The sequence below is a fragment of the Pseudomonas sp. NBRC 111119 genome (genome assembly GCF_001320125.1).
GTDB lineage: Bacteria > Pseudomonadota > Gammaproteobacteria > Pseudomonadales > Pseudomonadaceae > Aquipseudomonas > Aquipseudomonas parafulva.
Genome location: NZ_BCAV01000023.1, coordinates 57,672 through 115,342, shown reverse-complemented (window position 1 = coordinate 115,342; position 57,671 = coordinate 57,672). Strand labels below are relative to the sequence as shown.

Below are 57,671 nucleotides of genomic sequence, written 5' to 3'. Positions count from 1 at the left end.
CACCGGTTATCTTTGCCAGGTGATGTTCATGTTCTCCGTCAACTCACCTGTTACTTATCTGGTGGCAGCCGTCCTGTTGGGTATTGGCTATGGCTTGACCTATTCAGTGATCAACGGGTTGGCTGCCAATGAAGCACCTTCTGGAAAAACCGCTCAATCGTTGGTGCTGTTCAGCCTTTCTTACTTTATGGGTGTTTTTGGCTTTCCATTGCTGGCCGGCACAATCATTGTTAGCCATGGTATGCAGACGTTGCTGACAACCGTCTAGTGCGTGGCCTTGGCTAACTGGTCAATCACCCTCTTCCGCTTGATATGGCGGCGTGCAGCCGTAGGTGTTATGACGTGACCCAGCACCGTCTCGCCTGTTAGGCGACAGCTGCACTATCAGCGTCGGCGACGCGCACCCAACTCGATCCAAGCGGGCGCATGATCGCTGGCCTTCGCTTCATTCCGTACCCAGGCATCGACCCCCGCATTTTTCAGGTAGGGAGCAAGGTCGCTATTGAGTAACAAGTGGTCAATCCTCAACCCGGCATTGCGGGCCCAGTGGTGGCGGAAATAATCCCAGAACGTGTAGATGCGCTCATCAGGGTACACATGGCGGATGGCGTCGACCCAGCCCTGCGCCAGCAGCTGTTCGAACCCCGCACGGGACTCAGGCTGGAGCAGCGCATCCTTGCCCCACGTGCGCGGGTTATAGATGTCCATGTCAGTCGGCACCACATTGAAATCACCGGCCAGCACCGTTGGATGACCACTGTCGTATAGCGTTTGTGCATGCTTGACCAGGCAGTCCAACCAGCGCAGCTTGTAGTCGAACTTAGGGCCGGGTTGCGGGTTACCGTTAGGCAGGTACAGGCAGCCCACCAGCACCCCATGGGCGGCAGCTTCCAGATAGCGGCTCTGGTCATCGTCCTGCATGCCGGACAGGTGCCTGGCAACTTCCAGCGGCTCGCTGTCACGGGCCAGCACGGCCACGCCGTTCCACGCCGGCTGCCCCAGGTACAGGCAGCCGTACCCCGCTGCTTCGATCTCCTGGCGCGGAAACTGCCGATCCGCTGCCTTCAGTTCCTGCAGGCAGGCAATGTCGGGCCGTTCGCGCGCCAGCCACGCCAGTAACGCCGGCAGGCGGCTGCGGATACCGTTGATGTTGAAGGTGGCGATCTTCAGGGCTTTCATGCGTTCGGGTCACTGACGTGGGCCGCCACTGCCTCTTCAAGTGCCCGCACATGCGCCTGGTCGGCCAGCGACTTGAGCGCCAGCCAGTCGTCCCAGTCAATGATGCCGTCGTCACGCAGGGCTTCAGCCGTGCGGACCAGTTCATGGTGGTAGGCGTCGGGCGATGCTTGCCGGTAGCTGATGTCGTCGTACTGTGCATACCAAGCTGCAAGTTCGGGGATGCTGCGTTCGATGCTCATCTGAACGTCCTCGCTTGATCATTACTGGTCAGAGCCTGGGCATAGCGGGATGTTCAACCGCAATGTGTACCCGAGACAAGGAGCCGTGCTTACGTGCGCCGCAAAGTGTGGCGCCGAGGCTGTTCGTCCCTTACGTCGGCCGCATCGCACAGGTCGCCCGGCGGGCAGGACAAAGCAAGGGTGAGCATCCAAAAGGAGATACACCATGAAGATCCTCAAGTCCCAATCGCTAGTGCTGGCTCTGTGTCTTGGCGCCAGCGCGCCCCTGGCGCTGGCAGCGACCGACATGAACGACCAACGCGCACCGGGCGCGCAAATTCAAGACAGCGGCCACATGAATGGCAATGGCGGAGCCACAGGCTCAGGTACGCCCGGAGATGGCATGGGTACCGGCGCTAGCGGCACCGGGAGCAACGGCACCGACAACACCGGTGGGGATGGCACTACCGACGGCTCAGAGACCGATACCGGAAACGGCAACGGTAGTGGGTCGAACATGGGCGGTGGCACGGGCGGCTCAAGCGGCTCCGGCGCGGGTGGTGCGGGTGGTGCGGGTGGCGGAGGCTAAAGCTAAGCGCCCCTACCCTCTAGGTAGATCGTAAGCAGGACGAGGCCGGTGCCGCTACAAGCCCTGGCCTCGACCTGTCACTGCAACTACACGGCCGTCACAGCACCTGAAAACCATGCGCCAAAGGGTCACGCTCATCCACGAACAGCGTGTTCAGCCCTGTTACACGGGCCCATCCTGAAACACTTGGGATCACGGCATCGTACTCACCCACCTTACAGGCCGACTCGATACGCCCAAGGTATGTGGTGCCGATGAGGCTCTCGCTGCAATACGTATCGCCCACCCCTAGCCGCCCTCTGCCGTATAACTGTGCCAGCCGAGCTGAAGTGCCGGTGCCGCCTGGCGAACGGTCCAGGGCACTGTCGCCATAAAAGACGATACCGCGCCCATCGGCTTCGGCCTTCCGCCCTGCATCACACCAGAGCACATGGTGCACCCCGCGGATGTCATCGTGCTCCGGGTGCCTGGGGTCGCACAGGGGGGCAAGTGCACTGCGCAAACGTCGACTCTGGTCGACGATCTGCGCCGCCGACAGGCCATCCAGCCCGGGCCAGCCAGGCTGAGGTTCGACGACGGCGTAATAATTGCCCCCGTAGGCGATGTCTACCTTCAGTACCCCAAGCCCTGGTACTGATACTTCGAGATCAGCCTGGTGGAGGTAGCTCGGTACATTGATCAACCGCACCGAACTCACCTTGCCGTGGGCTTCAACGTACTCCACCTCCACCTTGCCGGCTGGCGTTTCGATAGCCAGCCGCCCCGGCGTTCGGGGTGTCACCAGCCCATGCTCGAGCACCACCGTGCTGAGCCCGATGGTGCCGGCGCCGCACATTGGCAGGCAGCCGCTGACTTCGATGAACAGCACGGCGAAATCACAGTCCTCACGCACCGTCGGGTAAATCATGGCGCCAGACATCACGTCATGCCCACGCGGTTCGAACATCAGTGCCCTGCGCATCCAGTCGTGATCACGCAGAAAGAGGGCACGGCGCTCGGCCATGCAGACGTGGGGCAGCAACGGCGCGCCCCCGACAACTACACGCACCGGGTTGCCACAGGCGTGGGCATCGATGCAGAAGAACGTCTTGCGCATGCAGATCTCCTTAGTGTTGGCGTACCGGCTTACGCTGCAGCAAGCCGCGTGACAGACGGTCCAGCAGCAACGCAACGGCCACGATGGCCAGCCCTGCCCGTAGCCCCAGGCCCATCTCCATGCGCGTCAGGCCCCGGGTCACTTCAGCACCAAGGCCGCCAGCGCCCACCAGGCCGGCCAGCACCACCATGGCCAGCGACAGCAGGATGCACTGGTTCAGGCCTACCAGCAGTGTGGGGGCAGCCGAAGGGATCTCGATCTTGCACAGGATCACCCGGGGCGTAGCGCCCAGTGCCTGGCCCAGTTCCAGCAGGGGGCGCGGCACCTGGCGAAACGCCAATGTGGTCAGGCGCATCATGGGTGCCACCCCGTAGATCACGGTGGCCATGATGGCGGGCACCTTGCCGAGGCTGAAGATCATCACCGCAGGTATCAGGTAGACCCACGGCGGTACGGTCTGCATGATGTTCAGCACGGGGCTGGAGGCTTGCTCGAAACGCTTGAACCGAGCCGCGAGGATGCCCAGCGGGAACGCGATCATCACTGACAGCATCACGGACACTGACACCAGTGCGAGTGTCTGCATGGATGCCGTCCACAACCCCGAAAGCAGGCAGAAGCCCAGCATGGCGGCGGCCAGCACGGCCGTACGCACGTTGATCATCACCAGGGCGAGCGCGGTGACCAATGCAATCACCCCCCACGCAGGCAGCGCCAGCAGCGCCGCCTCGAAACCACCCAGCACGGCGTCAACCACACGGCTGATGAACGCAAACAACGGGTGGAAGTTGGCATTGAGCCAGTCGACCCCTGGCGCCAGCACGGCACCCGGAGAAAAGCGCATGTCAGTGAGCATTATTCTGGGCCTCACGCTGCGAAGGGGTGGCGTTCTGTGCCAGGCGGTCCAGGATCAGGGTAAGGATGACGATCGCCAGGGCGGCATCGATGGAGCGGGCAATATCGAGGGTGCGTATGGCCCCGTAGATGGCTTCGCCAAGCCCTCCCGAGCCTACGATCCCCGCAATCACCACCATGCCGAACGCCATCATCAGGCTCTGATTGACGCCAGTCATGATGCTGGGCAAGGCGAACGGCAGGCGGATCTTGAAGAACAGCTGCATTGGGCGGGTGCCGCTGGCCTCGCCCAGTTCGATGAAGGCGCGTGGGGTCATGCGAATACCCAGCGCAGTGAGGCGCAGCACCGGCGGGATAGCGACGATGAACGTCGCCACCAAGGCGGTCGCCGAGCCATAACCCAGCAGAGCAATAGCGGGTAGCAGGTAGATGTAGGGTGGCAGGGTTTGCAACAGGTCCAGCACTGGCTCGACCACACCGTCGAGCTTGGGCCACAGCCCACCGATCACACCGCATGGGATGCCGACCAGCAATGCCAATGTGGTTGCCGCCAGGACCAGCGCCAGTGTGCTCATGGTCTCGCCCCACATGCCGATCAGTGCGCATACCAGCAGACCGATGACCGTCAGCGCTGCTGATCGCCAGTGCCCCGACAGCCGCCAGGCCAGTGCGCCGATCGCCAACGCCACGACGTAAAACGGCGCCAGGTTCAGCACCCATGACAATGCATCCACCAGGCTGGTGAGCACCCCGTTGATCCAGTCGAATACTTGGGCGCCGCTGTCGGTCAACCATTCCAGCCCGGCGTCTACAGCGGCATCGAAATTGGCGGGAAAGGTCGACAGGTTCATCCCCTCGCCTCCCGCTCAGCGCCTTGCACCCCACGGAGCAGGTCGGTGGGTGTGACAATACCGATGGGCTGGCCGTCGTCCACGATCAGCAAGGCTTCACGCCTGGACAAGACCAGGCAATTGATCAGCTCGTCGAGGTCGGCCTGCGGGCTTGCAACGGGCAGCGTACCCAGGTCGATGTGGGGGTGGCGCATGCCCCACGCTGCGTGGCACGCCATCACCGAATGCGCCCTCACCAGATGCAAGCGTGAGATCCCGGCAACGAAGTCGGCCACATAGCCATCGGCCGGGTTCAATACGATGTCTTCAGCGGTACCGACCTGGATGATCACGCCGTCCTTCATGATCGCGATACGGTCGCCTAGGCGGATGGCCTCTTCCAGGTCGTGGGTAATGAAGACTGCCGACTTGCCTAGGGATTTCGTCAGGCTGCGAAACTCATCCTGCAGTTGGCGACGAATCAACGGATCCAGCGCGCTGAACGGTTCATCCATCAGGATGATCTCAGGGTCGCAGGTAAGCACCCGGGCAAGCCCCACGCGTTGCTGCATGCCCCCGGATAGCTCGCTTGGGTAGCGCGAGGCCCAATCGCTCAAACCCACCTTGTCCAGCGAGCGTTGGGCCGCCGAGAGCCGGTCGGCCTTGGCGACGCCCTGTACCTCCAGGCCAAACGCGACGTTCTCCAACACCGTCCGGTGGGGTAGCAGCGCCACGCTCTGGAACACCATGCCGATGTGCTGCGAACGGACGTTGCGTAATGCCGGGCCATCAAGTGTGGCCAAGTCTTGCCCCTTGACCAGTACCTGCCCTGCACTGGGTTCGATCAGCTTGTTCAGCAGCCTGATGAGGGTCGATTTGCCGCTGCCCGAGAGCCCCATGATGCAGAAAATCTCGCCCCGCTTGACGTCCAGGCTGACGTCGGACACCCCGATGACGCAGCCATGGTCCTGCAGTATCTGCTTTTTGGAGATGCCATGATCGCGGCTCGCCTGGATAGCATCTTGAACATGCTCGCCGAACACTTTCCACACACCACGGCAACTTACCAGCACATCATCAGCGCAACTAACTGAACTCTTCATTTCACACCCGTCAACCCAGCAATTTCTGGTTTTATTGTTTAAGTCGTTTACGGCAGTGTCAGTGGCAGATCGGCAATCATGAACGTGACCGCCCTCCTTCAGCGGTCACGCTTCAGGTCAGGGCTTTTTGATGTTTTCCCAGCGTCTGATCAACTCGGCATTACGCGAGGTCCAGTCCGCGACGGCCTGGTCCATGGTCTTGCCGTCCTTGACTTCGCCATTGATGGCGGTGATATCGCTGAGCGGCACGTAGACCCCGGCCAGCACTTCACGGGCGTGAGGGTTCTTTTCCGCGAAGCCTTTTTGCCCGATCCAGTAGTAGCCCTGCGGTGGCGGGAACACCCCTTTGGGGTCCTTGAGGAACTTGAGGTCATACTTTTGCGACATCCAGGAAGGCTCCCAGATCGTCACCGCCACCCATTCCTTGCGGTCGATGGCCGACTTCAGCGCCGCGGTCATGGCCGCAGAGCTGCCCTCCAGCAGGTTGAGCCGAATACCGTACTCGGTGACCGCTTTCGCCGCGTCGCTCATCAGCCCAGAGCCTGGCTCAATGCCAATGATCTTGTTGCTGAACTTATCGGCCTGGTCGTTGAGTTGTTCGAGGGAGTCGATGGGTACGTACTTGGGCACCGCGATGCCCTGGTACAACCCGTGTGAAACCGGGGACAACTTCTCCAGCCGGTTCTTGTTGCGGTTCCAGTAATCCTGAGCGACGTAGTCAATCTGCGACGCCAGAATCTGGATATCGCCTTTGCTCAGTGCAGCGTAGGCAATGCCCCATTCGGAAAACGATGTCACCTTGACCGTATAGCCGGAGTCTTCGAGCACTTTCTTTGTAATACCGGTAATGGGTGTCAGGTCTTCCCACGACAGGGTACCCACCTGGATCACGTTGTCTTCCGCCTGCGCGTTGAGCACCGCTGCGCTTAACATCGCGAGCGCACAGAGCGCTTTCTTCATGTAACCCATTGGCTCTTACCTTTATTGTGAATTTATAAGTGACGCCTATGCCGAGTACACGCCCGGGCTTGCGGAGGGCTCCCCACCGGGCGCGTGCAGCGAGACTGGCACGGGCGCACAAGCCGGTCAATACTCACTGAATTCTATATGTATACAAATAGAATTCTTCAACTCAGCTCAAACCTTTGAATCTTCTGCGCTTGAGCTCGTCGAGATGCTGGGCGCCGAGGCCAGGGCCAGTCGTAATCAGGAATTGTTCTGTCGTGAATGGAACAGCGCTACCGCCTGGGCTTGGGCGTAGGGTGTAACGCGTTGGCGCAATGTGAGCGGCAGATGGGCCACCGAGCGCAGCAGCGTGGGCCCTTTGATAAAAGCAGCGATGGCAAAGCCAATACCGTAGACTGACGGCGAAACACCTTCATGATTGTGTGTAGGCCTGCTGTCTAATCACCTTCTAAAGCCCTTATCCAAACCGTAGACAACCTCATGACCAACAAGAAGTCTTCCATGAATGCGCCGAAGGCCACGGATATCCCGATTGATCGCAAAGTGGTATTGAGCGAGGCACTCCGTCGCCGCATCCTGAATATGGAGCTTGCGCCTGGCGCGGTCGTCGACGAGATCGCCCTTGGCAATGAATTCGGCCTGTCCAGGCCGCCGGTGCGCGAGTTGCTACGTCAGATCGCAGCGGAGGGCTACATCGAGCTGGAAACCAACCGCGCCCCGCGGGTCGCAGCGATGAACCACGACTCCCTGCGAAGTTTCTTTCTTGCAGCACCGCTTATCTACATCGCCACCACCCAACTGGCTGCGCTGCACGCCAGCGACGCGGAGATCGAACAGCTCAAGCGTATCCAGCAGCAGTTTCGCCAGGCGATCGACAGTAAAGACGTTGAAAACCGCGTCATCCTCAACGACGCGTTCCATCTCGAGATTGGCAAGATGGCGCACAACGAGTACCTGATGCCCAGCCTGCGCCGGTTGCTGATTGATCACGCGCGCCTGGGGCGGATCTTCTACCGCCACCCCACCACCGATGACATGCAACGCGACCTTGAACTGGCCTGCGACCAGCACGACCAGATGATCGACGCCATCGAACGCCGCGACCCGCAGGCTGCTACGCAGATCGTCCAGGCCCACTGGGAGCTGTCCCGCAGGCGGATGGCCGAATACACCGCACCCAGCGGTGTTGAGGTCGCCTTGGCTTACTGATGTCGGCGCCTGGGCTCCAACGAAAAAACCACTGCCCCAAGGGGCAGTGGCCAGTTGCGTGCCGAACGCCGTCAGAACAGCAACGCGACTGCTCGGATCACGAAGCGTTGATCCAGATGGTCTTCAACTCCGTGTATTGGTCATGGGCCCAGATGGACTTGTCGCGCCCACCAAAACCAGACTCCTTGTAGCCACCGAAAGGCGTGCTTACGTCACCTTCGCCAAAGCAGTTCACGGTCACCACGCCGGCACGAATTTCACGCGAGAGGCGCAGCGCATTGCGCAGGCTGCCGGTGTACGCCGACGCTGCGAGGCCGTAAACGGTATCGTTGGCCAGTTCGATCGCCTCGTCGAGGGTTTCGAAACTGGTCACACTCAGCACCGGGCCGAAGATTTCCTCTACGAACAGTTTGCTGTCGCGGGTAACGCCATCCACAATGGTCGGCTGCACACGCAGGCCGCTCTCAGTATGGCCACCCTGCACCACGTTGAGCTTGTGCTCGTTGGCGTAGTCCAGGTAGGACTTGACCTTCTCGAAATGCGATTTGCTGACCATCGCCCCCAGGCGGTTTTCCGGGTCGAGCGGGTCGCCCAGTTTCCACGCTTTCAAATGCTTCCCGATCAGCGCCAGCAGCTCATCCTTCACGTCCTTGTGCACGATCAGGCGCGAGGACGCCGAGCAGTTCTCGCCCATGTTCCAGAACGCGCCGGCAGTGACGAACTGGGCCACTTCATCCAAGTCTTCGCAGTCGTTCATGACCACCGCCGGGTTTTTGCCACCCAGCTCCAGGACGATGCGTTTGAGGTTGGACTCTGCGGCATATTTGAGGAACAGCCGCCCCGTATCGGTGGAGCCAGTAAAGCTCACCATCGGGATATCCATGTGGCGGCCAATGGCTTCGCCCACCTCGCGGCCGCCGCCAGGCACCAGGTTGAACACCCCAGCAGGAATACCCGCCTCATGGGCCAGCTCCACCACGCGCAAGGCGCTGAGGGTGGTTTCCTTGGCGGGCTTGACCACTACCGAGCACCCGGCAGCCAGCGATGGGGCGATCTTCCAGGCCAGCATCAGCAGCGGGAAGTTCCACGGCAGCACCAGGCCGACCACACCGATGGCTTCGCGCACCACCATGGTCACTGCTGCATTGCCGGTCGGGGCGGTAGCGTCGTAGATCTTGTCGATCAGTTCGGCGTGCCAGCGGACAGTGTGGATGGTCTCCGGCACGTCGACGGTCTGGCACTCGCTGACCGGTTTGCCGCTGTCCAACGCTTCCAGCACTGCCAACTCGTGGGCGTTGTCTTCGAGCAGCTGGGCGAACTTCTGCATCACATGCTTGCGGTCGTTCGGCTGCATCTTCGACCAGGTACCCTGCTCGAACACACGTTTGGCTGCGGCCACGGCGACGTTCACGTCGTTGACATCGCAGGCTGCGACCTCGGCCAACTGCTCGCCGGTAGCCGGGTTGGTGGTGACGAAGGTATTACCCGAGATCGCATCGCGGAATTCACCGTCAATGAACGCCTGGGTGCGCAGTTGCAGGTCGGCGGCGATGGCCGCGTATTGATCCTTGCTCAGCAAGTCAGCCATGTTCAAGGCTCCTTAGTTGATCTGGGCGATGGTGGCTTTCAGTTCAGCTACAACCTGCTTGAGCGTGTCTTTCTCGGCAGCATCCAGGTCGGACAACGGTTTGCGCACACCACCGGTATTCAGGCCATTGAGGGCAACCCCGTACTTGATGGCCTGGACGAACTTGCCACCCTCGAGGAAATCCATGAGCGGCATCATCGCGGCCATGATCTTGCGGCCCTTGTCGAAGTTCTTCTCGATCACGCAGGCCTCGTACAGGGCCACGTGCTCGCGCGGGATGAAGTTGGAGCCGGCGCAGACCCAGCTCCTGGCGCCCCAGGCGAAAAATTCCAGGGCCTGATCGTCCCAGCCGCAGGACAGCTGGATGTTCGGGCGCTTGATGGCCAGGCGGTGCAACTGGGCCATGTCACCTGAGCTTTCCTTGATGGCGACGATGTTTTTCACGTCAGCCACGGCGTCGAAGAACGCTTCGCCCATGCTCACGCTCATGCGGCCGGGGTAGTTGTACAGCATGATCGGCAGGCCGGCAGCGGCATCGACCGCTTTGACGTGCAGGGCGATTTCCTGCTGGGTGGGCAGTGCGTACGGCGGGGTGCCCACCAGCAGCGCATCGGCCTTGATGTCCCTGGCATGCTGGGCGAAGGCCACGGCGTCTTCGGTGCGGATGCCGCCGGTGCCCACGATCAATGGCAGGCGGCCGTTGAGCACGTCCTTGGCCTGTGCGGCCAGTTCAACGCGCTCTTGGGAGGTGTGGGCGTAGTATTCGCCGGTTGAACCGCCGATGATGACCCCGTGCACCTTCGAATCGACCAGGTACTCGAGAACGTCGGCAAAGGCCGCTTTGTCGATCGAGCCGTCGGCCGACAACGGGGTCACTGCAGGTGTGTAGATGCCTTCGAACTTCACGGTATATCTCCAGTATGTCGTTGGATTAAAACCACGACGCACGCACGCCGCGGCTTGGCTGGGTCAAGCGAGTGACGCCGCCTGCTGCAGGTTCATGGAGCGCGTCTCAGGCGCCAGTGCGTACGAGAACGCCAGGCCGACGAACGTAACCCCCGCCGCTGCGTACATCGTTGCGCCGATGCCATAGGTGTCGAGGCCAATTGGCACGAGCCAGGTGCCCACCGCCGCCCCTACGCGAGACAGGGAGGTACCCACGCCTACTGCGCCAGCGCGGATCTCGGTCGGGAACAACTCGTTGGGGTAGACCAGTTGGAGTACCTGGGCGCCGCCAATGAACAAGGCGTATGCACCGAACAGCACCAAAATCAGCATCTCGGAGCCGGCACTGCAGGCCCCCAGGCCAAGCAGCGCCAGCCCCGACCACAGAAAGCTGTGCAGCAGTGTGGTGCGTCGGCCCAAGGTGTTGAGCAAACGGGTGGCGATGATGCAGCCGACCACGAAGAGGCTGGTGATGGCCACAGAGCCTATCGACGCCCACTCACCTTTGAGGTTGAGCGCACCCAACACCTTCGGCGCGAATGCATAAACCGCGAATACTGGGATCACCGAGCAGGTCCAGAACATCGTGACGAACAACATGCGCTTGCCGTAACCCGAGTGCAGCAGGCTAAGGAACGAGAGCTTGCGGGTCTTGGGCTCTTCGGGCAGGTTGCGCAGCGAGAACGCCTGGCCATACACCTTTTTTATGACCTGCTCGGCCTCTGCGGTTCTGCCTTTGCTGATCAACCACCGCGGTGATTCGGGGGTGCCCAGGCGCAGCGCAAACAACACGGCGCCGACCACGGCGGCACTGGCCAGCACCAGGCGCCACGCATCATCCCCACCCTGCAGCAGAATGGCCTCACCGGTCATGTAGGCCGTTGCGGCGCCCGCGAACCACAGCACCGTCAGGGTCGCCAGGCGTGGGCCACGGCTTTTCTTGGGCAAAAACTCCACCAACAGCGAAGTCGCCACCGGGTATTCAATCCCGACTGCAATGCCGATCGCGAAGCGCAAAAGGAACAGCGCGAGCGCCGAGTCGACCCAAAGCTGGGCCAACGACGCCAGGATGAAGAAGGTGGGCCCGACGAAAAAGACCCGTTTGCGACCAAACCGGTCAGTCAACCACCCGCCGCAAAACCCGCCGAAGAAGATACCCATCAGGGCGGAGGCCGCAATCATGCCCTGCCAGAAACTGGTCAGCCCCAGGCCCACGGACATCTGTGACATAGCCACGCCAATAATGCTCAGCACATAGCCGTCCACGAACGAACCGCCGCCGGACCTGACCGTCAGCAACTGGTGAAAGCGGCTGATAGGAACGTCTTCAATCGATACATCAGAGTTTGTCATTATTTTCTCCTGCTACCGCTGTAGTGCCGACCTGTTCAGCCAGCGGCCAAGCCCGGCCACGGCATTCAAGGCATTGAAAGGGCTCAGCTCTCCTTGCCTGCCCGGTATTGCCCCCACCTGAGGTTCATGTTCAAGCCCAGCGACATGAGGGGTGCGGGCGGGTTGGCATTGGGCCCGGGCGTCTTGCGCACGAAGTCGATGAGCTCGTTGTGCTCCCCCGCCAGCCAGTCGGCCAACAGTTTTCCGGTGGCCGTGCCACGGGTCACACCCAGGCCGTTGCAGCACAGGGCGCCGTACACGTTTGGCGCCAGTTCGCCGAAAAACCCCATGTGGTTACGCGACATGGCCAGGGCGCCGCCCCAGGTGTATTCGAACGGCATGTTGGGCAACATCGGGAAACGACGCGTGAAGGCGTCGCGATGACGGGCCGCGAACCTGTCGATGAACTTGCGGTTTGCGCGGCCATCCGGGTTGAAACTGAAGCTGTTACGAATGAGCAGGCGGTTGTCCGGCGTACGCCGCACCGTGGTGCCGAATGGGTCTGCAGGGATCACGCCCCAGTAAGGCTTGCCGCCCAGGCGCGCTTGTTCCTCATCGGTCATTACCCGGGTCAGGCTGGCGTAGGTGAACACCGGCAACATGCGCCCTTTCAGGAACCCGAAGCTCATGCCAAAGGCATTGGTAGTGAGCACCAGCTTGTCGGCGGTAATCGAGCCGTCGGCATGCTTGAGCACGGTCTGAGCGCCATAGGCGACGTCGGTGATCGGCGTGTGTTCGTACAACGTGACATTGGCGGGCAGGTGATCTGCCAGGCCTTTGACCAGTGCCGAGGGTTGCACCAGCGAGGTACCCGGTGTGAACAGCGCCTTGCGGTAGAAGTGGGTGCCGATGTGCTCAGGCAACTCATCCGCCTCGATCATCTGATAGGGCTGTTCGAGTTTGTCCAGACCCCGTCGATAGGCTTCCAGCACCGCAATACCGCGCGGCTCGACGGCCGCCTGGTATTTGCCGCAATGCTTCATCTGGCAGTCGATCTGGTAACGCTCCACCAGGTCCTTGAGCAATGACTGGCCACTGATGTTGAGCTTGAGGGTGGTACGGGCAATGCCAATGTCACCGATGTAGTCTTCGGCGCCGATATCGTGCGGCAGGTCGATTGCAAAGCCGGCGTTACGGCCAGACGAGCCGTAGCCCACCTCCTGGGCCTCCAGCAGAACGACCTGGTCATCCGGAAAATGCAATGCCAATTGCCGAGCAGCGGCCAGGCCCGTAAAGCCAGCACCCACCACCACCCAGCGAGCATGGGTATGGCCGGTATGTGGGGGCTTGATCTGCCGCCCTTTACTGAGGTGGTACCAGCCGCATGTTGTGTCGTCAGCGGGCAACGAACTTATTTTTATCATTTCAGGAACCAGTTGTTGTTGTTAGCGCCTGTTCCTCATCCCGCCTCGCGATCACGTGGCAATCGGTGAACCGAGCCTGCACGGCCCGAGTTATCGAAGCTCGCGGAGGTCGTACGATGGCGCTATGTCTATAGTCTGTATACTGAATATAGGCAGCGTTAGACAGTGTGTCTACAGATATTTTTCTGCTTTCGATACCGCTCACAGCCGCACGCGCGCGGCACGTCTGTTAGCGACTCAATCATGTCTATTTACGCCTGAACGCTACCGGATACCCACGTTTTAAATACCGCCGCAGGCTCCATACCCATCTACTGTATTCATTGTCTATCTTTGGTATACATTAGCCGCTGCCTGCCCTAGCACCCTCTGCCAGTGCGTTTAACCCGCCTTGAATATTCGAGAAATCCGCCGTGAACCCGACGCGCAACTTCAGCAATACCCTAAGCGGTCACAACTCACGCTTCACGCCCCCGGTCGATGCTGGTGTCAGGCAGCAGACGCAGGTTGGCTTCCTGCTGCTTGAGCACTTTTCCCTTCCTGCGTTCACGCAGGCGCTGGATACACTCGTCACCGCCAACCTGATCCAGCCCGGAAGTTGCGCCAGCAGCACCTTCAGTGTTGACGGGGCCGCCGTCACCAGCGACCTGGGCATTGTGATCTGCCCCGCAGCAGCCATCACCGCAGGCCTTCAGCAGCCACTCGACTTACTGGTGATCTGCGCAGGGTTGCGCACCCCACTGGTCGCTTCGGTGCAATTGACGGGTTGGCTGCAGGCGCTCGCGCACAAAGGTGTCGCACTTGCAGGGCTTTGGAATGGTGCATGGTTCATGAGCCAGGCCGGCCTGCTGGATGGCTACCGCTGCACCGTGCACCCAGAGCACCGGGCCGCAGTGGCCGAGACAGCGCCGCGCAGCCATGTCAGCTCCGAGAGCTTCGTGGTGGACCGGGACCGCTTGAGCGCTGCCAGCCCTGCCGGCGCGTTCAATATGGTGCTCGAATGGCTGGGCACGAAACGGGGTACGCAACTCACCGACGGCATCACCGCGATCCTGGCTTTCGAGGCGTCGCGCTACCGCCGCGCCAGCCCCGCTCCCCATGCGAACATCAGCGAGCCTTTGCGCGAGGCCATCAACCTGATGAGCGCCAACCTTGAAGAGCCCTTGAGCCAGGATCAGCTGGCCAGCTATGTAGGCCGTTCGAAGCGGCAGATAGGCCGGCTGTTTCAGCACCAACTGGGCACTACCCCAGTTCGGTACTACATGGAGCTGCGCATTACCGAAAGCCGCCGCCTGCTGCAGTACTCAGAGCTGCCACTACTGAGTGTGGCGATTGCCTGCGGCTTCGTTTCGGCGAGCCATTTCAGCAAATGCTATACGGCATTTTTCGGCTACAGCCCTTCCAAGGAAAAACGCTTTGGGTGCATTAAAAGCATGCAGCGTGAAGTGAAGTGAGCCACGGCCCCATCAACAGCGCACCTGGGGCTCAGTGCCCGGTTCGCGGCGTCAATGGGGGGTAGGCTTGCAGCGCGCACCGAGTACTGTTGCCAGAACAACCATCAATGCCCCTGCAGCCATGCGCAGCGATGGCTCATCCTCGAACAGCCACCACGCGCCAAGGATGGCGTAAACGGGCTCCAAGGCAATGATCATGCCCGCGGTACGCGCTTGCAAACCCTCCAGACTCTTGACGAAGAGAAACTGCGAAAGCCCGGTGCTGAACACGCCGAGCAGCGCCAGGTACATCCAGTCCTGTGCATGCAGACCGGTAGCCGGCAGATGATCAAACGCGAAGGGCACCATCAGCAGGGCAACCACAACGTTCTGCCAGAACGCCACCTGCAAGGCTTTCATGTGCGTGGTGTGCCGCCGGTTCACCACTGCCAGCAACGCAAATGAAACGCCCGAGCCCAGCCCCCAGATCAGCCCCACAGTGCCCTCGTTGAGCAGGTCGAACGTAGGCACCACCAGTACCAGGCCAGCCGTTACCATCAGCAGTAACAGCCCTTCGCTACGGCTGATGCATTCGCGGAAGAACAGCAGGTCGATGAGGGCAATGAAGGCCGGGAAGCTGGCGAAACCGAGCGTGGCTACCGCTACCCCTCCGACCTTTACGGCAATGAAGAATGTCACCCAGTGTGCTGCCAGCAACGTGCCGGTAAGGCCGAGCACGGGTACGTTGCGCCAGGTCAGGGCGTCAAGTAGACGCGTGCCTTTAAGGCCCGCAACGAAACCCAGCGCGATGAAGGCAAAGGTCGCCCGGCCAAAGGTGATGATACTGGCGTCTGCCAGGATCAACGCCCCGAGGATACCGGTAAGGCCGAACAGCAAGGCGGCGATATGCGCCCAGAGCAATGCATTGCGATGACCGGTGGCAACACCGGCCGCAGAAACAGAAGTAGCGATCATGGCAGTCGTCTCAATAGGTGCGCGAACGCAATCCGCACAGTCGCAGCGCGGCGTTGAGTGTGATTGGAGATTTATAGTTATGAGGTGCTACCGGCGGGCCGGTGCGGGGCGCTGCAGCGTTGGAATTATGAGACGAGGCTGCTTACTCGTAGATAGTGCAGCGGCTTACCGGTAGCGCGCAGTAAGCCGTTATGTGAATTATGGCCCGCCAACAGGGGCCTCTATCGCCTTGAGAGGACGTGCCCTTGTCAAATGTAGACACGCCAAGCAGAACACCCACCTGAGGCAGCCCAGGTAAGGGTCGGAGCATGAGGGCAACGTCGCACCTTGTGCTGACAGTGTTCGCCCAGAGCATGATGGCAACGCTTCCAACCTCCTACTCTGCCACCTTGCCACAGGCGTAACCCTTGAAAAACTAACCACCCGATGCCACGGAACCACCTTGCATGCCCATCGAATTCAGACCCGCTCTAGCCTCGGATGCGCACGATATCGCGCGCTTCTTTCAACTGACCTCAGAGGGCATGGCCGATTACATATGGAGCAAGCTCGCCGCACCGGGTGAAGCACTGCTCAGTGTCGGTGCGGCCCGTTATGCCCGGGAGCAGGGTGACTTCTCCTACAGGAACTGCCTGATGGCCACCGACGCAGGGCGCGTCATCGGCATGATGCACAGCTACGCCTTGCACGCCACGCCCGACGGGCATGTCGAGACCGACCCGGTGCTTGCGCCTTATGCCGACATGGAAATACCCAACACCTTGTACATCTCCAGCCTGGCCCTGGATGAGGCCTGGCGCGGCCAGGGGCTTGGCGTGCAGTTTCTTCGCCATGCCCAGCAGCGCGCCGATGCTGCCGGGCTGGAGGGGCTATGCCTGATCGATTATGCAGAAAACCACGGCGCACGCCGGTTCTATGAACGCCATGGCTTCCAGATTGTTAAAACCTGCCAGATCGTTGCGCACCCGATGCTGGGCGTCACCGGTGACGCCTACTTGATGTATCGTCCTACCCACAACCTGCTCGAGAAATAATGATGAACAAGACGCTGACCGTATTCCGCGACCTGGATATCCAACCGGTGCGCGACCTTCCCTTTTTCGAAGAGGTCCTGGAAGGTAACCCCCACACGCTGACCTCCAAGTACTATCACGATGAACAGCAAGGCCGCATTTCCGGGGAGTGGGAAGCCAGCATCGGCGCCTGGCGCATCGACTACAAAGTCTGGGAGTTCTGCCACGTTCTGGGTGGGCGCTGCGTGATCGAGCTCGAGGGTTGCGCCCCGGTCACACTCGCCGCTGGCGACACGTTCATTATCGAACCAGGCGCCAAGGGCAAATGGACTGTGCTCGAAGACATGAAGAAGAATTTTGTGATCCTCGTGCCCGCCAGCGCGTGACTTGTCTCGGCATCAGGCTGAGCCTCTGTGGCAGTGCAGCAGCGGTTTCGGGCACAAACGCATAATCTGCTATTGTTCGCGCCCTGCATCAAGGCAATGACAGCCTGAATCACTGACAAGGAGCGTTGCGATGAAACACCCAGGGCGACTGAGCGGCGGCCAATTCGACGCGTTCATGGCGCGGTTTTTCCCAAGCTTTGCGGGCGGCTTTTTGCTCTGTGCGCTGGCGTCAGGAAGCGGCATCGCGCTCTGGCAACACAGTTATCTGCGTGGTGTGCCTGACAGCGGGAACTACGCCATGGCAGTACTGCTGGGCCTGGTACTACTGCTGTGCACAGGTCAGTTCGCCTTCATCCGGGGTTTGCGTTGGGGCATCTGGCTGGTAGTGCCTTGCCTGCTGGCGCCCGCGCTGGTAGCCGCCAGCCTGTTCGGTACTCGCTACGCCGGCCCAGGGCAACTGGCGGTGCTGGCACTGGCCCTGCTGGGTTTGCTGGTGATCAACAGCAAACGCCATCGCGGCATGCGCCAGCGCTTGCATGAAATGCGCCTGCAACGCAAAGGCGTACTGCCGGCAACCCCCGCTGACCACTTCCCGGACGGCGCACCACCCAGCAAACCCTGGTTAGCGCGGGTGGTGCTGGGTTTGCTGGTCATCATGGTGGCCTGCAAGATCTACCTGGTTTTCTGGGGCTGATCGCAGGCGAGCACCGCCGAGCTTTCCGACAGCCACACTGGAAATACCCGCGAGTCTCATGATCCCTCAGGGCCTTCGCCAGAACGATGCATCCACCCGCACCCGCTTCGGGAGCAGTTTGTGCTCGAAAAACAGGTCAGCCGTTTTCTGCTGAGCCGCAGCCACCGCGTCACTCACCGGCAGTACCGGTGATGGCGGCCGGTGGCTGAAGCTGCGCTGCACCACCGCCTCCGGCAGGCCCATGAACGCCGCCAGCAACCGCACGCTGCCGGCTTCGTCGCTGCGGGTCAGCGCCTCGGCACGGCTGATTTCGTCAAGCACCTGCGCGACGAACCGTGGGTGGCCCTGTACATAGGCCCGGGCGCCCAGCATGAAGGGGCCACTCAAGCCCAACCCCTCCCCGTCGGCCAGCAGCCGCGCCTTGCCCTCAAGTGCCATGGCCGAATAGAAAGGGTCCCAGATCGCCCACGCATCCACGCTGCCACGCTCGAAGGCAGCGCGGGCGTCAGCCGGGGCCAGAAACACCCACTGTACGTCGCGGATGCTCAAGCCAGCCTTTGCCAGCGCACGCAGCACCAAGTTGTGCGCACTCGACCCCTTCTGCAGGGCGATACGCTTGCCCTTGAGCCCGGCCACCTGGGTAATCGGGCTGCCATTGGGCACCAGGATCACTTCGGCCTGGGGTTTGGCGGGCTCAGCCCCGATGTACAGCAGGTCGGCCCCTGCTGCCTGAGCGAAGATCGGGGGTATGTCACCGGTGGCGCCAATGTCCAGGCTGCCGATGTTCAGCGCCTCGAGCATCTGCGGCCCCGCGGGAAACTCCAGCCACTGGACCTGAGTGTTCGGGAAGCGCTGTTCCAGCAACTGGTGCTGCTTGGCCAGCACCAGGCTGATCGAGCCCTTTTGATAACCAATGCGCAGGCTGGGCGGGTCGCCGGCATGGGCGAGGCCCGCCAGCGCCGCCAGCAGCAGTAGGGCAACACGTGCAAGCGCCATGGTTTATTCCTTCCAGTCGGTCGAGGGTTTTTCCCAGAGGTTTATCCCGCCTTCAACGGCGTACTGGTCAATGGCCGCCAGCTCCTCGGCGCTGAACGCCAGGTTGTCGAGGGCCGCGACGTTTTCGGTGATCTGTTCCGGCCGGCTGGCACCGATCAGTGCCGAGGTCACCCGTGCGTCGCGCAAGGTCCAGGCCAATGCCAGCTGGGCCAGGCTCTGGCCACGCTGGTGGGCGATGGCGTTCAGGGCGCGCGCACGGGCGATGTTGGCTTCGGACAAATGCTGGGGCAGCAGCGACCCGCCGCCTGCGCGGTTCACCCGTGCATCGGCCGGAATGCCGTCAAGGTACTTGTCGCTGAGCAGCCCCTGGGCCAACGCGGTGAACACGATCACCCCGGCCCCCACGGCCGCAGTGGTGTCGAGCAGGTCGCGCTCTATCCAGCGGTTGAACAGGTTGTAGGACGGCTGGTGGATCAGTAGCGGCACGTTGAGCGTGTCGAGCAGCGCTGCCATCTCGGCGGTTTTGCCTGCCGAGTAGGACGAGATACCGATGTACAACGCTTTGCCCTGGCGCACGATATCGGCCAGCGCAATGGCCGTTTCTTCCAGCGGGGTATCGGCGTCGAAGCGGTGGGAATAGAAAATATCCACGTAGTCCAGCCCCAGGCGCGCCAGGCTCTGGTCCAGGCTGGCGATCAGGTATTTGCGCGAGCTGCCGCCCTGCCCGTACGGCCCGGGCCACATGTCCCAACCGGCCTTGCTGGAGATGATCAGTTCATCCCGGTAGCTGCGCAGGTCCTCGCGCAGCAGGCGGCCGAAATTCACCTCGGCGCTGCCGTACGGCGGGCCGTAATTGTTGGCCAGGTCAAAATGGTTGATACCGGCATCAAAGGCGGTATGCAGCAGGGCGCGCTGGGTGCTGATGGGCGTGGCATCACCAAAATTGTGCCACAGCCCCAATGACAGGGCCGGTAGCACCAGGCCACTGCGCCCTACCCGGCGGTAGGGCATGCGTGCATAACGGTCGGGGTTTGCGTGATAGCTCATGGGGGTTCTCGTCAAACAAAATGGGTGTTGGCCGGGCGTTGCAGGCCTAGATGCTCGCGCAGCGTCTTGCCTTCATAGTGGCGACGGAACAGGCCACGTCGCTGCAGTTCGGGCACCACGTGCAGGGCGAAGTCTTCGAGCCCCAACGGCAGGTGGGGGACCAGTACGTTGAAGCCATCGGCTGCACCGCCTTCGAACCAGGCCTGCAGTTCATCGGCAATCTGCGACGGCGTGCCCACCACGCTGTGGTGCCCTCGCCCCCCGGCGATGCGTCGGCCCAGCTGCGCCAAGGTCAGTTGCTCGCTGCCGGCCAGCTCGGTCAGTAAAGCCTGGCGGCTGCGCTGGCCGTTGTCGGTGGGCGGCAGCGGGGGTAGCGGGCCGTCCAGCGGGTAGCCGGACAGGTCGAAGTTGCCCAGCATGCGCCCCAGCAGGCCCACCCCGACACGGGGGTCGACCAGGTCCTGAAACGCTTGGTACTTGTCTTCGGCTTGTGCCTGGGTTTGCCCCACTACCACGAATACACCGGGCATGATCCTCAGGGCGCTCTCATCCCTCCCGTACCTGGCCAGTCGCCCTTTCAGGTCGGCGTAGAACGCCCGCGCCTTTTCCAGGCTGGGCTGTGCGGTGAACACCACTTCGGCGCTCTGTGCCGCCAACGCGCGGCCGGCTTCTGAGGAACCCGCCTGGACCAGTACGGGCCGCCCCTGGGGCGAGCGGGCCACATTCAGCGGGCCTTTGACACGGAAATGCTCACCGGCGTGGTCGAGCGTGCGCACCGCATGGGGCGGGTGAAACAGGCCGCTGGCTTTGTCGCGCACGAAGGCATCGTCCGCCCAGCTGTCCCACAAGCCTTGCACGACCTGCTGGAATTCACGGGCACGGGCGTAGCGCTCGGCGTGCGAAATATGCGCCTCAAGGCCGAAGTTACCGGCCTCGGCGGCCGCGTCAGAGGTCACCAGGTTCCACCCGGCACGCCCCGCAGACAAATGATCCAGCGAAGCGAATTTACGTGCCACATGGTACGGCTCGTTGTAACTGGTGGTGGCGGTTGCGATCAGCCCGATGCGCTCGGTGACCGCGCTGAGCGCCGACAGCAGGGTCAACGGTTCGAAGTACACCGAGCGGGCGCTCAGGCTCGCCCAGGGTTCGGCGGGCGCTGCCACGCTGTCGGCGACGAACAGGGCGTCGAAGCACGCCGCTTCGGCGATCTGCGCCGTGCGCCGGTAGATGGCAAAGTCCAGCGGGTCCGCCGGCACCTGCGGGTGGCGCCAGGCGGCAACGTGGTGCCCGGTAGCCATCAGAAACGCGCCCAGGCTCATTCGACGGGACATGGGGTTCTCCTTCAATACACAAATACGGCAGCCGGAGGCTCAGAAGTCCTTGCGCAGTTGCACGCCGAAGTAGCGCCCGTCGTCCCGGGGCACCGAGCGGTAGATGTAGTCACCGCCACTGGACAGCATCTGCGCGTACGACGTGTCGCCCAGGTTCTTGCCCAGCAGCGCCACGCGCCAGCCGGCGTTGTAGTCGGCCAGGGCAACGCTGGCATTCCAGATGCCATACGCGCCCTGGACCGTATCCGGGTTCTGGTCGAGGCTGAACTGCACAGCGTCCTGCCAGCTGTAGTCACTGCTCAGTTCCACGTCTAGGCCGTTGTCCAGCGGGATCACGTAGTCAGCCCGCAGGTAGGTTTTCCAGTCCGGGGTGAACGGCAGGTGGCCGCCGTCGATATTGCAGTTGGCGGCTGCCCCTGGCGGGCAGTTGAAGTGATCGACGCGCGCCTTGGTGTAGGCCACGGCGGCCGACAGTTTCAGGCGCGAGGTGGCCTGCAGGCTGGCATCCAGTTCTACGCCCTGGGTCTTGACCTTGCCGGCGTTGACCAGCCGGGTGACCACCTGGTTGGCCACGGTGTCGAAGAAGTTCGCCTGGTAGTTGTCGTAATCGGTGTGGAAGACAGCCAGGTTGGCGGTGAGGCGATTGTCCAGCGCCGTGCTCTTCAGGCCGATCTCGTAGGCATCGGAGGTTTCGGGTTTGAGCGCCTGGGTGTCACGCGGCTGCATGTTGAAGAACACGTTGTAGGCCGGGCCTTTGTAGCCCCGGGAATAGGTGACATAGCCGGTCAGGTTGTCGTTGAAATCGTACTGCAGCCCGGTCCGCCCGCTCCAGCCGTCCTCGTCCACCGACCCTTTGCTGGCGGTAGAGGGCTGGATACCGGTCACAGCGGTGGCCGAGGTGGACACGCGGCGGTGATCATAGTCGAGGTCATCGTGGGTCCAGCGCAGCCCGAAGATGGCGCGCAAGTCGTGGGTGAAGTTGAAGGTGTTCTCGCCGAACAGCGCCACGCTGTCGTTGCGGGTGGCGTAATCGGCGCGGCCGAGGTTGGCGATACCGCCATTCACCGACAGGCGCTGGTAGGTTTCCTGCGACTTGCCGTGCATGTAGAAGGCGCCCAGTACATATTCGTTGAACTGGCCCTTGGGCGAGGTCAGGCGAAATTCCTGGCTGTACTGGTCGTAATCGACCGTGCCCTTGTCATGGGAAGCGGTCAGCGGCAGCAAGGCGCGCCGGTCACCGTCCTGGTACTGGGTGTTGTTCCAGCCCCGCCAGGCACTGATCGAAGTCAGGGTGTAGTCGCCCAGTTGCCAGTCCAGCTGCGCAGACAAGCCCTGGTTTTCGTCCTCGACGTGGGTCTTGAAGTCGCTGTCGATGTCACGGTTGTGGGCACTGGGGGTCACCGGCCGTAACTGGCTGGCAAAGGCGTTGCCCGCACGGGTGACCACACCGCTGGGCAGGGTATCTTCGCCTTTCATGTAGTCCGCGATCAGGGTGAGGTGCAGCGCCTCGTCTGGCTCGAACTCAAGCTTGCCGCGTGCCCCCTTGCGTGTGTAGCCATTGACGCGGTGGCCGTTGGCAACATTGTCCACGTTGCCGTCATAGCCGCCCCACAACGTGCTCAGCGAACCCTTCAGGTGCTCATCGAAGCGCCCGCCAATGCCGAAGCGCAGGCGGTTCTCGTCGCCCCCACCATAATGAGCGTAATCTACATACCCCTGGGCCTGCTCCGGGATGGCCTTGCTGATCACATTGAGTACGCCGGCCGATGCGTTTTTGCCGAACAGTGTGCCCTGCGGGCCACGCAGCACTTCGATCCGTTCGAGGTCAAGCAGGTCGAGGGTAGATTGGCCGGGGCGGCCGAACACCACGCCATCGACCACTGTGGCGACCGTGGGCTCTACACCGGGTGAGGTCGAAATGGTGCCCACGCCACGGATGAACAGCGAAGTATCCTTGTTGGAAGCACCGGCCCGGTAGTTGAGGGTGGGGACCTGCTGGACGATACTGGCGACGTTGTTGCGGTTATCCCGCTCCAGTTGCTCGCCCTCCACTACCGAAACGGCCACCGGCACCTTTTGCAGGGGTGCCTCCCGCCGGGTGGCTGTAACCGTAACGGCTCCCAGCGCAGTAGGCTGCACGGCCTCTTCTGCCTGGGCGCCCTGCCCTATGGCAGCCAGCAGCACAGCCGTAGCCAGGGGTTTGCGTGGGGGTTTGAAAGAAGACCGATTGCGGCTTTTCTGCATGATGCACACTGCCCTGATAGACCAGACGAAAGAGAAGCTGTGGGTGTCTGGTCTCGCTCGTGCGAGTGGCAGGCGCTTGCCAACAGCAGCGCTTGTTAGCGCTAACACGGCAAGTATCCAAGCGGCCTGCATAGCACGTCAAATACTGAAAAATGCGCCATTTATGCCTTTTGGCTATTTGCTTGAGAAGCTCTGGTTAGCGCTAACATGGGCCCTCTCTTAGCCACAATTGCCAGGGCGTCAGCGTGAACAAGCCCAATGAACCCACCCGAAAGCGCCGCGGTGCCGGGCGCGTGACGCTGGCGGAAGTCGCCCGAGTGGCCAAGGTGTCGTCGATCACCGTCTCGCGGTACTTCAACCAGCCGGAACAGGTTTCCGAACCGCTGCGCGAGCGGATCCAAGCTGCCGTGCAGCAGATGGGCTATGTGCCAAATCGGGTGGCCGGCGGCCTCGCCTCCGCGCGCGGGCGCATCGTTGCCTTGGTCATCCCGAACATCTCCGGGCCGATTTTCGCCGATACCCTGCAAGCCTTCAGCGATACCCTGAGCACATTCGGCTACCAGTTGCTGCTGGCCTCAAGCTACTTCAGCCAAGAGCAGGAAGAACAGGCGGTGCGGGCCTTTCTGGGATGGTCGCCAGCGGCACTGGTGGTCACCAGCCGTTACCACAGCCCCGCTACCGAAAAGATGCTGGCCGAGGCGGACGTGCCCGTGGTTGAAATCTGGGATTACGTGCCTGAACGCCCTGCGCTGCAGGTGGGTTTTCGTCATTTCGAGGCGGGCCAACTGGCATGCCGCTGCTTGCTGGACAAAGGCTACCAGCGCATCGCATTCGTGCAGAACAGCGTCGCTGGCGACTACAGCGCCCTGGAGCGGCGTGACGGGTATGCCCAGGTGCTGTTCGAAGCGGGCCTGGAACCCTGGGTGTTCGTCCCGCCCGCTGACGCAGCACCATTCGAAGCCGGGCGCCAGGCGCTGGAAGCGCTGATGCGCCGCACCCCCGCCCCGGATGCGATCATGTTCGCCAATGACAACCTGGCCGCAGGCGCCCTGCTCGCAAGCCAGCGCGCCGGGCTGCGGGTACCCGAAGACGTCGCAGTCATGGGGTTTGGCGACTACGCCTTCGCTCAGATGCTGCTGCCCAGCCTGTCCACCGTGCGGCCACCCTCGCGAGAAATCGGTGTGGTGGCGGCGCAGCGGGTGTTGCAGCACCTGGGCGCCCTGGCGGGCGAAGGCGATATACCGCGCTTGAACCTGCTGGCGTGCCAGCTGGTGGTGCGGGAGAGTATCTGAAGCAGCCTTGGCCGGTGTGAATACAGGTGTTGACTCTCCCGTATGGGGCAGGCTTTAACGTCCTGCCTTTTGCTGCGGGTGAACACTGCAATGGGTAAACGGATACTGATCATACTGGGGCACCCCTGTGCCGAGAGCTTCTGTGCAGCATTGGCCGCTCGGTACACCGAGGCAGCCCAAGGTGCGGGCCATGAGTCACGCGTACTGCCCCTGGGCGACCTGAGGTTCGACCCCGTCCTACGCCACGGCTACAAACAGGTGCAGGCACTGGAGCCTGACCTGCTGAGGGCCCAGGCCGATTTGCTCTGGGCCAACCACTTGATATTCGTCTATCCCATTTGGTGGGGCGGTATTCCGGCGCTGATGAAAGGCTTCATCGACCGGGTATTCCTGCCGGGCTTCGCATTCCGCTATCAGCCCGGTAAAGCATTTCCCGAACCGCTGCTCAAGGGCCGCACTGCCGACCTGCTGGTAACCCTAGACACGCCGCCCTGGTATTACCGTTGGATATACCGCATGCCTGGGCTGCATCAGCTGCGCAAGACCACCTTGCAGTTCTGTGGTATCCGACCGTTGAGAACGTTGACGTTTGGCCCCGTGCTGGGTGCCAATGGGCCACGCCGCGAGGCCTGGCTAAAGCAGGCAGAGGCCCTTGCCCGCCGCTGACACCTGATTTCCAGCCAGGCCAGCCCTGTGCCAAGATGCGCTGTACCCTTGCTGAAAAGGACCTTCATGTACATCGGCAAAGCCGCCCTGCTATCGGGCACTACGATCAAAACCATCCGCCATTACGAGGCCATCGGCCTGCTGCCAACGCCCGTGCGCCATGGCAGGTATCGGGTCTATGACCCGCGAACGGTGGCGCGCCTGAAGTTCATCAAGTGCGCCCAGCAGCTCGGCTTCAAGCTCAAGGAAATGCAGGGCATCCTGCAAGGGCAGGATGATTTTGAGCTGCCGTGGTCGGTCGCTGCCCAAGCGATCGCGGCCAAGAAACAACACGTGATGGCTCAGATCAGCAGCCTACAGCTGATGTATGCGGGGCTGGATGCGTTCGAAGCAGAGCTGCAAACGGCCAGCCACCGGTGTGAAGCCGCCACCGGCGGTTAGTGAGGGTTGACGCCGCTGACGCCGAGATGAAGCCTCAATCGGTCGTCACCGGTTTGAAGCCCAAGCTGCGCATCAGGTCATGTGCGGCCTCGAAGAACATGGGTTTGAGACTGTCGGCATACTCTTCGGTCAAACGGCTTGCAGGCCCTGAAATGACCAGCGCACCCATGAGCTCCTGCTGCGCGCCGTAGATCGGCAAGGCCATGGAGGCAGCATGGGGATCCGTCGCACCTTTTGAGTAATAAGGCTTCTGCAGCGTGCTGCCAATTTGGTAAGTGGCACGCAGGGCCTGCGCCCCGGCCGCTTCATCCATGGGCCGCATATCCCCAGGTTGAAGATTCAGACGCAGGCGATGGGATGAGTTAACTCGGTACTGACACATCCGGTAGGCGCCATGACGCACATAGAAAGACGCCGTTTCACCGGACTGCTCCGCCAGGTGGTGCAAGCGTGGCATCACGTGCCGCTCGAGGTCCAGCGCCTCCTGGTAAACAGCATTCAGACGCATGACCTCACTGGCCAGCTGGTAGCGCCCGTCGGCCATGCGGGTAATGAACCCGTGGTTTTCCAGTGAAACCATCAAACGCATGATCGTGCTCTTGATGAGGCCGGTACGCTCTACCAGCTCGACGAGGCTCAGCGCCGTGTCACCTATCTCGAATGCCGTCAGCACGGTCAAGACACGGTCTGCCGATGCCACCCCATTCACCGCTGGACGCGGCCGCGCTTTGACCATTTGCAGAACCTCACAGGATCGACGCCCCGGATCGAAGCCAGGGACTGGAAAAGGCCCATTATCCGTAAATGGTCGGCCAGCGCCAACGGAACAGAGCTCGCGACGTGGTTTTTAGAATCACATTTCCTAATAGCCAAAAGTTAAAGTCTTTACCTCTCAGTTTTTCACCAGAAATACGAGGTGATATGAAATTTCGCTTCACGGATAGATAATTTATGAGCTATTTTGAAATGGCATTGCATTTAACACCACAAAAACAATCGGACGCCTGTCGTCCTCCGGCCCTACAGGAGCGCTCATGAGCTTCTTTGCTGCCCCGCCTACGCTCGAAACCACGGTTTTCACTCGCCTGCCCGACCGTTTCCGCGATGTACGCCCTACCGCTTGGGCCAATGCCAATCGTCAAGGTCGCGCCATCGACTCCTTTCTAGAAGGCCCTTCGTTTGACCGCCAAGGCCGTCTGTACGTTACCGACATACCCAATGGGCGTATTTTCCGCATCTCTCCCCAGGGCGAATGGGAGCTGGTGTGCCAGTACGATGGCTGGCCAAACGGCCTGAAGATCCACCAGGACGGCCGCATTTTCATCACCGATTACAAGCGCGGGATCATGGTGCTCGACCCGGAAACCGGGGCCATCGAAGCGCTGCTCGACTCGGCCGGTTCTGAAGGCTTCAAGGGCGTCAATGACCTGGTCTTTGCGCCCAACGGCGACCTGTACTTCACCGACCAGGGCCAGACCGGGCTCCAGGACGCCAGCGGCAGGGTGTACAAGCTCGATGCCAGCGGCAACCTTACCTGCCTGCTGGGCACCATCCCCAGCCCCAACGGCATCGTCTACGACCCCCACCTCAACCACTTGCTGGTAGCAGTCACCCGCGCCCAGCAAATCTGGCGAATCCCGCTGGGCAACGGTTCGATCATCGGCAAGGTCGGCGTTTTCGCACAGCTGCACGGCGGCCTGGGTGGCCCCGACGGTTTGGCGCTGGATGCCCACAGCAACCTGTACATCGCCCACACCGGTTTTGGTTCTGTGTGGAAGCTCTCGAAGGTGGCCGAACCGCTGGAGCGCATTGTCTCCTGCGCCGGCATCAGCAATACCAACCTCGCCTTCGGCGGCGACGACGGCCAGACCCTGTTCATCACTGAGTCCGAGACCGGCAGCATCCTACAGGTCAGGGCCAAAGTGCCAGGCCTTGCGATGTACTCGCACAGCTGAAAACGCCCAGCGTCACTGACAACAACTACAAGAAGATCAAACGACATGAACTACCAGACCACCAGCTCCGCACCTTTGAGTGAGGCAGAAGGCGAACGCCTGATGCGCCGCGTATTGTGGCGCCTGTTGCCGTTCATTTTCTGCTGCTATGTGATCAGTTACCTGGACCGCACGAACGTCGGTTTCGCCGCCCTTTCCATGAACCAGGACCTGGGCCTGACCGCTACGATGTTCGGCTGGGCGGCCGGGTTGTTCTTTTTCGGCTATTTCATCTTCGAGTTGCCCAGCAACCTTCTGCTGCAGCGCTTCGGTGCACGGGTTTGGATCGCCCGCATCATGGTGACCTGGGGCCTGCTCTCCATGGCCACAGCGTTCGCCACCGGGCCCGTCAGCTTCAGTATTCTGCGCTTCCTGCTGGGCATTGCCGAGGCAGGCTTCACACCTGGCATCTACCTGTTCTTCACGTACTGGTTCCCGGGCAAGTGGCGCGCCAAGGCCACTGCCGCGTTCCTGCTGGGCATCCCCACGGCCAACATCATTGGCTCGCCGTTGTCCGGCTGGCTGATGCAGCAACACGATGTGCTGGGTTTGAAAAACTGGCAACTGCTGCTGGTGACCGAGTCCCTGCCCGCTGTACTGCTGGGCATCGCTTGCCTGTGGGTGCTGGTGGACAACCCAGTCAAGGCCAAATGGCTCAGTGAGCGTGAAAAGCACTGGCTAAGCAACCGTATTACCCAAGAGCAGCAGTCGATTGGCGCGAGCCATGGCAGTACCTTGCGTTCGGCGTTGACCAACCCGAAAGTGTTCACCCTGGCTGCGATCAACTTCTGCTGCATCGTGGGCTCGGTTGGCATCGGCATGTGGTTACCACAGATCATCAAAGGGCTGGGCATTTCGGCAAGCACGCTGGGCCTGGTAGTGGCGCTGCCCTACATCCTCGGCGCCATCGCCATGACCTTGTGGGCACGCCTGGCCAACCGCAGCGAGCAGCGGCTGCCCTACGTGGTCGCCGCGCTGGCCATGGCGGCTGTGGCCCTGGTGGTCGCGGCACTGGTCGCAGACCCGCTGGTCAAGATCGGTGCACTGTGCATGGCAGTGGCCAGTATCCTGTCTTTTCAGGCAACGTTCTGGGCCATCCCCTCGACCTTCCTCACCGGCCGCGCCGCCGCAGGCGGCCTGGCGATGATTGTGTCGATTGGCAACCTGGGCGGGTTCACCGGGCCCTTCATGATCGGTGTGATCAAGGACGCGACCAACAGCTTCGTGATCCCGTTCTTCGCAGTGGCAGCCATACTGGTGGTGGGTATCATCCTCATGCTCTGGCTGGGCGACCCCGCCAAGCGGCAAGCCCCGCTGGGCCACACCGCCTGACGGCCTAGCGGCGGCGCTGCATGCCGTATTGCCCCAGCAACCCAAGCACCAGCACCCCACCTGCGACCCCAAGGGTCGCAGGTGCACCAAACCGCGCAGCAATCAAACCTGCCGCCATGCCGCCCAAGGCCTCGAACCCAAAGCGCATGGCGATGTAGAAGGCAATGACCCGACCGCGCAAATGGCTCGGCGCCCCGCTTTGCAACTGCATGTTGGTACTGACGTTGCTCAGGGTGATACCGAACCCCAGCACCGCCAGTGCCAGCAGTGCCAGCGGCAACTCTTCCGCCTGCCATAAGCCCACCAGCGCGAACGCACACGACAGCGCCCCGGCATGGGTAAAATGCTGCAGCCGGGGGATGGCCCCGCCCACCGCCAATACCAGCGTGGCCAGGAATGCCCCCGCCCCTGCCGCCCCCCACAACCAGCCCAGCACCTGCGCATCACCGGCAAACACTGCTCTGGCCAGGATCGGCAGCAGCGCCGCGTAGCACGACGCCAACAAGTTGACCATGATCACATTGACCAGCAGTTGGCGCACGTTGCGGGTGTGCCACAGGTAGGCCAGGCCCTCGCGAAACACTTGCGCTGTGGAGCCACTGGCTTTTGGGGCCGCAACGCCCCGAACTTTTAGCAAGCCCCCCAGCAACGCCAGGAAAGCCACTGCCGTCAGGGCGAAACAGGCTGCCTCACCGGCCAGGGCAATGAGCCCGCCTGCCAAGGGCGGCCCAACGAAGCGTGCCGCGTTGATCAGCATGGCATTGAGCACAAGGGCATTCGGCAGGTCGGCCGGGTCGTCGACAAAACTGCTGATCAGCGCTTGGCGCAGCGGGGTTTCCAGGGCATTGAGCAAGCCGAGCAGCAAGGCCATGGCAGCGATGAACGGCCCATCGACCCAGTCACGCCAGGTGGCTACGGCCAGCACCAGTGACTGCACAATCAGCACCGATTGCACAATGATCAGCACACGGCGCTTGTCGTGACGGTCGATCCAGGCACCGGCCAGCGGGCCAATGAGCAGTTGCGGCGCCAGGGATAGAAAGGTGATAAGCCCCAGCAGCACGGCCGAACCTGTTAAGTGATAGGCCAGCCACGCCAGGGCAACCTGCTGTACCCACTTGCCCAGTGTCGAAACACCCTGCCCTGCGAAATAAATCTGAAAATTGCGATGAGCGAGCGCCCGCACGGCGGCGGGCCAACGCTTGCGATGTGAAGATGATGAATCGGACAAGTGTGCGAATCCTCGGTAGACCCGCAGTCAGTGCCGACCCATCGCGTACTGCGCCCCATCGCAAGGTGCGCAGTGAATGCTGGATCAGCCTGGCAGCAGGCAGCCTTTCTTTTTCAAGGACTCAAGGACCCAGGAACGGTCGTTGGTGCCTTGGGCAATTTTTTCCATCTGTGCAGTTTCGGCAGCATGCTTGGCGGTGGCGCCCGCATACACCTCGGCGACATGGTCGTAAGGCACGCACAGCAAACCGTCGTCATCGCCGATCATCAGGTCACCAGGCTCGATCACCATACCATCGATGGCAATCGGCACATTGATTTCGCCTGGGCCGTCCTTGTAGGGCCCACGGTGCGAAACACCCGCGGCGAACAAAGGGAACTCACCGGCGCCAATGTTGGCTGCGTCGCGGATGGCGCCGTTGATGACAATACCCGCCACACCACGTTTTACCGCGTAGGCGACCATCATTTCACCAATCAGGGCATTGGTCAGATCACCACCGGCATCGACCACGATCACATCACCGGGCTGAGCGATGTCGATTGCATAGTGCAGCATGAGGTTGTCACCGGGGCGTGCCTTGACGGTCAAGGCCGGGCCGCACAGCACACCCTCGCGGTGCATCGGGCGCAAGCGGGCACCACCTGCCGTCATGCGGTTCATCGAGTCGCTGACGTTAGCAACCGGAACCTCGCGGTAGCGCGCCACCCATTCATCGCCGACTTTACGAGCGCGCTCAAGCACTTGGAAGCCAATGCTCATGTGACATACCTCTCTTGGTGTTATTAGATGTCATCGGTGTCTGCCGAATCTTTTTTTAGAATGTCATTTCATTAATACCTTGGCAATGCATTTTTGCTGGCTGATCATCGCGCCTGTAACTGTTCGTATGATTAGGATTGCAATGGCGTTTCATTATGGTAGGGTTTAGCCATTGCCGCCCAGCACGCGGCACATCGCCCTGAACTGCCCCTACAAGAACAAGGTATCCCCATGCCCCGTACCCTCCTGCTGACCGGTCCCGAGCTTGCCGCCGAGGCCATGAAACTTGCCGCTGAACAGGGCGTGAGGGTCATCCCCACCACCCCGTATCTGCCGGCCGAAGAACTGGAAGCCATCATTCGCGCCGAACAGCCCGATGCCATCGTGGTACGCCAGGGCGACCTGACACGCGCCATGATTCAGGCTTCTGCCAACCTGAAGGTAATCGCCAAACATGGCGTGGGTTACAACACCATCGATATCCAGGCCGCAGCCGAACTGGGCGTCCCGGTGTCGATCGCAGTGGGCGCCAACGCGCAGTCGGTTGCCGAACACGCCTTCGCCCTGATGTTCAGCGTCGCCCGCCAGACGGCCCTGCTCGATGCACGCATGCGCGATGGGCACTGGGACAAAGCCTCGGCCAATGGCGTGGAACTGAGCGGCAAGACCCTGGGCCTGGTGGGCCTGGGTTCGATTGGCGGCATTCTCATGGACCTGGTGGCGCCGCTGCGCATGCAGGTCAAGGTCTACGACCCTTACCTGAAACAGCTGCCCGAACGCAGCCACGTCGTGCGTGAAGAGAACTTCGACCGCCTGTTGGCCGACAGCGATATCATCAGCCTGCACTGCCCGCTCACCGACACCAATCACAACCTGATCGGTGCCGCACAGCTCGAACGCATGCGCCCAGGGGCGATTCTGATCAACACCGCGCGGGGTGAGCTGGTTGATACCGACGCGCTGGTACGCGCGCTGAGCGAGCGCCGTATCGGTGGCGCCGGCCTGGACACCTTCAACCCTGAACCCCCGCCTGCCGACAGCCCGCTGTGGGGCTTGCCGTCACTGGTGGCCACGCCGCACGTTGGCGCCAACACCACCGAGGCCCGGGACCGTGTGGGCCTGGTTGCCCTGCAGCAGATCCTGGATGTGTGGGCGGGCAAGGCCCTGGACCCACGCTGCGTGGTCAATCGCCACCTGATGAACAGCTGACTGACTCAGGCGCCGCTCGGGCAACCACCCACGGCGCCATGGCACCCGTTACTCCAGAAAAAAAACAATTGGAGAGCACCATGACTTCTACAACCATCAAGCCCAGTGAACTCGAACGCGTCACCATGCGCCGTGTTGCCTGGCGCCTTCTGCCCTTTCTCATCATCTGCTACCTGATCGCGATCATCGACCGCGGCAACATCGGCATGGCGTCGCTGCAGATGAACCAGGACCTGGAGCTTTCGGCCAAAGTCTTCGGTTTCGCCAGCAGCCTGTTCTTCTTCGCCTACTTCCTCGTCGAAGTCCCCAGCAACCTGGCCATGCAGCGCTACGGTGCACGTATCTGGATCGCGCGCATCATGATCACCTGGGGCCTGATTTCTGCTGGCACCGCGTTCGTGCAGGGTGCCAACTCGCTGTACGTGATGCGCTTTCTGCTAGGTGCAGCCGAAGCGGGCTTCTTCCCTGGCGTGCTGCTCTACCTTACCTACTGGCTCCCTTCCGCCTACCGTGCCCGCATGGTCGCGTTGTTCATGGTTGCCATTCCGGCCGCCAACTTCATTGGCTCCCCCCTGTCCGGCCTGCTGTTGAGCCTGGATGGCTGGATGGGCATGCGTGGTTGGCACTGGCTGTTCATTCTCGAAGGGATCCCGGCCGTGCTGCTGGGCATCGCCTGCTTGTTTGTACTCACTGACCGCCCCGAACAGGCCAAATGGCTCAGCGACGAACAGCGCGGCTGGCTGACCGGCCGCCTTGCCGAAGAGGCTGCCAAGAAGACCGCCATCGGGCATATCTCGCTGTGGAAGTTACTGCGTCACAAAGACATCTGGGTATTGGCCCTGATCTACTCCGGCGCCTCTGCAGCCGGTAGCACCATGAGCGTGTGGGCACCACAACTGCTGAAAACCTTTGGCCTCAGTGCCATGGAAATCGGCCTGGTCAACGCCATTCCGTACGGCATTGCCTCGGTCGTGATGATCATCTGGGGCCGCAGCTCCGACCGCACCGGTGAGCGCCGCTGGCACACCGCGATGACCATGCTGCTGATCGCAGCAGGCCTGTTCATGACACTGTTCACCTCGTCGCTGCCTGCCACAGTGGTCATGCTGACCATGGTGCTGGTAGGCGCCTATTCCATGAAAGGGCCGTTCTGGGCGCTGGTTTCAGGCTGGCTTTCGTCCAGCACCGCCGCCGCAGGCCTGGCCGCTGTCGGTGCCATGGCCAACCTGATCGGTGGCGGGTTGATGGTCAATGTCTACGGTGCCATCCACGACGCCACCAACAGCTATGCCCTGGCCCTTATGCCATTGGCGGCGCTGTGCACCCTCGCCGGCATCATGGTGCTGGTCATTGGCCGCAAGCGCCAGCTGGAACAGGCCCAGGCAGCGGCCACGCTGCAGACCAAGTAAGACGTCCCCCGTCATGCCCACCTTCACTGTCGAACGGTGGGCATCGGCCTTTGCACAACAATAATAATCGAGGGTTCCTATGTCTCTGTCTCGTCGCAGATTCCTGCAAGCTGCCGGCGCCATCAGTGCAAGCGCCGCAATGGGCGCCCTGGCGAAAGTCCCCTACAGTGCAGGCGATGGCCGCCCGCAGCTGGTTCCACCCGCTGGCAGCGTGGACTGCCACATGCACCTTTATGACAGCCGTGTCCCGGCGGCGCCGGGTGCCACACTGCTGCCACCGGATGCGTCCCTTGAAGACTACCGGCAGTTGCAGCAACGCCTCGGCATCCGCCGCATGATCATCGTCACACCATCAACGTACGGCACCGATAACCGGGTGATGCTCGATGGCTTGCTGCGCAGCCGCGGCGACGCGCGAGGCGTGGCCGTCGTGGCCAGTTCTGTCACTGACGCCGAGCTCGACGAGCTGAACCGCGCTGGTGTGCGTGGCATCCGCTTCAACCTCAGCGTCGGGACCCAGGCACTCGACGGTATCGAGCGGCTGGCTGCACGTGTTGGCGAACTGGGCTGGAATGTGCAGGTGGCCACCGGCCCGCTGTTGCCGGAGGTGGCCCCACGCCTGAGCAAACTGCCGGGCCGCCTGGTCATCGACCATCTGGGCCATGTACCACAGCCTGAAGGGCTCACGTCTCACGCGTTCAGCGCAATGAGCGACCTGCTCGACCGGGGCAATACCTGGGTCAAGCTGTCGGCCCCTTACTTGCGTTCGCAAACCGGCGGCCCTGGCTATCAGGATGTCGGAGTTGTGGCGAGCCGCCTGATCGAGCGCTTCCCCGAGCACATGCTGTGGGGCAGCGATTGGCCGCACCCGACTCTCGCCGAACAGAACAAGCCAGATGACAGCGCCTTGCTCGACGTACTGCTGCAATGGGCGCCCGACGAGGCGATTCGTCGCAAGATTCTTCGCGACAACCCCATGGAGCTGTACGGGTTCACTGCCGTATAAGCCCGTACCCCTCAGTTGTGCCGCAGCGGCAGCGTCGGCCTGTTGCCGCTGCCCTCTGTAATTTTCCACCGCAGCCAGGCCGCTAGCGCGCCAAACAGCAGACAGCCCACATCCACACCCCCCATGTAACCTTCCAGTGCCAGGGACAGCAACGGCACGCACACCCCAAGCACACACGCCACAGCCAGTTGCTCGCGCCAGACGGTACGCCAAGGACGCAGCAGCGCGTGCACGCCGCTACACAGCCATACCAGGAAGAAGACCTTCACCTCCCAGCCGCTGCGATGCATCAAGCTCGCAGGAAGCAATCGGTTGGCCAGCAATAATGCAACGCAGCTGACCGGCAACCCCAGCATCAAGACCACATTCATGTATTCTGCTGCACGATGGCATGCCGCCTCCAATGCATTGTCGGCAGCAGACCGGCGCCTGCGCTTGACCGTGAACAGCACCAGACCTGTGGCAATCATCATGCTGCTTACCAGGCCGCAGAAAAAATAGAGCCCTCTGAGCGGATAATCGCTGAATTGCGCAAAATGCAGCCCGGCCATTACCTGCTGTACACGTTGGCCGGGGGCGCTTGTGGCAGGGGGGCGCAGAACACTGCCACTCGCCGCATCAAACACCATGCCTCGCCCCCTGGACAGCTCCATACGGTTGCCGTCGGCTTCGCGCACCTCCACTCGTGCCCCGGTGCGGCCTGGGTTGTAGAGGGTCAGCCCAGACAATGGGCCGAGCGCGTTCTGGGCAGTGACGAGCATCGGAGCAAGCGACGTGATGGGGGCTGCAGCATCGCCACGCTGTAACTGCAGCACTACCCGCGGCAGCGCTGTGCCACGCATGATCTGGCGAGTGGAAGCGTGTTCCACCCCCAGCAGCGCGTGAACTGCAGCTGGCATATAGGCGAGGTAGAAGATGACCAGCCCGGTATAGGCAATCATCAGGTAGAAAGGCATCAGCAGGACCCCAGCCGCATTATGCGCATCGAGCCAAGAACGCTGCCCCTTCCCTGGCCGGAAGGTGAAGAACTCCTTGAACAGCTTCTTGTGCATGATGATACCGCTGGCCGTTGCCACCAGCAGCGCCATGGCTGACAGCCCGACCACCCAGATGCCCAGCGTGCGTGGAAGGTACAGGGTGAAATGGAAACGGAAGAAAAAATACCCGCCCACGGTATCTCTCACCGGCTCGGGCAGGCCGGTAAGGGTATCCAGATACGTCCCGCCTTCACGTTGCCGCGGGCCTGTTGAAACCCTCAGAAATGGGATGCGTTGGGTGGGCAGGTCGATGTTCCACTGATCGGCGTGGGCAGCGTTCACCGACAGGTACTCCACTGCGCGCTGGGCTGCTGTCACCGGATCCACCGGATGCTGCTGAAGCTGCGGGCGCATCCAGGCATCGATTTCCTTATCGTACACAGCAAGGCTGCCGGTGAAGAAAACGGCGAACAGTACCCAGCCCAATAGCAGGCCACACATCGTGTGCAATCGCGAGTAGGCTTGCGTAAGCGTACGGTTTTTCATGCCAGCGCACTCCGCACCTGTGGCCAGAATGCAAATACCGCCAGGGGAATGGCAGGTAACAATAGGGCCCAGGCGCGGCTTACGCTGCAGCAGCCATATGCCCACAGAATAGCCAGGCCATACACCAGAAATGACGGAAGTGTCGCCACAATGACCGCTTCACTGTCAGCCATTGGCAACAGGCGCGCCAATGCAGCGGTGAAGCTATAAGTAAACCCGTAGCCGCCGACAATCGCGGCTGCCGTTCGCATCCAGGCTTCGGCATAGCCGCCTGCTTTTATCGCTTTCGCCATGGCAGTCAGTACCGGTAGCCGAGGGTCACCAGCAGGGTTCTCTCATCACCCATGGCAACGGCGCGTGCGGTGCCGCCAGAATAGTAGTGTTTGTCGAACAGATTCTTGAGGTTGAGTGCCGCACGCCAATGGTCAATCTCGTAGGCCAGGCCCGCGTTCGCAACCACGTACCCCGGTACACTGTAGCCGTTGGTGAACTTCCGGCTCTCACCCTTGAAGCCACCACTCAGGGTCCAGCCCTGAGGAGTATCGCCAAAACGGTAGCGCGCGTGCAGGGAGGCACTGTGGCGCGAGACGTTATCCAACGGTTCGCCTTGGGTGGAAGGCCGATTACCGCCGTCGTCCGTCACCACGGCCGCGGTGTAGGCGTAACCACCCATGATGCTCAAGCGATCAGTCACATCAGAGGTGATTGCTAGTTCTGCACCCCGGGTGCGCTGCTCGCCAATCGCCAGGCTGAACCCGTCATTAGCCGGGTCATCCTGCAGTACATTTTCCCGACGCATGTCGAACAGTGCCAAGGTCAACAGCGTCCTACCTTGCTGCAAGTCGAATTTCACACCGGCTTCCCACTGCCTGCCCTCTTCCGGCTTGAACGCCCTGCCCTGCGCATCACTGCCACTGTTGGGGTAGAACGATGTGGAATAGCTGATATAGGGGCGTACGTTCTCGTACAACTCGTACATGGCGCCGACTGCGCCAGAGACCGCATCAGCCGTATTGCCGGTGCGGTTACCGGAAAGCTGATCGACGGAATAGGTATCGGTTGTGTCGTAACGCAACCCGCCCGTTAAGTTCCACTTTTCACCCACGCGCACGTTGTCACGCACATAGCCGCCGAGCATGCGCACAGTGCTGTCGCGGTCGGTCCGCGCCTTGGCGGGGCAGACAACAGGCTTGCCGTAAACCGGAGCAAAGAGGTCCAGCTTGCTGACTGCGCAGTTGCGCGTCACCTGATGCTCGCGTGAACGCAGGTAGTCAAAGCCGGTGGTGAGTTCGTGTTCGCCCCACCGGCCGTCGAAGACTTTCTGCAGATGGTTGTCGAAGCTCAGCGTATCGCCACGGTAATCCTGCTGCAGCCCCGAACGGGTCAGCAGGCGACCGTTGGCAGCCAGCGCGCCGCTGGTGATCGCCAGCCCTTCGAGGCTGTAGCCCTGCCAGCGGAAGTTTTGCCGGTAGACCCAATCATTGGCGAGCCAATGAGTGAGCGCGTAGCCCAAGCGGTCTTCTGTAGCGTCGTACGGCCCCTGCCCTGGCTCACCGATAAACAGATGGCGGGGCAGGTTTCCGTTGGGGTTGCTTCGCAGGCTGCCGCTTAACGGTAGGCCTTGCTGGCGAATGTACTCACGCTCCTGATGACTGGCCAGCAGTGTCAGGTTGGTGTCATCGCCCAGATCAAGCGAAAGCGATGGTGCTATATGCCGGCTCTTGAACCAGACATGGTCGGTGGCATCGTCGGTATCCATCGCCAGCCCATTCAGGCGAAACGCCGCCTTTGCGTCGCCGGACAGCGGCGTCCCGACATCGAAGGTGGTCTGCTTGAAGTTATGGCTGCCGTACGTCAAATCGACTGCAGCGAAGGGATCCGCCTGGGGGCGTTTGCTCACCATATTCACCACGCCACCTGGCAGAACCAGCCCGTACTCAAGCGATGCAGGCCCTTTAAGCACTTCGACCTGTTCCATGGCGAACAGCTGCTGCGCTACCCGGTTGGTTGTGCTGGTACGCAGCCCATCAACTAGCAGCGCGTTACTGGCGTCCTGCCCCCGGATGATCACGTCATCAAAACCCCGCCTGCCGTATTGGCCTGCGACCACACCCGGAACATTCTGCAAAGCTTCACTCAGGCTTTGTACCTGCTGGCTGTCGAGCACCGCCCGTGACAGCACTGTCACCGAGCGTGGGGTTCGGGCCAAGGGTGTGTTCGATTTCATGAGTTGTGGCGAGGCTTGCGTATTGAAGCTCCCCACCGCCGAGGCATCGGCTGCGCCCTTCACGGCGGTGGCCGGCAGCTCCAACGTAGTTTCCTCTGAAGAGTGGATCAGCAGGAAGCTGCCGTCGGCCTGACGCTGCGCGACACAACCGCTACCGTTGAGCAATACCTGCAGGCCTTCTTCCAGCCGGTACCGCCCAGCCAGCCCACGGCTTTGCCTGCCTTTGGTCAACTGCGCATCCGCCGAGAATTCGATTTTCGCCTGGCGGGCAAACTGGCTTAGCACCTGGTCTAGCGGGCCGGCAGCGATAGCGAAATCAAGGGGCACCGCGGGTGCTGTATCCCGTTCCACAGCCATGGCGTTGCTGCTGTAGAGCGTAGGGTACACAGCACCCCCGGCCAGTAGGCACAGACCTAAGGCGGCCGCAGACGTGGATGGGGGGCGGCCAGACCGTGCCGTGGCGCTGGGTTTCATAGGCGTTTGTCCGATTCCTGAAGGGGTATGCCCGGCTCACTCCTGAGCCGGTTCTAGTCATAGGCCCCGCGAGACGGAAAAACCTGCCTGACAGAAACATGTTTTTTTGCGGGTGGTCACACGCCTGTGATCGAGGTCCAGTATCGTGTGCGCTGATTGACCTTCACAGGCAAGCTGCGCTCAAGCATGGTGAATGTCTTGGTCAGATCGTCCAACGGGAAGGACCCTGTCAGCTCAAGCGCTGCTACGTGCGGATCGCAGCGCACGATACCGGGTAGATAACGGGTCAATTCGCGAGTGAAGTCACCCAGGCGCATCCGTTCAACGATGATCAGGCCGTTGATCCACGCAGTGCTCCGGGCCTCAAGCGCAGCCGGCAGCGACACACGCCCGTGATCGACCGCCACCTGCTGCCCTGCCTGCACCAGGGCCATTGCTCCAGTACCACTGGCTGTCACCGCCACCGCTCCTTGGGTGACGGCCAGCGACGTTATGGCCCTCGCCTCGTCGGCATGTACCGTGAAGTGTGTGCCCTGGGGTGCGAACTGGGCATCGCGAGTTACGACAACCAGAGGCCGGCCAGCCAGATCATTGCCAGTCAGCACGCCAACTTCACCATACCTTAGGGTAAGGCGACGCTCATCCCGGCCATAATCCACATCCACGGCAGTGGCAGTGTTCAACCACAATTGCGTGCCATCATGCAGCACATGATGCCGACGCTGGCCGATCTCCGTGCTCAGGTCGGCCAGGCTCCCCTGAACAAGACGGGTATCCTTGCCATACCACGCGCTGGCGCAGCTCACTGCTGTACCCAAGACAACCTTGAGTAACGTCCTACGTTTACTTAGCAGGGGTTCCGGCCGCTGTACCATGGACCTCGCAATAGGGTCGACAAGGGCCGGTTCGTGATCCTTGAACGCAGTGGAAAGCACCTGCATTCTCCCCCAGGCGCGCTCGTGTTCACTGTCCAGTTGCAGCCACTGCTGAAACTGAAGCATCTGCTGTTCGGTGAAATTGCCTGAACAGCTAAGCGCCAGCCAAGCGAGCGCCTGGTCGCGTACTTCAGGCGACAAGGCTTGATCGCGGTGGTCGTCAGGCACGGGTTTACTCGAAGAGGCTGAAGTAGCAGCGGCGGAATGCCTGAGTCATGGCCTTCTGCACCTGGTCCACGCTAAGGGTGAGCTGCAAGGCGATCTCCTTGTAGGTCAGGCCATCAAGTTGCGATAGCAGAAAGATTGTCCTCACACGCGGCGACAGCCCTTGCAACAGGGCTTCAACCTGCAGCACCGACTCGATCAGCACTGCACGGTCCTCGGCTGAGGGCTCAACCCTCTCAGGCATGCTCGCCAAGGCATCAGCGTAAGCGCGTTCAATGGTCAGCCTGCGCCAGCGGTTCATGACCAGGCCATTGGCGATGGTAGACAAGTACGCCATAGGCTGGCGCAACTGATTCACCGGCTTGCGTGCCCGCATGACTCTTACGAACGTGTCATGCGCCAGGTCTTCTACATCATTTGAATCACCGAGCCGGCGCGTGAGCCACCCCCTCAGCCAGCCATGATGAGCCGTGTACAAGCGCTCCACATCGCGCTCGAATGAGTGATCAATACCCATGAAACCGAATGCCCGGCGATGATGATAAGTATTCGCAATTATAGCGATGGGTTCTGATGCCCTGCAACCGATCGGCGCAAGGAATAATGGGGTATGCACTAGCGCCATGAGTATTGAGTTTCTCGTGTTAAACGCTATTCCCGCGCAAGTTCCCCCTTGCTAATCGCAACCTTGATCGCCTGGGCGGTCGTAGCCACCCCCAGCCGCCGACGCGCAGAACGCAAATGGTTTTCCACCGTGCGTTCCGACAAGCCCAGGCTGATGGCAATATCGGCTTGTCGGCTGCCGGCCGCCGTCCAGGTAAGCACCTCACGTTCCCGGGCTGTCAGCAGCCTTGCAGCTGAAGTTGCCGGTGCCATCGACAGCCGGCGAGCGGCCCTGAATGCCGCTTCGGCAACGATCACCAGGGCAAGGCAGGCTTCGGAGCCGCTCGATACGCGTTGACCGCCCAGGCTCATGGCGCCCTCCAGCCCGGCAGGCCCGAAGACAGGCACCTGTACACCCTGCAGGCCAGGCCCTGCCGGGCGGCGGACCACCCGATACCGCTCTGTGCCTGCCTGATTGGTCTTGGACCAGAAGAAGGCTTCACGCGCTTCGAGGATGTGCCGGGTGACCGGACAATGCCGCACGTAAGCCTTAGCATCCACTTCCTGGCCATCCTCCCACCACTGCCCCTCTACCCAGAACACACGGTCAACAAGGTCTTCAGCGGTGACAGATACCGAAAACAACACGTAACGGTCGTAGCCCAGAGGCTGTGCGAACTCACGCACAGCCCCCTGAATGGCAGGCAGCGCAGAGGCCTGCTGCATCGTGAGCACCGCCCTAAATGCAGCCTCGGCGGGCGTCATTGACCGTTGGCTTCCTTCAACAACGCGGTCGCCGCCAGCTTGCCCAAGGCATTGCCTGCCAACGGGCTGTCACCGGTCAGCAGCTTACGGTCCTGATGGACGAGCCCGGAGATGTCATCATTGATGATCTCCACACCCAAGGCCTTGAGCCGCTCACCGAACTTCCAGGTAAGGTGGCCCGGCATGTAGCCGATATCAGGTGTCTTGGCATCGAGCGCATCCGGGAACGCGCAGATCTTGTAGCCCTTGAACACCGAGCCCTCGCTACCCTCGGTGGCACTTGTCGCCAGAAAAGCCGCTGGGCCGTGGCACAGCGAAATGATGAACTTGCCCTGGGCAAAGGCCCATTCGAGCACACGCTTCACGTCAGGGCTTTCGGGCAAGCCGATCAGTGCGCCGTGACCACCTGGTATGAACACACCGATGTAATCCGACTGCTCGCCAAGCGCCTGTTCCAGCACGTCGGCAAGCTTGTGCGGCTGCCTGAAGGCATCACGGTACTTGCTGTAAAGGCCCTTCACCTCGGCGTCTTGCGCGGGCATCGCCCAGTGCTCGAACTTGACCGCGTTACCCGACAACGTCGCGATGTCGAAGGCAAACCCGGCTTTGTCCAGGTGATACATCGGCAGCAAAGTTTCGACTGGGTGATTGCCGGTGGAGAACAGTGTGCCATTGTCAGTGGGCAGGTAACGCTCATCAGCACCGATCACCAGCACCTTCAAGCGCCCACCCGTGTAAGGGGTGGGGTAGTCCGCACCACTCAGGTCAGATGTGGGTGACGTAAATTGGCTCAGCGAATACGGCGATGGAAAGAACGCACCATCTTCTGCCGGGTCTGCGGCTGGGCGTTTGTCTTCGGAATTGACAGGTTGCATGGCGCGTTTCCTCGGTGGATGTCCAAGGTATTGATCCTAGGAGGCAAGGCCAGCACTCGCAATGAGGGTTTCCCCCTAATACGGGGATATTTTTAACGCTAATCACTCGCGCACCAGTGCCATGGGCCGGCGCGCTGAGTGACAGCTGATCCGTCCTCTTCGCGCTTACAGTGACTCGCCGTCGTCGATGTCTTCGTCCACTTCTGCCGCGTCAGTTTCATCAGCATCATTCAGCGCGGGCGAGGTAGGTTTCAAAGGGTCATTGATATAGGGCACATCGCTCGGGCCCTTTTCTTCGTTACCTGCGGTTTTCGGTTGCACAGGGTTATCTCCTTGATAAGTTCAGACAAAGGGTTTGGTGTCACCCGGGTTTTCCGGGCGCGGCTCATGGATGGGACAACGGTTATGTTCGGCACGGAAGCCGGATGACATGTCATAGGCCGGCTTTCGGACGCGCATCACACCGCCAAGCGGCCTGTGTGCAGCCAGCCCATGCCAGGGGCTGAATGCCATGCCGTCGTCCATGGCACGGACCTTTTCCTCGCTCCAGGCCGCCTGAGGCTCGACTTCGAGCCGGGCTACGGTCACGTAGGGGCTGAGGTCTTCCGGCCACTGAACCGAAGCGTCTTCAACAGGCATTTTTTCGCTGTCAGTCGCCAGTTGCACCTGTAGCTCCCACACGCCGCCCTGCGTTGCAAAAAATGCCTCTACGGCGTGGCGCAGGCCATCCGGGTCATCGCTCAAATCGACCTGCTGGTCGGTCAGTGCGGTAAGCGTGGCCGACACGGGCACGACGGCGAGCTTCGCGTAATAGGGACCGTACAACATCGGCACTACGGTGCTGAAGCTTTCACCCAGGATGTGCGTCTGCGGGTGCCCACCAAGGCTCTTCAGCGTCCCGCTTTCACCGCCGAACGCTTCCACAACTTTCTCGGCACCCCGCAGCACGGCAGAGAGGGCTCTCTTGGTGCCGGGTGCCTTATCGGTTGTCTTGGCCAGCATCTTGAGGGTTTTCAGGAAGGCCTTGGGGGTCGCGGCAGTGAACGCCTTGGCGTTCTGCAGCACGAAATCCTGGGTAGTGTCACCCTCACTACCGGGCAAGCGTGGCCCGTCCACACCGACCATCTTCAAGGCCAGGCCGCGTGGAGTGGACACCTTGTCATCCAGAATATCGCCAGGGTTGGTGGAGAACCGTAGGTAGGCATCGAACCGCCCCGGTTTGGCGAAGGCGCCCTGGGCCAGGTGCGATGGCAGGCCCGGCGCGACCGTGATGGTGCCCCGCAGCAGGCCATGGCCCTTGGCGTGAACGCTGCGGTAGGCGTGACCATTGTCTTTGAACGTGATCTCCATGATCTGGCGTAGCGTGTCTTGCAGCTCCTGGCTGGTTTGCGCTTCGTCTTCAGGAATTTGTTCGAAAGCAGGGTCGAACGGCAACGGTACACCTGCAGCCGGTGTTACGGGGTCATTGTTCATCAAGGCTACTCCGGTCGTCTCTGTGGACGGTTAGGGTGTTCGTAACAAGGCAACCTGGGTGCCGCCGCGCAGCCCTCGCCGCAAGGTGTCACCCTTGCAGTTTTGAGGGGCCGGGGAGCCGATAGCGTTCAGCCATCTTGTGGAAATCCGGACAAGTGGAGCTGAACGCTTCGCCCACTTGCCCACCGTCTTCACACCACTTGGTCCGTGACACGGATCGTTTGGGTCTGGGTACCTTCCAGCGGCTGGCTAGCGTGCAAGGTGACGGGTATCGACTTGGCTGCGGGCACCTTGCTCCGCTGTGCGTGGTGCCAGAGCGGCACCAACGGGTTGCATTCCGGGTAGTAGGCGCCGGCACACCCTTCAGGTATGTCGTAGGCGATGATCTGCAAGGGGCCCGCCTCGCGCAGCACCTGCGGTTCGACCGCGGTGCGCAGCAGCACCCAGTCGCCCGGCGCGAAGCCCAGGCGTACCAAATCGCTGCGGTTCATGAACAGCACGCTGCGGGTGCCCTTCACCCCGCGAAAGCGGTCGTCATAGCCGTACACCGTGGTGTTGAACTGATCGTTGCTGCGCAACGTCATCAACTGCAGCACATTGTGCGCATGGGGGGTGACCTGCACGTCTTCATCGGCCTCCAGTTGCTGCGGCGCCACGAACTGGGCCCTGCCAGAGGGGGTCTTCCACTGGCGTTGACCTGCCGGTAACGGGCGGTGGAAGCCGCCCTGCTGCCACATGCGGGTTTCCATGTCGTGGAATATTTCCGGGTAGACCTGGCTGATGGCGGTACGTACCAGGGCATAGTCGTGCCGCCATTCGTCCCAAGGTATGCGGTAATCTGCGCTTAGCGTGGCCTCAGCCAGCCCTGCGATAATCGCAACTTCAGAGCGCAAGTGCTCGCTGGCAGGCTCAGTGGTGCCTTCCCAGCCCCGCACCACACCGGTGCTGTCCTCGGTGCTGTAGGCCTGTACCCTGCCCTCCTGGCGGTCGATCTCGATATGCCCAAGGCAAGGTAGCAACCAGCCCTGCTGGCCAGGCAAGAGGTGGGTGCGGTTGAGTTTGGTGGCCACCTGTACATTCAATGCCAGGTGCTGCCATGCAGCCTCCATGCGCCGGGTGTCGGGGATGGCCCGCAGAAAGTTGCCGCCAAGACCGATGAAGGCCTTGACTTGGCCGGCCAGCAGCGCCTCGCAGCAGTCAACCGTCGCCATGCCCTTTTGCTGGGGCACTTGCACCCCAAACAATGCCTGCAGCTTGTCTGCGGGCACTTTGGACGGGTCTTCCGTAATACCGACCGTGCGCTGCCCCTGTACGTTGGAGTGCCCCCGCACCGGGCATATCCCTGCCCCCGGCTTGCCGATATTGCCCCGTAGCAGCAGCAGATTGACCAGCATTTGCACATTGTCGACGCCGTGGCGATGCTGGGTCATGCCCATGCCGTAGACGATCATCACGTTATTACTGCGTGCGTACACCGTCGCCGCCGCTTCCATTGCAGCGCGGCCGATGCCTGAATGACGCTCCAGCAAGTCCCAGTCGTAGCCCTGCACTGCCTGGCAAAGGGCCGCAAAACCCTCGGTATGCGCCTCGATGAATGCGTGATCGAGCACACCCGGCAAGCCCTGTTTGAGCGCCGCCTCCTCCATGGCCAGCAGCGCCTTGATGATGCCGGTCACCGCCGCCAGGTCCCCGCCGATTTTCACCTGATGGTACTGGGTGCTGATGACTGTCGACTGCGGCCCAAGCATCTCGCTGGGAGACTGCGGGTTGACGAAGCGCTCAAGCCCACGCTCGCGCAGCGGGTTGAAGGTAATGATCGGCACATGGCGCTTACGGGCCTCCTGCAGCGGGTGCAGCATGCGCGGGCTATTGCTGCCCACGTTCTGGCCGAAGAAAAAGATACAGTCGGTGTGTTCAAAGTCCGTGAGGGTCACCGTCCCCACTGGCACGCCTATGCTCTCCTGCAGCCCCACCGACGTGCTTTCATGGCACATGTTGGAACTGTCCGGAAGGTTGTTGGTGCCGTAGGCGCGGGCGAACAACTGGTACATGAAGGACGCCTCCAGCGATGCCCGCCCTGAGGCATAGAACACCACCTGGTCAGGCGTGAGCCCTCGCAGCTGTTGACCGATCTCGCGGTAAGCCTGCTCCCAGCTGGTGACCTTGTAGCGGTCGGTGACCGGGTCATAGTGCAGGGGGTGGGTGAGCCGGCCCTGGCGTTCGAGGTCATGGTCATTCCACGTTCGCAGTTGGGCGAGCGTGTGGCTGGCAAAAAACTCAGGGCCGGTACGGTGGCGGGTGATCTCCCACGCGGTCGCTTTCGCGCCGTTCTCGCAGAACTCAAGGGCATGGGGGTCGCCGGGCTTTGCCCAGGCGCAGCTGACACAGGCAAAGCCTTTGGGTTTGTTCTGTTTGACCAGGGCAAGCGACGCCGAAGCCATGACCTGTTCACGCCAGAGGATGGCCATGACCGATCGCGCTGATCCCCACCCTCCTGCGGCATCTTCATAGGGTTTGAAACGCGCTTGAGGGTGAATGAGCGACATGGCCGCCTCGCGTTAAGTTATGTCTGAATATTTCGAGAATGACCACGCTTCGAAAGTTCAAACCCGCAGGATGTCTGGCGATGCAACACGTGGTCGGCGCAGGGTTGTTTTGCGGCGGACATTTCGCCATCATTACAGAGAATCATTCTCATAAAACCTCTGCCATGTCAGTGAGCTCCTCTTCCTCAATGCATCAGCTCTACCTGGCCCACAATAGCTAGTTGAAAGGCTGGCTGCGGGCGAGTCTGGGAAATGCCAGCGATGCCGCCGACCTCGCCCAGGACACGTTCGTGCGGGTGCTGGCTGCGCGAAATGTGCCGGATATCCGAGAACCCAGAACCTACTTGAGCGCCATTGCGCGCGGGCTGATGATCGACCGCTTTCGCCGCCGGGCGGTGGAGCAAGCCTACCTTGAAACCCTGGCGCTACTACCAGAGCCGCAGACCCCATCACTGGAAACACGCCTGCTGGTCATCGAAACCCTTACTGCAATGGATGCCATGCTCGATGGCCTGGGCGCGCGAACCCGTGCGATCTTTCTAGCCGTTCAGCTCGAAGGGCTGACTTACGGCGCAGCGGGAGAGCGCCATGGCGTTTCCGTGACGACGGTGAAAAAACACGTGATCCGGGCCATGACCCACTGCATGCTGCTGGCTCAGCATTACGACGATGCTTGAGCGCGACGAGCTGGAGCAAGCCGCCACCTGGTACGTGCAGATGACAGACATGCCCGGGGATACGGCGACCATCGCCGCGTGGCAGCGCTGGCTGGCGGCTAGCGAGCGACACCGCCAGGCCTGGGCCCAGGTCCAGAGGTTGCATCAGCAATGCGCAGGCCTTACTCCAGATGTGGCCCTGCCTACGTTGGCCTCTATCAGGGCAAGGCGCAGGCAAGTGGCGAAATTGCTCGGTGTGCTGCTGGCCGCTGGGGCAGCAGGTACCGGGGCGCTGATGGCCAGACCGCTGCCCGCCCGCATGGCGCAGTACCGTACCAACAAGGGCGAGCGACAGGACCTGCGGCTGCACGATGGCACCCGCCTGGTGATCAACGCCCAGAGCGCCGTAGATATCGATTACACCGAGCACTGGCGCAAGGTGTACCTGCACGAGGGTGAACTGCTGCTGGAAACGGCACCCGATGCGGCGCACCGGCCATTGCTGGTGCTCACGGCCGATGGCAGCGTGCGAGCGCTGGGTACCCGGTTCAGCGTCTCACGCCAGTACGACCACAGCACAGTACAGGTGTTCGAACACGCAGTGGAGGTACGCCCGCTCGACACGCCTTCCCAGGTAGTACAGCTGGAAAGCGGTCATCAGCTGACCTTTGATCGGAAAGGTAGCGGCCCTGCCTTGCTGGTACCGGCGGCCAGTGATGCATGGACCCGTGGCATGCTCGTGGCCTTTGACTGGCCTTTGGGCCAGGTGGTAGAGCAGTTACGCCGCTATCGGCCAGGCTATCTCGGCTGCGCCCCCTCAGCCGCAAGCCTGCGGATAACCACGACATTGCGTCTGGACGACAGCGATGCAGCGTTGGGCAACCTGGCGGGCGCCCTGCCCATCCGCGTGCGCTACCTGACCCCGTATTGGGCCTGGATTGACCTGGCCTGAATATTTGAGCAACAGGGTTGCTGATTTTCATTCTCGCCCGGCCATGCATTGAAGCGGCGAGTACGGCCACACCTTTGCCCACATTTATGAAGGACATACGCATGATGCGCCGCGCGTTTAACGTCGCCAGCCCCTTGGCCAGGGCCATCCCTCTTGCATTGCTCACCCTGATTGTCGCCCCCGCCACTGCGTTGCCGCTTGCTGCGTCGGCCAGTGAGCAGACAGCCCGCTTCGACATCCCGGCAGGGCCACTGGGCAGCGTGCTGGCCCAATTCGCCCACCGCGCTGGCATCAACCTGTCGTTTATCAACGAATACACGGATGGCCTGTAGTCTCGCGGCTTGCAAGGCGCCTACGACGTCCAGGGGGGGCTTACGCACTTGCTGCAAGGTACCCGCCTGCAGGTGCAGCGCGACAACAACGGCGGCTACTTGCTGATGCCCCTTGCCGAGGGCGGTGACACCGCCCTCGAGCTGACTGCACTGAGTATTTCCGGTAAAGCTCCCGGGGCAGTCACCGAAGGTTCCGGCTCGTATACGACCGAATCGTCCAGCAGCTCCACACGGCTGAACCTTTCACTCAAGGAGACCCCCCAGTCCATCACCGTACTCACCCGCCAGCGCATGGAAGACCAGAAACTCGATACCCTCACCGACGCACTCGATGCCACTACCGGCATTACCGTCATCAGGGAGAGCCTGGGTGCGGACAGCACCGTCTACATGTCCCGCGGCTTCGCCATCCGCAATTTCGAAATCGATGGCGTCCCCACCTCGGCCAACATGGACAACTACACCCAGAACACCGCGATGTACGACCGGGTGGAAATCGTACGCGGCGCTACCGGGTTGATCAGCGGCATGGGCAACCCGTCAGCCACCATCAACCTGATCCGCAAGCGGCCCACTACTGATCCCCAGGTACAGCTGTCTGCCGAAGCCGGCAGTTGGGACCGCTACGGTCTGGGCGTGGATGTGAGCGGCGCGTTGAACGATGCCGGCACCCTGCGCGGGCGCCTGGTTGCCGACCACAGGGACCAGCATGCCTGGATCGACCGCTTCAGCCAGGAACTGTCCACGCTGTATGGCATCACCGAACTGGACGTCACCGATTCAACGCTGCTGACGCTGGGCTTCAGCCACCAGGTCAGCCACAGCAATGCCCCCATTCGTACGGGCTTTCCGTTGTTCACCGAGGACGGCGGGCGAACGCACTTCAGCCGCTCGTTCAATACCGCGCCGAGCTGGAGCTATTACGATCGCCAACAAAGCACCCTGTTCACCTCCGTGGAGCATCAGTTTGAAAACGGCTGGAGCGGCAAGTTGGAGTACAGCCATGCACGCAACGCCTATGACACCGTCATTGCCTATGTAGACGGTGAAATCGACCCAACCACAGGCGGTGGCGCCACCATCAACCCGACCCGCTGGAAGGCCGCCCCCACCCAGGACAGCCTGGACGCCTATCTGACCGGTGCCTTCCCGTTCCTGGGGCGCGAACATGAGTTGATCGGCGGCGTGACCCTGTCACGTACCGAAGAGCGCGGCACCTCCAACTACGGCGGCTGGCAGAGTGCGCGCACCGGCTACGACGACAGCATCGACAATATCTTCACCTGGAAGGGCCGCTCTCCCAAGCCGGTGTTCACCAAGGCCGGCACCACCGACATGACGGAAACCCAGTACGCCGCGTACCTGACCTCCCGTTGGCACCTGAGCGATGCCGCAAGCTTCATCCTCGGCGCGCGGGTAGTGGACTGGAATCGGGTAAACAAGAGCGCACTGTACAGTGGCACCCGCCAACGTACCGAACGCACCGAGAACGGTGTAGTGATCCCCTATGCCGGGCTGGTCTACGACCTGAACGACACCTGGACGGCCTACGCCAGCTACACGCACATCTTCAACCCGCAGAGCAACCAGGTGCGCGATGTCAAAGGCTCGCCCCTGGATCCCCAAGAGGGCACCGGCTACGAGGTGGGCTTGAAGGCAGACTTCTTCGACAAGCGCCTGAACGCCAGCCTGGCCGTGTTCCGCGTCGAGCAGGACAACCTTGCGGTGGCCGATGGCCGCTTGCTGCAGCCCAACGGCTTCCAGGCCTATCGGGCTGAAAGTGGTACCACCAGTGAGGGGGTGGAGCTGGAGGTCAACGGTGAACTGGCCGAGGGCTGGCAGGTCATGGGGGGCTACTCGTACAACGTCAGTTTCAACTCGAACGATGAGCGCATCGTTACCGAGATTCCGCGCAACAGCGTCAAGGTGTTCACCAGCTATCGCCTGCCAGGCGAACTGGACAAATGGACCGTGGGCGGCGGTGTGAACTGGCAGAGCGAGACAGGCTATGCACTGAGCTACGCCACTACCCAGAGCAGCTACGCGATCGTCAACCTGATGACCCGCTACCAGTTCACCCCGGCGTTGTCAGCCACGGTCAATATCAACAACCTGTTCGACAAGGAGTACCTCACCACTACCGCTGGCGGTATCTACGGTGCACCGCGCAATTTCATGACCACCCTGCGCTACACCTACTGAGCCAAGCCGTGGGCTCAGGCAGAGCCGACCCAGGGATGCCCCATCACCCACTGCAAGGTCAGCCCCAACATCAGCTTGCGCTCGGCCCTGGCACGTTCCTCTGCCAACGTACCAATGGCGTCGAGCGTGGTTTTTTCGGCCGACGCCTGGGTCTGCTCCAGCAGCGCTTCGAGGCGGTCGTGATAGGGCTGGTTGAGCACCTCGAAGTGTTTGGCGCAGGTGGCGTGCAGGTAATCCACCCAGAAAGGCCGCTCCAGCAGCGACTGGGCGACCTTGGTGTCGGTTTCCTGCGACAGGATGGTGCTGGCCGCCTGTTGCAACTGGGCTTCGCTGACATCGGAAAACAACCGGTGATACATGTAGCGCGGTTGCGCCGGAAGCCCCAGTGGCCTGACCAGTGCTGCGCGGTAGGCCAGGTGGACTTCCACTTCATCGTGCAGGCCATACGGGTTGGCAGCGCGGGCCTGCTCGATGTGCTGGCTGGCCACTCGGTCGACTTCGTCGAGGCGATACAGCTCACGGCCAAGCTGCACCAGTGCCGGGCCGATGTCGGACGCTGCCAAACCGGCGATACGCGTGACCACCAGTGCACGGACTTCGAGCAGGCTCAGTATCAACAGCATCTGGTCTGAGCAGGTGCGGGGGCCTGCCGCCTGCTGGAACATGGCCTGGCGCACCTCGGTGTTTTCCACGCAGGCTTCGATGAGCGCCCAGATGCGTCTGCGCAAGTCCATGCCCTGGTACTCGTAATCCGCTGAACGGCCCAGGTCGTGGATGAAGCGCATCAGGTCATCACTGCCGGGTTCTTGTGACAACTGGGCCCAGTGCATTTCGCGAACCCCACGCTGAGTGGCATCCAGGCCGTCCAGCCAACGCTCCAGCGACTCCTGGCCCCCCGGCCCATGCCTGCGCACAGGCAGCATGGCCGTGCCTTGCGCCCCCAACGTTTCGCGCAGGGTTTGCTGGGCTTCATCAGGGATGGCGTTGTCATGCAGGCTCAAGCCGGCAAGCCGCCTGTGGGAATGGGCCAGGGTCGGGCTCATGTCCTCGACACGGTTGTCGCGCAGGTCGATGTCTTCAAGGGTGGGGTGCATGTAGACCTCGACCGGCAACTCGGTCAGGCCAGTGCTGCGCAGCGACAGACGCTGCAGGTTGAGCAGGCTGCCAAGCGGGGGCAGAAGTGCGATGGGGTTGTACGACAGGTCGAGCGTGCGCAGGCGCTGTAAGGCGGCGAGCCTGGCCAGGCCAGCCTCATCGATCACCACCTGGTTTCGGGCCAGTGACAACGTCGTGAGTTGGGTCAAGGCCTGCAGGCCATCTGGAATACCGCCCAGCAGGTTTTCACTCAGATCAAGGGCCTGTACCTGGGTAAAGCGCTGCAAGAAACCCGGGGTGATGGTGTGTAGGTGGGCACGCCGGATGGACACCTGGCTGACGTGCTCGAAGGTGATCGCTTCGGGAAGCACCGGCAAGCTGTCGATGCGCTCGCTGTCGATGACCAGGCGGTACTGGCCGTCAGCGTCCGGGCGCTTGCGCCGCCAGCAGTGGCGAATGCGCCGGGCAATCTGCCGACGACGCTCCGCCAGCGGTGCTGCGGTTGCCTCGCGCCGCCAGGCCGCCAGGCTTTCGTTCAGGTCCAGCAAGCACTGATGCAGATGCCGCAGGTGTTCCCAAGGGGTGTCCCCGCGCAACCGCACGGTTTCAAGGTAGGCCTCAACGTCCACATCCTTCAGCGTCGGGAATACCTGCTGGTAACCGTGCAGCAAGGCGCGGCGTGAGCCTTCCGCCCGCCCGCTGAGCGGGTAACCCAGGCGGCCATCGCCCAGCCGCCTGGGCGGGCGTACCCCTCCGGCAACGGGCGCCATTGCCAACAAGGTGGCTGCCTGATCCCGGTCGGCGCTTGCGCGGTCCGCCAGGGCGCTGGCAAGGCCGCGAGATGAGGCGTCAGCCCCCGCAACAGCTTGACGCTGTTCAGCATCCAAGTGCCAGAGCAAGGCCTGGAACAGGTCATCGCTCGCCAGCGCGCCGGGCCGAGCGACACCCTCGCTGTCGGTGGCCAGGTAACCCTGGGGAGTGCGAATCAGGCAGCGCGTTTCCAGGGCGGTCGTACTGCCTACCCGCGCAAGCACATCACCCTGCAGCCGAGCGTCGCGTACCTGGACCTGTACCCCAGCCGGCCATGGCGCCAGTTCATCTACCAGGCCCAGGGCCAGCTGCTCAGTGTCGGTCGTGACTGCCGCCGGCTGCTCGAAGCCCGCACAAGCCCTGTCCAGCCGGGCGTCACGCAATAACCAGCGCGCCTGCTCGGCCATGGCCAGCGGAACCCGCTGCTGCTCCAGTAGTTGGCTCAGTTGGCTGCCGCTGGCGTGCTCCACCAGCGCGCGCCCGGCCCTGGTAGACAGCGTGGGAAAGTCGCGATGCAACGGCTGCGCGGCGCGGCTGGGGGTGCCCTGCATGTGCTGCCAGTGGGCCTCGAAGGCCTCACCGCGCAGCCTGGGGAACCACTCATGCAGCTCATGGCGTTGAGCGGCATCACACAACCGCGCAGGCGCGGGGGCGTTATCGAGGTGCAACAGGCGCACCTGGTTTTCGTTCATGGCCACCGTGCGCAAGAGCCGCTTGGCCAACGCGTCACTCACTGCCCCCAGGTTGGACCCCAGGCGCCGCACCAAAAGGCCTGCCCCTTGCCAGTCCTGGGGGCGTTCCAACCCATGCCGGACGCCGGACACGCCGTTATCGTGCAGGGTGATGGCCGGCGCGTCGGGCCGTGACGGATGGATCACCGTCGGCACGTGGTTGTCGTCACCCAGCGGGTACGCCCTGTTCGAGATAGACACATGTAACCGACCCTGGAGCGTGCCCCGCTGCCCATGCGCAAGCGTCTGCTCTGGCTCTGCGTAGCCCGGGAGGTCGGTGCGGGCCAGGCGCAGTTCGCCGCTCCAGAGGCGCACAGGGGCCAGATCGTCCACTGCAGCCACCCGCGCCGCCAGCTTGACGGCCACTGCCTCGGCCGCCGCACCGCCGGCCATCATCGCAACGCTCTCGGCCACTGCCATCAGGTGCGCCAAGGCCGCCTCGCGGTCGCCCAGCGTCCAGTCCTGGTAGCCTTCGTACACCTCGTCCGCCAACTGCACTGCGGTCAGCCCCAGCAAGGGCAAGGCCAGCCCCGGGACGAAAAAGCTCGCGATCCCCAGCGCGTCGAGCCCTACCCCTTTTAGCCAGTGCATGCGGCGGTCGCGCTCCACGCTGTCGACCTTGGTGGTAGGTACGGCCAGTGCCTGTGCATCCCCCAGCAGTGTGTCTACCTGCACTTGGCGCAGGTGGGCGCACAATGGCCCCTCGATACGCTGCCAGCGCCCATCAAGCTCGATGGCGTCCTGCGCGCCTCCGGTGCCCAGCAAACGCTGTAACGCCTGGCTGAAAGGGACGCGGTCCTGTTCCTTGATGAAGCGCTCGAAGAACCTTCGGTAACCTGGGTCGCGCAAGCGTGCGCCCAACGCACTGAACCACTGTGCCCAGGAGGCATAGGTACGCATCGCGCCCGCGGGATCATCCGGCACCCAGGCAACTATTCGCTGCAGTGTCGAGGCATCGTCATGCTCCTCAAACACCACCAGGCCGCACATCTGGCGGCCAAGCAAACGGACATCGTTGGCAGCCCACCCTGCCGAGTCAATGGATGCACGTACGGCGTTCGTCACAAGCGCAACTGCTCGCGCATCCAGGTCGCCTTGAGCGCAAGCCATGTGCGCGGCGGCTACCAGCCGGGCGCGCCAACCCTCCTCCAGCACCGCCTCGGTTTGGTGACGGCGGGTGTTGTCCGCCAGCAACACCTGCTTGAGATGCTGCTGGTAGGCGCCCCCTATATCCAGTGACCGGCACAGGCCGGCGAATGCCCGGGGCCGCCAGGCGACCGGCTGGGCCTGTGCGTCGAGCAACGTCGAGTTCTGCAGCCAGGCTGTTTCGGCAGTTTCATGCAAGGTGAAATTGTGCAGTGCGCAGGCGAGCAAACTCTGCTCGAAGGTAACGGGGACAATGCCGTCGGGCGCCAAGCCTACGCTGGAGGGGTAACGGATATGCACGGCGCGGCGTAGGGTGGCGAGGCGAACGTCCAGCGGCGGCTGCACTTTTCTGGCCAGCGCCTCGCTGAGGAGCGTACTGGCGAAGGTGTCCAGCGGCTGAATTTGGCGCAGCAACGCCTGAACGGCCTCGCGTGCACGCTGCTGCTCGGCAAGCGCCTGTTGCAGCGCCGTCAACTGCTCGGCAGTAGCGTTGGTCAGCCACGCTGGCAAGCGGCTGGCAATGAAGGTATCGACAGATGTATCTGCAAAAGGAAGTGTATCCATGGTGAGCTCCGTCATGGCGAAACCCTCATGGAGCCTGGATCACACGCCGGTGCAGCGGTATCTATCTACGCTTGCATCAGAAATACCTTGCAAGCTTAGCCTCCCCTGTTATCCCCACATCCGCTACAATCGCGCCTGGGTGCTAGCTGCGTGGTGCAGTGATGCAGGTTAAAAAACTACGCAGGTCGGGCCGCCATGCGGGAGTTCCTGCGCCTATGCATAACACCCAACTGCCCCGAGCCCAGCAATTGGCCGAACGTGCCCTCGCCCGTTTCGAGCACTTCCTTCACATCGAGGCGGTCAGTGGCGTCGTCCTGCTGATCGCTGCCATCGCCGCCCTTGTCTGGGCCAACTCACCTGCTGCTGCCAGTTACGAAGCCCTGTGGCACACCCCGATAACCCTGGGTGTAGGTTCGCTGGTGTACGCCCAACCGCTGCACTTTTGGGTAAACGATGGGCTGATGACCATTTTCTTCCTGGTGGTCGGCATGGAGATCCGCCGCGAGATCCATGAAGGCGCCTTGGCCAACCTGCGCCAGGCAACCTTGCCGATGGTTGCCGCCATTGGCGGGGTGGCCGTGCCGGCACTGGTTTACCTGGGCTTTGGCCACGCAGCTGACGAGCAGCGGGGCTGGGCGGTACCGACCGCCACCGACATCGCATTCGCCGTTGGGGTACTGGCCTTGCTCGGCAAGTCGATCCCGTCCAACGTGCGGGTTTTCCTGCTGGCCCTGGCGATCATCGATGACATCATCGCCGTGCTGATCATCGCCGTGTTCTATTCCGGTGGGCTGGACTACAGCGGTTTCGCGGTCGCCGCCCTGGGCCTTGCGCTGGTGGTAGGGCTGCAGCGCATTGGTGTCGGCTCCGCCTACGCCTATGTCATCCCGGGCGCCATTACCTGGGTGGGTGTGCTGATGACCGGTGCCCACCCGACGCTCGCCGGCGTGGTGCTGGGCCTGATGACCCCGGTCACTGCCCGCCCCATGCGCGAAACGCCACTCGAAGCAGTGACCCGCTTCACCCAGGAGCTGGTGGGCCGCGCCCGCAACGCCGGCCAGGCCCCTGGCGACTTGCTCAGCCCGCTGAAGCACCTGCGCCTGGCGCAACGTGAACTGCTGCCGCCTGTGGTTCGCGTGCAAAGCGCCCTGCACCCGTGGGTGGCCTACGCGATAATGCCGGTGTTTGCACTGGCCAATGCCGGGGTGAGCGTGGGGGGCGTAGACTTGGGTGCCCAGGCGCCTCACGGGGTGATGCTGGCGGTAATGCTGGCGTTGGTAGTGGGCAAGCCCGTCGGCATCATCAGTGTCAGCTGGCTGATGGTGCGCTTGGGGTTGTGCTCGCTGCCCGCAGGCGTCACCTGGAGCGGCATCACCTTGATCGGCCTGCTGGCCGGCATCGGGTTCACCATGTCGATCTTCATCGCCAACCTCGCCTTCATCGACCCGGCAACGCTCGGGGCGGCGAAACTGGGTGTGCTCTCAGCCTCCGTCATCGCCGCGGTACTGGGGCTGGTGTGGGGAGTATTGAGGGTACGCAAGGCCTGACCAGTGACGTGACCGCTGCGCCACGGCGCAGCGGGTTTCACTGCCCTGCAGGCAACCCGCCCCTGCGCCGCTCGTCGTGCCAAGCCCAATCAGACTCAACGCAACCGGCGCTACCCATTCGAACAGGTATGAGCATTCTCAACTGCAGGAGCTTCTACCATGCGCGAATACCCTACCCCGCCCTTCCCATCCCAGCCCCAGGCCGTGCCAGGTTCCCAGCGCAAGATGGAGCCTGTACCCGATTGCGGCGAGCATAGCTACAAAGGCCATAACCGGCTGGAGGGCAAAAAAGCGCTGATCACCGGCGGCGACAGCGGCATTGGCCGTGCAGTGGCCATTGCCTATGCGCGCGAAGGTGCCGACGTGGCCATTTCCTACCTGGACGAACACGAAGACGCCAAGGAAACCGCCCGCTGGGTGGAAGAAGCCGGGCGCAAGTGCCTGCTGCTACCCGGCGACCTGGCCCAGAAGCAGCAATGCCGGGCTATCGTCGAGCAAACCGTCGCCCAGTTCGGGCGCATTGACATCCTGGTGAACAACGCAGCGTTCCAGATGGCCCACGAGGCCTTCGAAGACATCGACGATGATGAATGGGTAAAAACCTTCGACACCAACATCACCGCGATTTTCCGCATCTGCAAGGCCGCCCTGCCATCGATGCCCAAGGGCAGTTCGATCATCAACACCAGCTCGGTCAACTCGGACGACCCGTCTTCATCGCTGCTGGCCTATGCCGCCACCAAAGGCGCCATCGCCAACTTCACGGCAGGCCTTGCGCAATCGCTCGCCAAGCGCGGCGTGAGGGTGAACAGCGTGGCACCGGGCCCGATCTGGACACCCCTCATCCCCGCCACCATGCCTGATGAGGCCGTTCGAAACTTCGGCTCTGGCTACCCCATGGGTCGCCCGGGCCAGCCGGTGGAGGTGGCCCCTATCTACGTCCTCCTGGGGTCTGACGAGGCCAGCTACATCAGCGGCTCGCGCTATGCCGTCACTGGCGGCAAGCCAATCCTGTAAAGCGACGTCAGGCAAGCCGGAATGGCTTGCCTGCACACGCCATCACGGCATCAGAATGGCCTGGGGATGATCGATGCAGGGCACGGGCACCAGGCTTCGGTTGGCCATCAGCCACTCGCGCATACGCACGGTATCGAATATCTGCCCTTCTTCCATCATTGCCAGTATCAGGTCCTGGGACATTCGGTAACACCCGCACACCGCGCATTGGCGCTGCTCCCAGCCACTGCTGCACTCG

General features: G+C 62.0%; 51 protein-coding genes and 1 pseudogene (1 of these 52 only partly in view). 21 read left to right on the top strand and 31 right to left on the bottom strand.

Annotated features, from left to right (window positions below; all coding sequences use genetic code 11):
• Positions 1-19 precede the first annotated feature (19 nt).
• Positions 20-346 (top strand): annotated as a pseudogene (locus APH25_RS10685) (MFS transporter); the annotation flags it as partial.
• 38 nt (positions 347-384) lie between these two features.
• Here APH25_RS10685 and xth read toward each other — a convergent pair.
• Positions 385-1,179: an exodeoxyribonuclease III gene (gene xth / locus APH25_RS10680; protein WP_060481885.1), complete on the bottom strand. Its 795-nt coding sequence runs from the start codon at positions 1,177-1,179 to the stop codon at positions 385-387.
• Positions 1,176-1,418 carry a hypothetical protein gene (locus APH25_RS10675; protein WP_060481884.1) on the bottom strand — a complete coding sequence of 81 codons (243 nt, stop codon included), beginning with the start codon at positions 1,416-1,418 and terminating at the stop codon, positions 1,176-1,178. Before APH25_RS10675 ends, xth begins: the two co-directional genes overlap by 4 nt.
• Before the next feature lie 205 nt (positions 1,419-1,623).
• Between APH25_RS10675 and APH25_RS10670 the strand changes: the two genes are divergently transcribed.
• Complete coding sequence (locus APH25_RS10670) at positions 1,624-1,986, top strand: hypothetical protein (protein WP_060481883.1); 363 nt, start codon at positions 1,624-1,626, stop codon at positions 1,984-1,986.
• Positions 1,987-2,083: 97 nt separating this feature from the next.
• Here the strand turns inward: APH25_RS10670 and APH25_RS10665 are convergent, their stop codons facing one another.
• The 5 genes from APH25_RS10665 to APH25_RS10645 form a co-directional block, all read right to left on the bottom strand.
• Positions 2,084-3,082: a 4-hydroxyproline epimerase gene (locus tag APH25_RS10665; RefSeq protein ID WP_060481882.1), complete on the bottom strand. Its 999-nt coding sequence runs from the start codon at positions 3,080-3,082 to the stop codon at positions 2,084-2,086.
• Positions 3,083-3,092: 10 nt separating this feature from the next.
• Positions 3,093-3,941 (bottom strand): proline/glycine betaine ABC transporter permease, encoded by an 849-nt coding sequence (locus APH25_RS10660; protein WP_218186308.1) that lies wholly within the window; start codon positions 3,939-3,941, stop codon positions 3,093-3,095.
• Positions 3,928-4,788: a proline/glycine betaine ABC transporter permease gene (locus APH25_RS10655; RefSeq protein WP_060481880.1), complete on the bottom strand. Its 861-nt coding sequence runs from the start codon at positions 4,786-4,788 to the stop codon at positions 3,928-3,930. The genes APH25_RS10660 and APH25_RS10655 overlap by 14 nt, the downstream gene beginning before the upstream one ends.
• A complete protein-coding gene (locus APH25_RS10650; protein ID WP_060481879.1) occupies positions 4,785-5,870 on the bottom strand; it encodes a glycine betaine/L-proline ABC transporter ATP-binding protein in 1,086 nt (361 codons plus the stop codon). The genes APH25_RS10655 and APH25_RS10650 overlap by 4 nt, the downstream gene beginning before the upstream one ends.
• 117 nt (positions 5,871-5,987) lie before the next feature.
• Entirely contained in the window at positions 5,988-6,839 is an 852-nt protein-coding gene (locus APH25_RS10645; protein ID WP_060481878.1) for a glycine betaine ABC transporter substrate-binding protein, read from the bottom strand.
• Positions 6,840-7,337: 498 nt separating this feature from the next.
• On the opposite strand from APH25_RS10645, the gene APH25_RS10640 reads away from it, so the two are divergent.
• The gene (locus APH25_RS10640) at positions 7,338-8,045 is read left to right on the top strand and encodes a GntR family transcriptional regulator (RefSeq protein ID WP_028634259.1); all 708 of its coding nucleotides are present in this window, start codon (positions 7,338-7,340) and stop codon (positions 8,043-8,045) included.
• A 97-nt stretch (positions 8,046-8,142) separates the two neighbouring features.
• Here the strand turns inward: APH25_RS10640 and APH25_RS10635 are convergent, their stop codons facing one another.
• From APH25_RS10635 to APH25_RS10620, 4 genes are all read right to left on the bottom strand, one after another.
• Positions 8,143-9,633 carry an aldehyde dehydrogenase gene (locus APH25_RS10635; protein WP_060481877.1) on the bottom strand — a complete coding sequence of 497 codons (1,491 nt, stop codon included), beginning with the start codon at positions 9,631-9,633 and terminating at the stop codon, positions 8,143-8,145.
• Between the two features lie 12 nt (positions 9,634-9,645).
• Entirely contained in the window at positions 9,646-10,539 is an 894-nt protein-coding gene (locus tag APH25_RS10630) for a dihydrodipicolinate synthase family protein (protein WP_028634261.1), read from the bottom strand.
• A gap of 63 nt (positions 10,540-10,602) precedes the next feature.
• On the bottom strand, positions 10,603-11,931 hold the full coding sequence (locus APH25_RS10625) for an MFS transporter (protein WP_060481876.1): 1,329 nt from the start codon (positions 11,929-11,931) through the stop codon (positions 10,603-10,605).
• Between the two features lie 83 nt (positions 11,932-12,014).
• Positions 12,015-13,334: an FAD-binding oxidoreductase gene (locus APH25_RS10620; protein WP_060481875.1), complete on the bottom strand. Its 1,320-nt coding sequence runs from the start codon at positions 13,332-13,334 to the stop codon at positions 12,015-12,017.
• 413 nt (positions 13,335-13,747) lie between these two features.
• On the opposite strand from APH25_RS10620, the gene APH25_RS10615 reads away from it, so the two are divergent.
• Positions 13,748-14,788: a GlxA family transcriptional regulator gene (locus tag APH25_RS10615; protein WP_028634264.1), complete on the top strand. Its 1,041-nt coding sequence runs from the start codon at positions 13,748-13,750 to the stop codon at positions 14,786-14,788.
• 51 nt (positions 14,789-14,839) lie between these two features.
• Here APH25_RS10615 and APH25_RS10610 read toward each other — a convergent pair whose 3' ends face one another.
• Complete coding sequence (locus APH25_RS10610; RefSeq protein WP_060481874.1) at positions 14,840-15,742, bottom strand: DMT family transporter; 903 nt, start codon at positions 15,740-15,742, stop codon at positions 14,840-14,842.
• A gap of 446 nt (positions 15,743-16,188) precedes the next feature.
• On the opposite strand from APH25_RS10610, the gene APH25_RS10605 reads away from it, so the two are divergent.
• The 3 genes from APH25_RS10605 to APH25_RS10595 all read left to right on the top strand — a co-directional run bounded on the left by APH25_RS10605 (position 16,189) and on the right by APH25_RS10595 (position 17,835).
• Positions 16,189-16,776 carry a GNAT family N-acetyltransferase gene (locus tag APH25_RS10605; RefSeq protein ID WP_060481873.1) on the top strand — a complete coding sequence of 196 codons (588 nt, stop codon included), beginning with the start codon at positions 16,189-16,191 and terminating at the stop codon, positions 16,774-16,776.
• Positions 16,777-16,778: 2 nt separating this feature from the next.
• Complete coding sequence (locus APH25_RS10600; RefSeq protein ID WP_060481872.1) at positions 16,779-17,141, top strand: cupin domain-containing protein; 363 nt, start codon at positions 16,779-16,781, stop codon at positions 17,139-17,141.
• A gap of 130 nt (positions 17,142-17,271) precedes the next feature.
• Positions 17,272-17,835: a hypothetical protein gene (locus tag APH25_RS10595; RefSeq protein ID WP_050577099.1), complete on the top strand. Its 564-nt coding sequence runs from the start codon at positions 17,272-17,274 to the stop codon at positions 17,833-17,835.
• 66 nt (positions 17,836-17,901) lie between these two features.
• On the opposite strand, the gene APH25_RS10590 is transcribed toward APH25_RS10595, so the two are convergent.
• The 4 genes from APH25_RS10590 to APH25_RS10575 are packed head-to-tail and all read right to left on the bottom strand — an operon-like array spanning position 17,902 to position 23,453.
• Positions 17,902-18,831 carry an aliphatic sulfonate ABC transporter substrate-binding protein gene (locus APH25_RS10590; RefSeq protein ID WP_060481871.1) on the bottom strand — a complete coding sequence of 310 codons (930 nt, stop codon included), beginning with the start codon at positions 18,829-18,831 and terminating at the stop codon, positions 17,902-17,904.
• 3 nt (positions 18,832-18,834) lie between these two features.
• A complete protein-coding gene (gene mgrA / locus APH25_RS10585) occupies positions 18,835-19,878 on the bottom strand; it encodes an L-glyceraldehyde 3-phosphate reductase (protein ID WP_060481870.1) in 1,044 nt (347 codons plus the stop codon).
• Positions 19,879-19,889: 11 nt separating this feature from the next.
• Positions 19,890-21,209: an LLM class flavin-dependent oxidoreductase gene (locus APH25_RS10580; protein WP_060481869.1), complete on the bottom strand. Its 1,320-nt coding sequence runs from the start codon at positions 21,207-21,209 to the stop codon at positions 19,890-19,892.
• 39 nt (positions 21,210-21,248) lie between these two features.
• The gene (locus tag APH25_RS10575) at positions 21,249-23,453 is read right to left on the bottom strand and encodes a TonB-dependent receptor (protein ID WP_082428263.1); all 2,205 of its coding nucleotides are present in this window, start codon (positions 23,451-23,453) and stop codon (positions 21,249-21,251) included.
• A 245-nt stretch (positions 23,454-23,698) separates the two neighbouring features.
• Here APH25_RS10575 and APH25_RS10570 point away from each other — a divergent pair, with 245 nt between their 5' ends.
• The 3 genes from APH25_RS10570 (at position 23,699) to APH25_RS10560 (ending at position 25,852) form a co-directional block, all read left to right on the top strand.
• Positions 23,699-24,745: a LacI family DNA-binding transcriptional regulator gene (locus tag APH25_RS10570; RefSeq protein WP_060481867.1), complete on the top strand. Its 1,047-nt coding sequence runs from the start codon at positions 23,699-23,701 to the stop codon at positions 24,743-24,745.
• A 90-nt stretch (positions 24,746-24,835) separates the two neighbouring features.
• Positions 24,836-25,411 (top strand): NAD(P)H-dependent oxidoreductase, encoded by a 576-nt coding sequence (locus APH25_RS10565; RefSeq protein WP_060481866.1) that lies wholly within the window; start codon positions 24,836-24,838, stop codon positions 25,409-25,411.
• Between the two features lie 66 nt (positions 25,412-25,477).
• Positions 25,478-25,852: a MerR family transcriptional regulator gene (locus APH25_RS10560; protein WP_060481865.1), complete on the top strand. Its 375-nt coding sequence runs from the start codon at positions 25,478-25,480 to the stop codon at positions 25,850-25,852.
• Positions 25,853-25,886: 34 nt separating this feature from the next.
• Here APH25_RS10560 and APH25_RS10555 read toward each other — a convergent pair whose 3' ends face one another.
• On the bottom strand, positions 25,887-26,588 hold the full coding sequence (locus APH25_RS10555) for an IclR family transcriptional regulator (RefSeq protein WP_082428261.1): 702 nt from the start codon (positions 26,586-26,588) through the stop codon (positions 25,887-25,889).
• A 298-nt stretch (positions 26,589-26,886) separates the two neighbouring features.
• On the opposite strand from APH25_RS10555, the gene APH25_RS10550 reads away from it, so the two are divergent.
• Positions 26,887-27,807: an SMP-30/gluconolactonase/LRE family protein gene (locus APH25_RS10550; protein ID WP_060481864.1), complete on the top strand. Its 921-nt coding sequence runs from the start codon at positions 26,887-26,889 to the stop codon at positions 27,805-27,807.
• Positions 27,808-27,852: 45 nt separating this feature from the next.
• Complete coding sequence (locus APH25_RS10545) at positions 27,853-29,178, top strand: MFS transporter (protein WP_060481863.1); 1,326 nt, start codon at positions 27,853-27,855, stop codon at positions 29,176-29,178.
• 4 nt (positions 29,179-29,182) lie between these two features.
• Here the strand turns inward: APH25_RS10545 and APH25_RS10540 are convergent, their stop codons facing one another.
• Positions 29,183-30,409, bottom strand: coding sequence for an MFS transporter (locus tag APH25_RS10540; RefSeq protein ID WP_371262502.1), 1,227 nt, complete (start codon positions 30,407-30,409; stop codon positions 29,183-29,185).
• Between the two features lie 84 nt (positions 30,410-30,493).
• Positions 30,494-31,171, bottom strand: coding sequence for an RraA family protein (locus tag APH25_RS10535; RefSeq protein ID WP_060481861.1), 678 nt, complete (start codon positions 31,169-31,171; stop codon positions 30,494-30,496).
• A 231-nt stretch (positions 31,172-31,402) separates the two neighbouring features.
• On the opposite strand from APH25_RS10535, the gene APH25_RS10530 reads away from it, so the two are divergent.
• The 3 genes from APH25_RS10530 (at position 31,403) to APH25_RS10520 (ending at position 34,795) form a co-directional block, all read left to right on the top strand.
• Positions 31,403-32,380: a hydroxyacid dehydrogenase gene (locus APH25_RS10530; RefSeq protein WP_060481860.1), complete on the top strand. Its 978-nt coding sequence runs from the start codon at positions 31,403-31,405 to the stop codon at positions 32,378-32,380.
• Between the two features lie 80 nt (positions 32,381-32,460).
• Complete coding sequence (locus APH25_RS10525) at positions 32,461-33,789, top strand: MFS transporter (RefSeq protein WP_060481859.1); 1,329 nt, start codon at positions 32,461-32,463, stop codon at positions 33,787-33,789.
• Between the two features lie 79 nt (positions 33,790-33,868).
• Positions 33,869-34,795 (top strand): amidohydrolase, encoded by a 927-nt coding sequence (locus tag APH25_RS10520; protein WP_060481858.1) that lies wholly within the window; start codon positions 33,869-33,871, stop codon positions 34,793-34,795.
• Between the two features lie 11 nt (positions 34,796-34,806).
• Here the strand turns inward: APH25_RS10520 and APH25_RS10515 are convergent, their stop codons facing one another.
• The 10 genes from APH25_RS10515 to APH25_RS10475 all read right to left on the bottom strand — a co-directional run bounded on the left by APH25_RS10515 (position 34,807) and on the right by APH25_RS10475 (position 46,381).
• On the bottom strand, positions 34,807-36,318 hold the full coding sequence (locus APH25_RS10515) for a PepSY domain-containing protein (RefSeq protein WP_060481857.1): 1,512 nt from the start codon (positions 36,316-36,318) through the stop codon (positions 34,807-34,809).
• Positions 36,315-36,611, bottom strand: a complete 297-nt coding sequence (locus APH25_RS25660; protein ID WP_256217507.1) for an iron transporter — start codon at positions 36,609-36,611, stop codon at positions 36,315-36,317. The genes APH25_RS10515 and APH25_RS25660 overlap by 4 nt, the downstream gene beginning before the upstream one ends.
• Before the next feature lie 5 nt (positions 36,612-36,616).
• On the bottom strand, positions 36,617-38,902 hold the full coding sequence (locus APH25_RS10505) for a TonB-dependent siderophore receptor (protein ID WP_082428260.1): 2,286 nt from the start codon (positions 38,900-38,902) through the stop codon (positions 36,617-36,619).
• Positions 38,903-39,135: 233 nt separating this feature from the next.
• Positions 39,136-40,122, bottom strand: a complete 987-nt coding sequence (locus APH25_RS10500; RefSeq protein ID WP_060481856.1) for a FecR domain-containing protein — start codon at positions 40,120-40,122, stop codon at positions 39,136-39,138.
• A gap of 4 nt (positions 40,123-40,126) precedes the next feature.
• A complete protein-coding gene (locus tag APH25_RS10495; protein ID WP_060481855.1) occupies positions 40,127-40,636 on the bottom strand; it encodes a sigma-70 family RNA polymerase sigma factor in 510 nt (169 codons plus the stop codon).
• A 134-nt stretch (positions 40,637-40,770) separates the two neighbouring features.
• Positions 40,771-41,487, bottom strand: a complete 717-nt coding sequence (locus APH25_RS10490) for a PA1136 family autoinducer-binding transcriptional regulator (protein ID WP_060481854.1) — start codon at positions 41,485-41,487, stop codon at positions 40,771-40,773.
• On the bottom strand, positions 41,484-42,362 hold the full coding sequence (hchA, locus tag APH25_RS10485) for a glyoxalase III HchA (RefSeq protein ID WP_060481853.1): 879 nt from the start codon (positions 42,360-42,362) through the stop codon (positions 41,484-41,486). Before hchA ends, APH25_RS10490 begins: the two co-directional genes overlap by 4 nt.
• A gap of 165 nt (positions 42,363-42,527) precedes the next feature.
• Positions 42,528-42,683 carry a hypothetical protein gene (locus APH25_RS25655; protein ID WP_169338818.1) on the bottom strand — a complete coding sequence of 52 codons (156 nt, stop codon included), beginning with the start codon at positions 42,681-42,683 and terminating at the stop codon, positions 42,528-42,530.
• A 21-nt stretch (positions 42,684-42,704) separates the two neighbouring features.
• The gene (locus APH25_RS10480) at positions 42,705-43,835 is read right to left on the bottom strand and encodes a catalase family protein (RefSeq protein ID WP_060481852.1); all 1,131 of its coding nucleotides are present in this window, start codon (positions 43,833-43,835) and stop codon (positions 42,705-42,707) included.
• A 191-nt stretch (positions 43,836-44,026) separates the two neighbouring features.
• Entirely contained in the window at positions 44,027-46,381 is a 2,355-nt protein-coding gene (locus tag APH25_RS10475) for an FdhF/YdeP family oxidoreductase (protein WP_060481851.1), read from the bottom strand.
• 221 nt (positions 46,382-46,602) lie between these two features.
• On the opposite strand from APH25_RS10475, the gene APH25_RS10470 reads away from it, so the two are divergent.
• From APH25_RS10470 to APH25_RS10460, 4 genes are all read left to right on the top strand, one after another.
• On the top strand, positions 46,603-47,058 hold the full coding sequence (locus APH25_RS10470) for a sigma-70 family RNA polymerase sigma factor (RefSeq protein ID WP_256217506.1): 456 nt from the start codon (positions 46,603-46,605) through the stop codon (positions 47,056-47,058).
• Positions 47,051-47,989, top strand: coding sequence for a FecR domain-containing protein (locus APH25_RS10465; RefSeq protein ID WP_060481850.1), 939 nt, complete (start codon positions 47,051-47,053; stop codon positions 47,987-47,989). The genes APH25_RS10470 and APH25_RS10465 overlap by 8 nt, the downstream gene beginning before the upstream one ends.
• Positions 47,990-48,093: 104 nt before the next feature.
• A complete protein-coding gene (locus APH25_RS25900; protein ID WP_256217505.1) occupies positions 48,094-48,321 on the top strand; it encodes a hypothetical protein in 228 nt (75 codons plus the stop codon).
• A gap of 9 nt (positions 48,322-48,330) precedes the next feature.
• Positions 48,331-50,523: a TonB-dependent siderophore receptor gene (locus tag APH25_RS10460; protein ID WP_256217504.1), complete on the top strand. Its 2,193-nt coding sequence runs from the start codon at positions 48,331-48,333 to the stop codon at positions 50,521-50,523.
• Between the two features lie 14 nt (positions 50,524-50,537).
• Here APH25_RS10460 and APH25_RS10455 read toward each other — a convergent pair whose 3' ends face one another.
• On the bottom strand, positions 50,538-54,869 hold the full coding sequence (locus APH25_RS10455) for an NEL-type E3 ubiquitin ligase domain-containing protein (RefSeq protein ID WP_177331167.1): 4,332 nt from the start codon (positions 54,867-54,869) through the stop codon (positions 50,538-50,540).
• Positions 54,870-55,084: 215 nt separating this feature from the next.
• On the opposite strand from APH25_RS10455, the gene nhaA reads away from it, so the two are divergent.
• On the top strand, positions 55,085-56,416 hold the full coding sequence (gene nhaA, locus APH25_RS10450; RefSeq protein ID WP_060481848.1) for a Na+/H+ antiporter NhaA: 1,332 nt from the start codon (positions 55,085-55,087) through the stop codon (positions 56,414-56,416).
• A gap of 159 nt (positions 56,417-56,575) precedes the next feature.
• Positions 56,576-57,433: an SDR family oxidoreductase gene (locus APH25_RS10445; RefSeq protein ID WP_028634281.1), complete on the top strand. Its 858-nt coding sequence runs from the start codon at positions 56,576-56,578 to the stop codon at positions 57,431-57,433.
• Between the two features lie 42 nt (positions 57,434-57,475).
• On the opposite strand, the gene APH25_RS25470 is transcribed toward APH25_RS10445, so the two are convergent.
• Positions 57,476-57,671, bottom strand: the 3' portion of a protein-coding gene (locus tag APH25_RS25470) for a hypothetical protein (RefSeq protein WP_154660085.1). Its footprint extends 38 nt past the window's final position; the window shows 196 of its 234 coding nt (coding positions 39-234); its start codon lies beyond the right edge, outside the window — the gene reads right to left on this strand; it ends in the stop codon at positions 57,476-57,478.

Coding starts and splice junctions, on each gene's coding strand:
- APH25_RS10560 (WP_060481865.1), top strand. CDS start 25,478: ATGTACATCGGCAAAGCCGCCCTGCTATCGGGCACTACGATCAAAACC.
- nhaA (WP_060481848.1), top strand. CDS start 55,085: ATGCATAACACCCAACTGCCCCGAGCCCAGCAATTGGCCGAACGTGCC.
- APH25_RS10545 (WP_060481863.1), top strand. CDS start 27,853: ATGAACTACCAGACCACCAGCTCCGCACCTTTGAGTGAGGCAGAAGGC.
- APH25_RS10445 (WP_028634281.1), top strand. CDS start 56,576: ATGCGCGAATACCCTACCCCGCCCTTCCCATCCCAGCCCCAGGCCGTG.
- APH25_RS10625 (WP_060481876.1), bottom strand. CDS start 11,931: ATGACAAACTCTGATGTATCGATTGAAGACGTTCCTATCAGCCGCTTT.
- APH25_RS25660 (WP_256217507.1), bottom strand. CDS start 36,611: ATGGCGAAAGCGATAAAAGCAGGCGGCTATGCCGAAGCCTGGATGCGA.
- APH25_RS10605 (WP_060481873.1), top strand. CDS start 16,189: ATGCCCATCGAATTCAGACCCGCTCTAGCCTCGGATGCGCACGATATC.
- APH25_RS10515 (WP_060481857.1), bottom strand. CDS start 36,318: ATGAAAAACCGTACGCTTACGCAAGCCTACTCGCGATTGCACACGATG.
- xth (WP_060481885.1), bottom strand. CDS start 1,179: ATGAAAGCCCTGAAGATCGCCACCTTCAACATCAACGGTATCCGCAGC.
- APH25_RS10575 (WP_082428263.1), bottom strand. CDS start 23,453: ATGCAGAAAAGCCGCAATCGGTCTTCTTTCAAACCCCCACGCAAACCC.
- APH25_RS10535 (WP_060481861.1), bottom strand. CDS start 31,171: ATGAGCATTGGCTTCCAAGTGCTTGAGCGCGCTCGTAAAGTCGGCGAT.
- APH25_RS25900 (WP_256217505.1), top strand. CDS start 48,094: ATGCGCCGCGCGTTTAACGTCGCCAGCCCCTTGGCCAGGGCCATCCCT.
- APH25_RS10595 (WP_050577099.1), top strand. CDS start 17,272: ATGAAACACCCAGGGCGACTGAGCGGCGGCCAATTCGACGCGTTCATG.
- mgrA (WP_060481870.1), bottom strand. CDS start 19,878: ATGAGCTATCACGCAAACCCCGACCGTTATGCACGCATGCCCTACCGC.
- APH25_RS10675 (WP_060481884.1), bottom strand. CDS start 1,418: ATGAGCATCGAACGCAGCATCCCCGAACTTGCAGCTTGGTATGCACAG.
- APH25_RS10550 (WP_060481864.1), top strand. CDS start 26,887: ATGAGCTTCTTTGCTGCCCCGCCTACGCTCGAAACCACGGTTTTCACT.
- APH25_RS10620 (WP_060481875.1), bottom strand. CDS start 13,334: ATGATAAAAATAAGTTCGTTGCCCGCTGACGACACAACATGCGGCTGG.
- APH25_RS10490 (WP_060481854.1), bottom strand. CDS start 41,487: ATGACGCCCGCCGAGGCTGCATTTAGGGCGGTGCTCACGATGCAGCAG.
- APH25_RS10670 (WP_060481883.1), top strand. CDS start 1,624: ATGAAGATCCTCAAGTCCCAATCGCTAGTGCTGGCTCTGTGTCTTGGC.
- APH25_RS10455 (WP_177331167.1), bottom strand. CDS start 54,869: ATGGATACACTTCCTTTTGCAGATACATCTGTCGATACCTTCATTGCC.
- APH25_RS10635 (WP_060481877.1), bottom strand. CDS start 9,633: ATGGCTGACTTGCTGAGCAAGGATCAATACGCGGCCATCGCCGCCGAC.
- APH25_RS10590 (WP_060481871.1), bottom strand. CDS start 18,831: ATGGCGCTTGCACGTGTTGCCCTACTGCTGCTGGCGGCGCTGGCGGGC.
- APH25_RS10640 (WP_028634259.1), top strand. CDS start 7,338: ATGAATGCGCCGAAGGCCACGGATATCCCGATTGATCGCAAAGTGGTA.
- APH25_RS10555 (WP_082428261.1), bottom strand. CDS start 26,588: ATGGTCAAAGCGCGGCCGCGTCCAGCGGTGAATGGGGTGGCATCGGCA.
- APH25_RS10580 (WP_060481869.1), bottom strand. CDS start 21,209: ATGTCCCGTCGAATGAGCCTGGGCGCGTTTCTGATGGCTACCGGGCAC.
- APH25_RS10475 (WP_060481851.1), bottom strand. CDS start 46,381: ATGTCGCTCATTCACCCTCAAGCGCGTTTCAAACCCTATGAAGATGCC.
- APH25_RS10520 (WP_060481858.1), top strand. CDS start 33,869: ATGTCTCTGTCTCGTCGCAGATTCCTGCAAGCTGCCGGCGCCATCAGT.
- APH25_RS10525 (WP_060481859.1), top strand. CDS start 32,461: ATGACTTCTACAACCATCAAGCCCAGTGAACTCGAACGCGTCACCATG.
- APH25_RS10495 (WP_060481855.1), bottom strand. CDS start 40,636: ATGGGTATTGATCACTCATTCGAGCGCGATGTGGAGCGCTTGTACACG.
- APH25_RS10505 (WP_082428260.1), bottom strand. CDS start 38,902: ATGGCTGTGGAACGGGATACAGCACCCGCGGTGCCCCTTGATTTCGCT.
- APH25_RS10665 (WP_060481882.1), bottom strand. CDS start 3,082: ATGCGCAAGACGTTCTTCTGCATCGATGCCCACGCCTGTGGCAACCCG.
- APH25_RS10610 (WP_060481874.1), bottom strand. CDS start 15,742: ATGATCGCTACTTCTGTTTCTGCGGCCGGTGTTGCCACCGGTCATCGC.
- APH25_RS10655 (WP_060481880.1), bottom strand. CDS start 4,788: ATGAACCTGTCGACCTTTCCCGCCAATTTCGATGCCGCTGTAGACGCC.
- APH25_RS10650 (WP_060481879.1), bottom strand. CDS start 5,870: ATGAAGAGTTCAGTTAGTTGCGCTGATGATGTGCTGGTAAGTTGCCGT.
- APH25_RS10480 (WP_060481852.1), bottom strand. CDS start 43,835: ATGAACAATGACCCCGTAACACCGGCTGCAGGTGTACCGTTGCCGTTC.
- APH25_RS10645 (WP_060481878.1), bottom strand. CDS start 6,839: ATGGGTTACATGAAGAAAGCGCTCTGTGCGCTCGCGATGTTAAGCGCA.
- APH25_RS10565 (WP_060481866.1), top strand. CDS start 24,836: ATGGGTAAACGGATACTGATCATACTGGGGCACCCCTGTGCCGAGAGC.
- APH25_RS10600 (WP_060481872.1), top strand. CDS start 16,779: ATGAACAAGACGCTGACCGTATTCCGCGACCTGGATATCCAACCGGTG.
- APH25_RS10530 (WP_060481860.1), top strand. CDS start 31,403: ATGCCCCGTACCCTCCTGCTGACCGGTCCCGAGCTTGCCGCCGAGGCC.
- hchA (WP_060481853.1), bottom strand. CDS start 42,362: ATGCAACCTGTCAATTCCGAAGACAAACGCCCAGCCGCAGACCCGGCA.
- APH25_RS10465 (WP_060481850.1), top strand. CDS start 47,051: ATGCTTGAGCGCGACGAGCTGGAGCAAGCCGCCACCTGGTACGTGCAG.